General features: G+C 61.1%; 47 protein-coding genes and 1 pseudogene (1 of these 48 only partly in view). 21 read left to right on the top strand and 27 right to left on the bottom strand.

What is annotated here, in order from left to right:
- A protein-coding gene (locus ACLIRY_RS19410; protein ID WP_413207079.1) for a substrate-binding periplasmic protein crosses the window boundary here: on the top strand, window positions 1-760 show its 3' portion. It extends 11 nt beyond the left edge of the window; the window shows 760 of its 771 coding nt (coding positions 12-771); its start codon lies off the left edge, out of view; its stop codon occupies window positions 758-760.
- A gap of 71 nt (window positions 761-831) precedes the next feature.
- Here the strand turns inward: ACLIRY_RS19410 and ispG are convergent, their stop codons facing one another.
- Entirely contained in the window at window positions 832-2,001 is a 1,170-nt protein-coding gene (gene ispG / locus ACLIRY_RS19405; RefSeq protein WP_413207078.1) for a flavodoxin-dependent (E)-4-hydroxy-3-methylbut-2-enyl-diphosphate synthase, read from the bottom strand.
- 370 nt (window positions 2,002-2,371) lie between these two features.
- Complete coding sequence (locus tag ACLIRY_RS19400; RefSeq protein WP_413207077.1) at window positions 2,372-3,790, bottom strand: RodZ domain-containing protein; 1,419 nt, start codon at window positions 3,788-3,790, stop codon at window positions 2,372-2,374.
- A gap of 438 nt (window positions 3,791-4,228) precedes the next feature.
- Here ACLIRY_RS19400 and addB point away from each other — a divergent pair, with 438 nt between their 5' ends.
- From addB to trxA, 3 genes are all read left to right on the top strand, one after another.
- A complete protein-coding gene (gene addB / locus ACLIRY_RS19395; RefSeq protein ID WP_413207076.1) occupies window positions 4,229-7,288 on the top strand; it encodes a double-strand break repair protein AddB in 3,060 nt (1,019 codons plus the stop codon).
- Window positions 7,285-10,785 (top strand): double-strand break repair helicase AddA, encoded by a 3,501-nt coding sequence (gene addA / locus ACLIRY_RS19390; protein ID WP_413207075.1) that lies wholly within the window; start codon window positions 7,285-7,287, stop codon window positions 10,783-10,785. The genes addB and addA overlap by 4 nt, the downstream gene beginning before the upstream one ends.
- Before the next feature lie 175 nt (window positions 10,786-10,960).
- Window positions 10,961-11,275, top strand: coding sequence for a thioredoxin TrxA (trxA, locus tag ACLIRY_RS19385; RefSeq protein WP_413207074.1), 315 nt, complete (start codon window positions 10,961-10,963; stop codon window positions 11,273-11,275).
- A gap of 15 nt (window positions 11,276-11,290) precedes the next feature.
- Here the strand turns inward: trxA and ACLIRY_RS19380 are convergent, their stop codons facing one another.
- From ACLIRY_RS19380 to ACLIRY_RS19365, 4 genes are all read right to left on the bottom strand, one after another.
- The gene (locus tag ACLIRY_RS19380) at window positions 11,291-11,485 is read right to left on the bottom strand and encodes a hypothetical protein (RefSeq protein WP_413207073.1); all 195 of its coding nucleotides are present in this window, start codon (window positions 11,483-11,485) and stop codon (window positions 11,291-11,293) included.
- 538 nt (window positions 11,486-12,023) lie between these two features.
- Entirely contained in the window at window positions 12,024-12,971 is a 948-nt protein-coding gene (locus ACLIRY_RS19375; protein WP_413207072.1) for a bifunctional riboflavin kinase/FAD synthetase, read from the bottom strand.
- Window positions 12,972-13,207: 236 nt separating this feature from the next.
- Complete coding sequence (locus ACLIRY_RS19370; RefSeq protein ID WP_413207071.1) at window positions 13,208-13,642, bottom strand: MaoC family dehydratase; 435 nt, start codon at window positions 13,640-13,642, stop codon at window positions 13,208-13,210.
- Between the two features lie 158 nt (window positions 13,643-13,800).
- Complete coding sequence (locus tag ACLIRY_RS19365; protein ID WP_413207070.1) at window positions 13,801-15,225, bottom strand: amidase; 1,425 nt, start codon at window positions 15,223-15,225, stop codon at window positions 13,801-13,803.
- A 175-nt stretch (window positions 15,226-15,400) separates the two neighbouring features.
- Between ACLIRY_RS19365 and ACLIRY_RS19360 the strand changes: the two genes are divergently transcribed.
- Window positions 15,401-15,775 carry a hypothetical protein gene (locus ACLIRY_RS19360; protein ID WP_413207069.1) on the top strand — a complete coding sequence of 125 codons (375 nt, stop codon included), beginning with the start codon at window positions 15,401-15,403 and terminating at the stop codon, window positions 15,773-15,775.
- Window positions 15,776-16,020: 245 nt separating this feature from the next.
- On the opposite strand, the gene ACLIRY_RS19355 is transcribed toward ACLIRY_RS19360, so the two are convergent.
- The 14 genes from ACLIRY_RS19355 to ACLIRY_RS19290 all read right to left on the bottom strand — a co-directional run bounded on the left by ACLIRY_RS19355 (window position 16,021) and on the right by ACLIRY_RS19290 (window position 32,352).
- Window positions 16,021-17,271: a M20/M25/M40 family metallo-hydrolase gene (locus ACLIRY_RS19355; protein ID WP_413207068.1), complete on the bottom strand. Its 1,251-nt coding sequence runs from the start codon at window positions 17,269-17,271 to the stop codon at window positions 16,021-16,023.
- Window positions 17,268-18,512 (bottom strand): allantoate amidohydrolase, encoded by a 1,245-nt coding sequence (locus tag ACLIRY_RS19350; RefSeq protein WP_413207067.1) that lies wholly within the window; start codon window positions 18,510-18,512, stop codon window positions 17,268-17,270. The genes ACLIRY_RS19355 and ACLIRY_RS19350 overlap by 4 nt, the downstream gene beginning before the upstream one ends.
- On the bottom strand, window positions 18,509-19,282 hold the full coding sequence (locus ACLIRY_RS19345) for a GntR family transcriptional regulator (protein WP_413207066.1): 774 nt from the start codon (window positions 19,280-19,282) through the stop codon (window positions 18,509-18,511). Before ACLIRY_RS19345 ends, ACLIRY_RS19350 begins: the two co-directional genes overlap by 4 nt.
- A gap of 53 nt (window positions 19,283-19,335) precedes the next feature.
- Window positions 19,336-20,199, bottom strand: coding sequence for a GNAT family N-acetyltransferase (locus ACLIRY_RS19340; protein WP_413207065.1), 864 nt, complete (start codon window positions 20,197-20,199; stop codon window positions 19,336-19,338).
- A 2-nt stretch (window positions 20,200-20,201) separates the two neighbouring features.
- Window positions 20,202-20,936 (bottom strand): aspartate/glutamate racemase family protein, encoded by a 735-nt coding sequence (locus ACLIRY_RS19335; protein ID WP_413207064.1) that lies wholly within the window; start codon window positions 20,934-20,936, stop codon window positions 20,202-20,204.
- 2 nt (window positions 20,937-20,938) lie between these two features.
- The gene (locus tag ACLIRY_RS19330; RefSeq protein WP_413207063.1) at window positions 20,939-21,784 is read right to left on the bottom strand and encodes an ABC transporter permease; all 846 of its coding nucleotides are present in this window, start codon (window positions 21,782-21,784) and stop codon (window positions 20,939-20,941) included.
- Window positions 21,785-21,919: 135 nt separating this feature from the next.
- The gene (locus ACLIRY_RS19325; RefSeq protein ID WP_413207062.1) at window positions 21,920-22,822 is read right to left on the bottom strand and encodes an ABC transporter permease; all 903 of its coding nucleotides are present in this window, start codon (window positions 22,820-22,822) and stop codon (window positions 21,920-21,922) included.
- Between the two features lie 159 nt (window positions 22,823-22,981).
- Window positions 22,982-24,316 carry an ABC transporter substrate-binding protein gene (locus ACLIRY_RS19320; RefSeq protein ID WP_413207061.1) on the bottom strand — a complete coding sequence of 445 codons (1,335 nt, stop codon included), beginning with the start codon at window positions 24,314-24,316 and terminating at the stop codon, window positions 22,982-22,984.
- A 133-nt stretch (window positions 24,317-24,449) separates the two neighbouring features.
- The gene (locus ACLIRY_RS19315; RefSeq protein ID WP_413207060.1) at window positions 24,450-25,658 is read right to left on the bottom strand and encodes an ABC transporter ATP-binding protein; all 1,209 of its coding nucleotides are present in this window, start codon (window positions 25,656-25,658) and stop codon (window positions 24,450-24,452) included.
- A 497-nt stretch (window positions 25,659-26,155) separates the two neighbouring features.
- Window positions 26,156-27,670, bottom strand: coding sequence for a flagellin (locus ACLIRY_RS19310; RefSeq protein ID WP_413207059.1), 1,515 nt, complete (start codon window positions 27,668-27,670; stop codon window positions 26,156-26,158).
- 18 nt (window positions 27,671-27,688) lie between these two features.
- Window positions 27,689-29,875: a flagellar hook-associated protein FlgK gene (gene flgK, locus ACLIRY_RS19305; RefSeq protein ID WP_413207058.1), complete on the bottom strand. Its 2,187-nt coding sequence runs from the start codon at window positions 29,873-29,875 to the stop codon at window positions 27,689-27,691.
- A gap of 69 nt (window positions 29,876-29,944) precedes the next feature.
- On the bottom strand, window positions 29,945-30,865 hold the full coding sequence (locus tag ACLIRY_RS19300) for a flagellar protein FlgN (RefSeq protein ID WP_413207057.1): 921 nt from the start codon (window positions 30,863-30,865) through the stop codon (window positions 29,945-29,947).
- A 3-nt stretch (window positions 30,866-30,868) separates the two neighbouring features.
- Window positions 30,869-31,213 carry a rod-binding protein gene (locus ACLIRY_RS19295; protein ID WP_413207056.1) on the bottom strand — a complete coding sequence of 115 codons (345 nt, stop codon included), beginning with the start codon at window positions 31,211-31,213 and terminating at the stop codon, window positions 30,869-30,871.
- Window positions 31,213-32,352, bottom strand: a complete 1,140-nt coding sequence (locus tag ACLIRY_RS19290) for a flagellar basal body P-ring protein FlgI (RefSeq protein ID WP_413207161.1) — start codon at window positions 32,350-32,352, stop codon at window positions 31,213-31,215. The genes ACLIRY_RS19295 and ACLIRY_RS19290 overlap by 1 nt, the downstream gene beginning before the upstream one ends.
- A gap of 403 nt (window positions 32,353-32,755) precedes the next feature.
- On the opposite strand from ACLIRY_RS19290, the gene ACLIRY_RS19285 reads away from it, so the two are divergent.
- Both ACLIRY_RS19285 and dksA read left to right on the top strand, forming a co-directional pair.
- Complete coding sequence (locus ACLIRY_RS19285) at window positions 32,756-33,193, top strand: flagellar assembly protein FliX (RefSeq protein ID WP_413207055.1); 438 nt, start codon at window positions 32,756-32,758, stop codon at window positions 33,191-33,193.
- A 177-nt stretch (window positions 33,194-33,370) separates the two neighbouring features.
- Window positions 33,371-33,787, top strand: a complete 417-nt coding sequence (gene dksA / locus ACLIRY_RS19280; RefSeq protein ID WP_413207054.1) for an RNA polymerase-binding protein DksA — start codon at window positions 33,371-33,373, stop codon at window positions 33,785-33,787.
- Between the two features lie 624 nt (window positions 33,788-34,411).
- Here the strand turns inward: dksA and ACLIRY_RS19275 are convergent.
- From ACLIRY_RS19275 to flgF, 5 genes are all read right to left on the bottom strand, one after another.
- A complete protein-coding gene (locus ACLIRY_RS19275) occupies window positions 34,412-34,771 on the bottom strand; it encodes a flagellar biosynthesis regulator FlaF (RefSeq protein ID WP_413207053.1) in 360 nt (119 codons plus the stop codon).
- A 345-nt stretch (window positions 34,772-35,116) separates the two neighbouring features.
- Window positions 35,117-35,884 carry a flagellar basal body L-ring protein FlgH gene (gene flgH / locus ACLIRY_RS19270; RefSeq protein ID WP_413207052.1) on the bottom strand — a complete coding sequence of 256 codons (768 nt, stop codon included), beginning with the start codon at window positions 35,882-35,884 and terminating at the stop codon, window positions 35,117-35,119.
- 149 nt (window positions 35,885-36,033) lie between these two features.
- Window positions 36,034-37,122 carry a flagellar basal body P-ring formation chaperone FlgA gene (flgA, locus tag ACLIRY_RS19265; protein WP_413207051.1) on the bottom strand — a complete coding sequence of 363 codons (1,089 nt, stop codon included), beginning with the start codon at window positions 37,120-37,122 and terminating at the stop codon, window positions 36,034-36,036.
- A 150-nt stretch (window positions 37,123-37,272) separates the two neighbouring features.
- On the bottom strand, window positions 37,273-38,061 hold the full coding sequence (gene flgG, locus ACLIRY_RS19260; protein WP_413207050.1) for a flagellar basal-body rod protein FlgG: 789 nt from the start codon (window positions 38,059-38,061) through the stop codon (window positions 37,273-37,275).
- A gap of 38 nt (window positions 38,062-38,099) precedes the next feature.
- Window positions 38,100-38,837 (bottom strand): flagellar basal-body rod protein FlgF, encoded by a 738-nt coding sequence (gene flgF / locus ACLIRY_RS19255; RefSeq protein WP_413207049.1) that lies wholly within the window; start codon window positions 38,835-38,837, stop codon window positions 38,100-38,102.
- A gap of 363 nt (window positions 38,838-39,200) precedes the next feature.
- On the opposite strand from flgF, the gene ACLIRY_RS19250 reads away from it, so the two are divergent.
- From ACLIRY_RS19250 to ACLIRY_RS19205, 10 genes are all read left to right on the top strand, one after another.
- Window positions 39,201-39,776, top strand: a complete 576-nt coding sequence (locus ACLIRY_RS19250; protein WP_413207048.1) for a flagellar basal body-associated FliL family protein — start codon at window positions 39,201-39,203, stop codon at window positions 39,774-39,776.
- 93 nt (window positions 39,777-39,869) lie between these two features.
- Complete coding sequence (gene fliM / locus ACLIRY_RS19245; protein ID WP_413207047.1) at window positions 39,870-41,045, top strand: flagellar motor switch protein FliM; 1,176 nt, start codon at window positions 39,870-39,872, stop codon at window positions 41,043-41,045.
- A 2-nt stretch (window positions 41,046-41,047) separates the two neighbouring features.
- Window positions 41,048-41,794, top strand: coding sequence for a DUF6468 domain-containing protein (locus ACLIRY_RS19240; protein WP_413207046.1), 747 nt, complete (start codon window positions 41,048-41,050; stop codon window positions 41,792-41,794).
- An 18-nt stretch (window positions 41,795-41,812) separates the two neighbouring features.
- Entirely contained in the window at window positions 41,813-42,580 is a 768-nt protein-coding gene (locus tag ACLIRY_RS19235) for a MotE family protein (protein ID WP_413207045.1), read from the top strand.
- A gap of 400 nt (window positions 42,581-42,980) precedes the next feature.
- The gene (locus ACLIRY_RS19230; protein ID WP_413207044.1) at window positions 42,981-43,370 is read left to right on the top strand and encodes a response regulator; all 390 of its coding nucleotides are present in this window, start codon (window positions 42,981-42,983) and stop codon (window positions 43,368-43,370) included.
- 221 nt (window positions 43,371-43,591) lie between these two features.
- Window positions 43,592-44,320: a protein phosphatase CheZ gene (locus ACLIRY_RS19225; protein ID WP_413207043.1), complete on the top strand. Its 729-nt coding sequence runs from the start codon at window positions 43,592-43,594 to the stop codon at window positions 44,318-44,320.
- A 243-nt stretch (window positions 44,321-44,563) separates the two neighbouring features.
- Complete coding sequence (locus ACLIRY_RS19220) at window positions 44,564-45,286, top strand: hypothetical protein (protein WP_413207042.1); 723 nt, start codon at window positions 44,564-44,566, stop codon at window positions 45,284-45,286.
- Window positions 45,283-45,960 (top strand): flagellar motor protein MotB, encoded by a 678-nt coding sequence (locus ACLIRY_RS19215; protein ID WP_413207041.1) that lies wholly within the window; start codon window positions 45,283-45,285, stop codon window positions 45,958-45,960. Before ACLIRY_RS19220 ends, ACLIRY_RS19215 begins: the two co-directional genes overlap by 4 nt.
- A complete protein-coding gene (locus tag ACLIRY_RS19210) occupies window positions 45,957-49,571 on the top strand; it encodes a tetratricopeptide repeat protein (protein ID WP_413207040.1) in 3,615 nt (1,204 codons plus the stop codon). Before ACLIRY_RS19215 ends, ACLIRY_RS19210 begins: the two co-directional genes overlap by 4 nt.
- A 253-nt stretch (window positions 49,572-49,824) precedes the next feature.
- Window positions 49,825-51,618, top strand: coding sequence for a methyl-accepting chemotaxis protein (locus ACLIRY_RS19205; RefSeq protein ID WP_413207039.1), 1,794 nt, complete (start codon window positions 49,825-49,827; stop codon window positions 51,616-51,618).
- 271 nt (window positions 51,619-51,889) lie between these two features.
- On the opposite strand, the gene ACLIRY_RS19200 is transcribed toward ACLIRY_RS19205, so the two are convergent.
- Window positions 51,890-52,645: a TetR/AcrR family transcriptional regulator gene (locus ACLIRY_RS19200; RefSeq protein WP_413207038.1), complete on the bottom strand. Its 756-nt coding sequence runs from the start codon at window positions 52,643-52,645 to the stop codon at window positions 51,890-51,892.
- Between the two features lie 164 nt (window positions 52,646-52,809).
- Between ACLIRY_RS19200 and ACLIRY_RS19195 the strand changes: the two genes are divergently transcribed.
- The 3 genes from ACLIRY_RS19195 (at window position 52,810) to ACLIRY_RS19185 (ending at window position 56,547) form a co-directional block, all read left to right on the top strand.
- The gene (locus ACLIRY_RS19195) at window positions 52,810-54,291 is read left to right on the top strand and encodes an efflux transporter outer membrane subunit (protein ID WP_413207037.1); all 1,482 of its coding nucleotides are present in this window, start codon (window positions 52,810-52,812) and stop codon (window positions 54,289-54,291) included.
- 490 nt (window positions 54,292-54,781) lie between these two features.
- The gene (locus tag ACLIRY_RS19190; RefSeq protein WP_413207036.1) at window positions 54,782-55,222 is read left to right on the top strand and encodes a hypothetical protein; all 441 of its coding nucleotides are present in this window, start codon (window positions 54,782-54,784) and stop codon (window positions 55,220-55,222) included.
- Window positions 55,219-56,547, top strand: coding sequence for a relaxase/mobilization nuclease domain-containing protein (locus ACLIRY_RS19185; protein ID WP_413207035.1), 1,329 nt, complete (start codon window positions 55,219-55,221; stop codon window positions 56,545-56,547). Before ACLIRY_RS19190 ends, ACLIRY_RS19185 begins: the two co-directional genes overlap by 4 nt.
- Window positions 56,548-56,561: 14 nt before the next feature.
- Here the strand turns inward: ACLIRY_RS19185 and ACLIRY_RS19180 are convergent, their stop codons facing one another.
- Window positions 56,562-56,831 (bottom strand): hypothetical protein, encoded by a 270-nt coding sequence (locus ACLIRY_RS19180; protein WP_413207034.1) that lies wholly within the window; start codon window positions 56,829-56,831, stop codon window positions 56,562-56,564.
- Between the two features lie 119 nt (window positions 56,832-56,950).
- Between ACLIRY_RS19180 and ACLIRY_RS19175 the strand changes: the two are divergent.
- A pseudogene (locus tag ACLIRY_RS19175) lies at window positions 56,951-57,366 on the top strand (IS66 family transposase); the annotation flags it as partial.

The following is a 57,366-nucleotide window of genomic DNA, read 5'->3' as shown; positions in this document are numbered from 1 at the left end:
GGTTGCTCTGGTCTTGGGCATGCCCTTCGGTCTTTTGGCGGGGGCAGGGGGGGAGGGAACGGCCCTGGCCCAATCAACCCGATCGGACTTGACCCAACCGGTGACTCTGACCACCTTGTATTGGCCCCCCTTCACAGGCCAGGATTTACCTGATGGCGGAACGTCGACGGGGATCGTGAGGCGCTCGCTGGAAATTGAGGGACTAGATACGGCGGTGACCTTCCTGCCCTGGCGTCGAGCGGTGGATATGACGACGATGGGATATGTGGATGCCGTGTTTCCGGTCTACGGGGCCAGGGATCGGAACTGCGTTCTCTCTCACCCCTTCCAAGCCAGTGTCCTGGGGTTCGTGGAGCGGGTCGACGCACCGGTTTCCTGGAAAACCCTGGATGACCTCGCCGATCGCCCCATTGGTGTCGTCAAGGGCTATATCAACGGGGAGACCTTCGATAGGGCCGTGGAGAAAGGAACATTAACCGTGGAGTCGGTCGTGACCGACGTCATGAACCTGCGGAAGGTCGAGGCAGGACGCTTGGATCTGGCGGTTATTGACCGGGATCTCCTGACCTTCCTGTTGACTGAAAATCCGGAGACCCTGGATCTCGCCGGGCGACTTCAGTTCAACGCAAGGGCCTTGGACGTGAAAAGCCTGTACGCCTGTTTTCACAACTCTAAACGGGGAGATCTTCTCCGTCGCGCTTTCAACGAAGGCTTGGCCGTTGTCATGGTCCAAGCCGCCGCAGCTAAGGAGAAAGAGTGACGACGGTTCATTGACGTCACTCCTTTGGGGCTTTGCTCCTGGGGCGTCGCTCTTGGGGGTGCCTTATCGGTCTACTCGGCGGCGCCGACGATTTCCTTGCTCTCTGCCTCTGCTTGGGCCTTGCGAGCGGCTTCTGCGGCCTCGATTTCGGCGGCCTTCTGTTCCACCAGCCCGACCAAGTGATCCACCATCTTATCGTTGTTGATGGTGTGGTCCGGTAGGCCGGCGATATAGACCTTGTTTGCGCCATCCTTGGCCAGATTACCGCCACCGGTCAGTCCGATGTCCGTCTCCCGGGCCTCACCGGGGCCGTTCACCACGCAGCCGATGATCGAAAGGGTGATCGGGGTCCGGATATGGGATAGGCGGTTTTCCAGGATTTCCACAGTTTTGATGACATCGAAGCCCTGACGGGCGCAGGAGGGGCAGGACACCACTCGGACACCGCGATGGCGCAGGTTCAGGGACTTCAGGATCTCGAAGCCAACCTTCACCTCCTCCTCGGGCACTGCAGAGAGCGAGACGCGCAGGGTGTCGCCAATCCCGGCCCAAAGCATGTTGCCGATGCCGATGGCGGATTTTACGGTGCCGCCGCGCAGGCCACCGGCTTCGGTGATGCCCAGATGCAGGGGGTAATCGCAGGCCTCGGCCAGCCCCATGTAGGCGGCGACGGCCAGGAAAGCGTCACTGGCCTTCACGCTGATTTTGAATTCGGTGAAATCGTTGTCTTCGAGGATGCGCGCGTGGTCCAGGGCGCTTTCCACCATGGCCTCGGGGCAGGGCTCGCCATATTTCTCCAGCAGGTGCTTTTCCAGGGATCCGGCGTTCACGCCAATCCGCATGGAACAGCCATGGTCCTTGGCGGCCTTGACCACATCCCGCACCCGGTCGGCCGAGCCGATATTGCCGGGATTGATGCGCAGACAGGCGGCGCCTGCCTCGGCGGCTTCGATGGCGCGCTTATAGTGGAAGTGGATATCGGCGACGATGGGAACGGAAACCTGCTTGATGATGTCCTTCAGGGCAGCCGTGCTTTCCTCGTCGGGGCAGGAGACGCGGACGATATCAGCACCTGCCTCTTCGGCCCGGCGGATCTGGGCCACGGTCGCAGCCACGTCGGTGGTCAACGTGTTGGTCATGGTTTGCACGCTGATCGGCGCGTCCCCGCCCACAAAGACCGATCCCACACGGATTTTACGGGACACGCGGCGGGAAATATCGCGATAGGGACGGACAGACATGGAAGACCCCCTTGGGTGGCCAGTGGTTCAATTGGACACATGCTGGGCCATTCGGCCCGCTTCGATGAAAACATCTCGGACCCTTGGGCCCGACCCTCAGGCTCGAGCACGTGGAAACGAGAGGCGTCTTTTGGTCCGCGCCAGTGGACGGACGTGAAGACTTTCGGTTCACTTTCCGCCTGGACCTGGAGTGCTCCGAGATCAAGTTGGGCCACTTTGCGGTCCAGCTTGGCCTCGAAGGCACTCTCATACTTGATCTGGGAACGGGTCGGGCACCTCATCCTATCAGAGGTGTCAGGGATCCCTTCGACTCAACCGAATGACCTGGAGGGCTTTTGGGCACCCCGTTCTCGCGCCTTACATAGCGTCATCACCGACCAGATTTCAACCGGTTCGCCGATAGGGGTATATTGTTCCGAACCGCGCCCGCTGGACCCAGGGACGGTGCACGCTTGCCATCCACGTAGACTTCCAGTGCGCCAGCATTGGTCACATTCAGGCTCAGCCCATCAATCAAGGGGACAGCATAAATGTCACCGGCCCGGAGCAGTCGTCGTACGATCAAGTCGCCTCCTTTGCGCACCTGGATCCAGGAGTCGTTGGTGGCCCGCAAGACCGTGCGCGACCCTTGACTTTTGGCCGTTACGGCAGCTGGGGCGTCTTGGCCCACGAAGGATTCGATGCGGGCTGTCTCCTCTACCTCGGCTGTGGAAGGGGGAGGAGGGGCGGTTCCCGCGTTGACATCCGGCTCGGGTGCTGGCGGCGGAGCAGGTTCAGGCTTCGGAGCAGGATCGTCTTTTGGGGCCGGTTCGGGGGCCGGTTCGGGGGGCGTTTCGGTTGCTGGCTTCGGTTCGGTTTCCGCTGTGGGTGTCGGTTCCGGTTTGGGTGCTGTGTCTGGCTTTCGTTCGCCAACAGGTTCGGGCGACGCCTCTAGCGGAACGGCCTCACCTGCGGGACTTTCGGACTCGGGTGTCGGCTTCTTTTGTGGCAGTGGTGTGGCCGTTTCGCCCACCGCAGGTGCCGCTTGGGTGGATTGTGGTTCGGCGAGGTCAGCTGTGTCTGGTTGGCCGTCATCTGGCTCTGTGCCGGGACCGTTGGCGGCCCGGGTCCCCAAGTCATTGCTCAGGGGGGCCATGGGGTCGTTTTCGGTAACAGCGCTATCGGACGCCTTGGTCCCTGTCTCGCCCCCCACTTGGGGGGCTGTGGCCACTGACGGTTCCGGCGCGGTCTCCTCTACCGGTTCCGACTGGGGCTCGGGCCGAGCCAGCTCCGGTTGAACGACGTCTTTAGCGTCTTCGTCTTTGGCTTCATCCCCACTGACCATTGAGGCCAGACGTTCTGGAATGTCAGGGATGAGTTCCGCAACGGGTTTGTCGGAAGTGGACACCCAGTACCAAGCGCCATAGGCTCCGATTGCCAGAACCAGAGCGAAGGCCACCATGGCTCCTGCGGGCAATCCCCCTTCGTTGGTTGGAGAGGGAAAGTCAAGGGCATTGGAGACAGCCTGGCTTTGGCTTTCTTCCTTGAACCGGCGGACCACTTCCTCGGCATGCAAGCCAAGGTGGTCGGCATAGGCCCTTACAAATCCGATCGCATAGGCCACACCGGGCAGGTCGCCATAGCGACCCTCTTCGATGGCGAGCAGATAGGATTGCCTGATTCGTAGGGTTTCAGCAGCGCTTTCCAGCGGTTCACCCAGTCGTTGCCGGGCAGCCCTCAAAATGGCGCCCACCTGTCCCGAAGAATTCTGTTTTTCGCCAGCAACACCGTGGCCGGAGGAAATATCCACGTTACCCTCATTCCAGCGTGGTTCATTGTTCCACGCGATTTTCATTAAGACGTCTGGCCTGCCTCCCGTGTCGGCAGGCGTTTTCGGCACGCTTCCAAGAGTTCTCTCCGGGGCGGAGCCGCAAAGCAACAAATCAGATACAAACTAACCAAAAAGACCGGGGTGCACAACGCTCGTATAAAAGTACCATAAAACTCGTGTCGAAAGTGATATAACGTTCCTTTCCAGGGCTTTCCGGCCGTTCGTTGAGCCTTTCCGATCACGGGAATGGTCTATTGGGGTGGGAGCGGGAAGTATAGGTTTTGGTCAGCTACAAATTATCGGTGGAGATCTGTAGGCAGTGCTTTTCCGGAAGGATGTTGGTCGGTATCCTCTTGTCTGAACCTGCCCTTTCAGAAGGGGGCTCCCCCTGCCATTCACAGACGCGAGGCGCCGCCCTTGTCCGACAGGTCTTTCACACTGCGGGTTGCCACCCTGCCTCCTGGTCCCCCGTTTCTTGATACTCTCGCCCGGGGCATCCTCGCCTCCCTTGGGGACAGGGCGGAGGACCCTTTGGCTGCGACTCGGGTCACTGTCCTGCTGCCCACCCGGCGGGCCTGCCGGGGCTTGCACGAGGCCTTTTTGCGGGTTCAGGGGGGTGCTGCAGCCCTCCTGCCGCGCATCCTGCCCCTGGGTGACCTGGAGGAGGATGAGGCGGCCGCAATGGACATGCTGGGTCCTGCCGTGGGGAGTGTGCTCGATTTGCCTCCTGCCTTGCCGGGCCTGACCCGGCAGATCTTGCTGACCCGTCTTATTTTGGCCCGGGACAGTGACATGACCCCGGCTCAGGCGGCACGGCTCGCTCTGGATCTGGGACGTTTGCTTGACCAAGCCCAGACAGAGCGGGTCGGTTTGGAGACACTGGGCGCCCTGGTGCCGGAGGATTCTCCCCTGGCGGAGCATTGGCGCCAGACCTTGACCTTTCTTGGCCTCCTGACACAGGCTTGGCCTTTGATCCTGGAGGAAATGGGGCATCTGGACCCCGCAGAACACCGCGACCGGGTCTTGGCTGCCCAAGCCCGGGCCTGGGAGCGTCATGCCCCACCCGGTCCGGTCATTGCGGCGGGGTCCACGGGCTCCATTCCTGCGACCCGGGAGCTGTTGGCCGTCATCGCCAGCTTGCCCGAGGGGCAGGTGGTCTTGCCTGGGCTGGACCGGACCATGGACGATGCGTCCTGGGAGGCCATCGAGGATACCCACCCCCAGGCGGGGATGAAGCGTCTGCTGGACCGCCTGGGGCTCGATCGGACCGAAGTCGCCGACTTCCATGGCGCGCGGACCATCCTGACAGACAGTCAGTCCGCCCGGGCGCTGCTGGTGGCCGAAGCCATGCGGCCGGCAGCAACCACGGATAACTGGCGGGAGTTGGTGACCCGTCGAGAGGCCTTTGCCGGGGCCCTCGACGGGGTGACCCTGATCGACGCCCCGGGTCCCCGGGATGAGGCCGCAGCCATCGCCTTGATCCTGCGTGAGGCTCTGGAGACCGATGGGCGCACCGCCGCCCTTGTGACGCCGGACCGGGCCTTGGCGCGGCGCGTGGTTGCCGCCTTGGGGCGCTGGGGGGTGGAGGTCGACGACAGCGCCGGGCGTCCGCTTGCCCAGACCCCCGTGGGGGCTTTTTTGCGCTTGGCCGCGGAAGCCGTGGCCGATCAAATGGGACCAATCGCCCTGTTGTCCCTGCTCCAACACCCCCTGGCCGCTGGGGGAGAGGAGGTGGGGGCCTTCCGCGCCAAATTGCGCTTGCTGGACCGGGAGGTGCTGCGCGGCCCCAGACCCGATTCGGGCTTCTCTGGTTTGCGCGCGGCCATCGCCGGGCGGGACAAGCTACGGCAGGAAAGGGGCGAAGCGGCGCCCGGAGAACGGAGTCTGGCCGAGCGCCTCGGCCCCTGGCTCGACGGGCTGGAGGCCCTGGCCGCCCCCTTCCTCGAGGTGATGACCGGAGAGGCCAGGCCCTTCGCTGAACTCCTGGAACCCCATATGCGCTTTTGCGAGGGGTTGGCGGCCTCGGCGGAATTCGGCCAACCGATTCCCGGGGCCAGTCGCTTGTGGGCTGGCGACGCGGGGGAGGCTGCCGCCCACCTCGCCGCTGATCTGACCGAAGCCGCAATCCACCTGGGTCCCATCGAGCCCCGCCACTACCCGGCCCTATTGGACGCCCTGATGGGCGGGCTGCCCGTGCGGCCCCGCCGGGATCTTCATTCCCGCTTGTTCATTTGGGGTCCCCTGGAAGCCCGCCTGCAACGGGCCGATGTCACCGTGCTGGGGGGGCTGAACGAGGGCACCTGGCCCGCTCAAGTGGACACCGGCCCCTGGATGAGCCGCCCCATGCTCCAACAGGTCGGGCTCCCCCAACCGGAGCGGCGGGTGGGTCTTGCCGCCCATGACGTGGCCCAGGCTCTGCATGCGCCGGAAGTGATCCTCTCCCGCTCGGGCAAGGTGGATGGTGCCCCGACGGTGCCCTCGCGCTGGATCACCCGGCTAGATGCGGTGGTGGAAGCCGCCGGACTCCGCGATGAGTGGGAGGACGCCAAGGTTCGGGGCACTCATCTGCTGACCTGGGCGCGGGCCTTGGAACAGCCGGAGGGGCCACCGCAGCGGGGCGCCCGCCCGCATCCGACGCCACCGCTCGCCGACCGTCCCCGCCGCCTGTCGGTGACCCGCATCGAAACCTGGATGCGCGACCCCTATGCACTTTACGCCGAATTCATCCTGGGTCTGAAGGAGCTGGACCCCTTGGAGGCTGACCCCGGAGCCGCCGATTACGGCAACTTGGTGCACGAGACCCTGGAGCGCTTCGCCAAGGACTATCCGCGTGGCCTGCCCGGCGATCCGGAGGAGATCCTGGACCAATTGGGCCGGGAGGTTTTCGCCGAGCAGATGGCCCGCCCCGGCGTCCGGGCCTTTTGGTGGCCCCGGTTCCAACGGGTGGCCAAATGGTTCGCCGACCAGGAACGTGCCCGCCGGGACCGTATCGTCGAGGTCCATGCCGAGCTGAAAGGGGTCCTCACCCTGGAGGGGCCTGGCGGGCCCTTCACCCTGAGTGCCACTGCTGATCGCATTGACGTGCTGACCGACGGCACCCTGGCCGTGCTCGACTACAAGACGGGTACGCCGCCAGCTCGCAGGGAAGTGGATGCCGGTCTGGCACCCCAGTTGCCCCTGGAGGCCGCCTTGGCCACAGCGGGTGCCTTCCCCGGTGTGCCCCCCCATCCGGTGAGCGAACTGGCCTTCTGGAAGCTGCGGGGCGACAAGAAGGGCGGGGAGATCCGTCCGGCCACCGACGATCCCGCCGGAGCCGCCAAGACGGCGCTGGAGGGGCTGTCCAACCTGATCGCCGCGTTCGATCATCCGGAGACGCCCTATTTGGCCCGACCCCATCCGGACCATGCCCCCCGCTTCAACCCCTATCAACATCTGGCCCGGGTCAAGGAATGGGCCGACGGGGAGGACGGCGAATGAACCAAGTTCTTGATCCTGGCCGCATGCAACGGCGCGCCGCCGACCCCAAGGCCTCCGCCTGGGTGGCGGCCAGCGCGGGCACGGGCAAGACCAAGGTCCTCACCGACCGGGTGCTTCGCCTGCTGCTTGATGGGACCCGGCCCGAGCGATTGCTTTGCCTGACCTTCACCAAGGCCGCCGCCGCAGAAATGGCCAACCGGGTCTCCCATGTGCTCGCCGGATGGGCGACCATGGCGGATGAGGCCCTGCAGGACAAACTGACCACCCTGATGGGCGAGGACTTTCCCGCCGACCTCCGGGACGCCGAGATCCTGTCGGCTCGCGCCCGGCGCCTGTTTGCCAGCGTGCTGGACTGCCCGGGCGGGCTGAAGGTCCAGACCATCCACGGCTTTTGCCAATCCCTGCTCCGCCGCTTTCCCCTGGAGGCGGGCATCGCCCCCCATTTCGAGATCCTCGACGACCGGGAGGCCCAGGCCCTGCAACTGGCCGCCCGGGAAACCATCCTGTTGCGCGCCCGGGAGGGGGAAAGCGGCTACGGCGATCCGACCCTCGCGCTGGCCCTGGCGGAGGTCACCTCCCACCTGAACGAACTGCGTTTCAACGAGGTGATGGCCACCCTGGCGGGAAAGCGGGGCCGCCTGCTGGACGCCTTGCGTGCCCAGGGCGGCCCGGAAGCTCTGGGGCGCTCCGTCCGTGCCCTGCTCGGTATCGGGCCGGAGGATACGGAAGACAGCCTGCTTCGGGCCTGTTGCGACGAAGCCAATTATGACGTCGAAGCCCTGCGCTCCTGCGCGGGCGCCCTGATGGAGGGGAGCAAGACGGACCAGGAGCGGGGCATCGCCCTGGCCGCTTTCCTGGCCGAAGCCGACCTTGAGGCCCGAATGGCCCTCCATCCCGTCTATGAAACTGCCTTCCTCACCCAGAAAGGCGAGATGACCAAGAAGCCGTTGGCCACCAAGAGGGTGGAGACCGCCCGCCCGGGGACTCTGGACATCCTGAAAAAGGAACAGATCCGTGTCTTCCGAACCCGGGAGCGGTTGTGCTCTGTCGCCACCGCCCAGGCCACGGAAGCTCTGATGACCCTGGTTGATGCGATGCTCGGCGAGTACCAGCGGCGCAAGCGGTCCGCCGGTCGCATGGACTATGAGGACCTGATCCTCGCTGCCCGCCGCCTGCTGGAGGGGGGAACCGCAGCGGCCTGGGTATTGTACAAACTGGATGGCGGTATCGACCACCTGCTGATCGACGAAGCCCAGGACACCAGCCCCGATCAATGGGCCATCGCCAAGGCCCTGGCTGGGGAGTTCTTCTCCGACGCCGCCCAATGGCCCCAGGACCGACCCCGCACGGTTTTTGCCGTGGGTGACCGCAAGCAATCGATCTATGGCTTCCAGGGGGCCGACCCCCGGTCCTTCGAAGCCTCCCGCCAGCATTTTTCCGGACAGGTAGGGGGCGTTGGCGGACGGTTCGCCGAAGTGCCGCTCAATACCTCCTTCCGGTCCACTGCGGCGGTTCTGGACGTGGTCAATGCCGTCTTCGATACGGACCCGGCCCGGGATGGCGTGGTCCTGCCCGGGGAGGATTTCACCCATATCGCCTTCCGCCAGGGGGAGGGGGGGCTGGTGGAACTTTGGCCGCCGGTGAAAGCCACCACCAAGGTCACCGTCGAACCCTGGAAGCCGCCGGTGGAGCGTATCGACCTGGAAAGTGCCCGGGTCAAGCTGGCCAAGCTGATGGCCCGGCGCATCAAACATATGACGGCTGGAACGGAGATACTGGAAAGCCAGGGGCGCCCCATCGGCCCCGGCGATATCATGGTTCTGGTGCGGCGCAGGGGCGGGTTCGAGACAGATCTGGTCTCCGCCCTCAAGGACGAGGGCGTGGCCGTGGCCGGAGTGGACCGCATGACGTTGGCCGACCAACTCGCGGTCATGGACTTGCTCGCGCTCGGCAAGGCCCTGCTGTTGCCCGAAGATGACCTGACGCTCGCCAGTGTGCTCAAGGGGCCGTTGGTGGGCCTGTCGGAGGACGACCTGTTCACCCTGGCCCGGGCGAGGCGAAAAGGGGAGCGCCTCTGGCATCGACTCAAGGCGCAAGAGGGGGCCGACAATGCGTTCGGCCGGGCCTATGGCGTGATCGAACCCCTGCGTGATCTGGCCGGGCGTCTGGCGCCCCATGAGTTTTATGCCCATGTGCTCGACGGGCCGGATAATGGGAGGAAACGGTTGTTGTCCCGCCTGGGGCCGGAGGCGGAGGACCCCATCGACGAATTCCTTGCGCTCACCCTGTCCCACGAAGGGGTCATGCCGCCCTCTCTTCAGGCCTTCGTCCATTGGCTGGAGCAGGGGGATATCCAGATCAAGCGCGACTTGGACCAGGGAACGCCCCAGGCCGTGCGGATCATGACCGTCCATGGGTCGAAGGGGCTGCAAGCGCCGATCGTCTTCCTGCCTGACACCATGGCCAAGCCGAAGGGAACGGATCTGCTGCTGTGGCATACCGACGCCGATGGCAAAGAACTGCCCCTCTGGAGTCCGCCGGCTGCGGACAAGGATGAGACGGTGACCATGCTGTTCGACAGGGCCAAGGCCGACCAGGACCAGGAATACCGGCGTTTGCTTTACGTGGCCATGACCCGGGCCGCAGACCGGCTGTACGTTTGTGGCTGGGAAACCCTGCGTGCCCCGCCAGAGGATTGCTGGTATCGATTCATCGAAGGGGCCATGGCCCGGATTGCCAAGCCCGAGACCGCCGCTTTCCTCGAAGACGCGGGTGTTACCGAGGAAACGGAAGTTCTGCGTTACCGTTTGCCCCAAGCCAAAGCGGTGGAGGTCAAGAAAAGCCGGGCTCGGACCGAAGCACCGCCGCTTCTTCCCGAATGGGCCGCCTTGCCCGCCTTGCCAGAACCAACGCCCTCCCGCCCCCTGGCCCCGTCCCATGCGGGAGAGGAGCCCCCGGCCCGCTCGCCCCTGGAGGGCGGTTCGGACCCGCGCCGGTTCCAGCGGGGGCGGTTGATCCACCGATTGCTCCAACTCCTGCCCGATCTGGCACCGGGCGAGCGCGCCCTGGCGGCCCGACGCTACCTCGCCCGTCCAGCCTGGGCCTTGACGGAGGAGGAGATCGACGCCCTGGCGGGGGAAACTTTGGCCGTGCTGGACGATCCGTCCTTTGCGTCGGTCTTCGCACCGGGGTCCCGGGCGGAGGTACCCTTGGTGGGGTTGGTGGGGCGTCATGCGGTCAGCGGTCAGGTGGACCGGCTGGCGGTGACGGCGGAAGCCGTGCTGGTCGTCGACTTCAAGACCAACCGGCCCCCACCGCGCACCATCGACGGCGTGGAGCGGGTTTATATGATCCAGATGGCCGCCTATCGGGCTTTGTTGAAAACCCTCTTTCCGGATCGGTCTATTCGGTGTCTGCTGCTTTGGACCGATGGTCCCTTTGCCTTGGAACTGCCCGGAGAGCAATTGGAGGAAGAGGCAGTCCGTCTTGGCTCGTAAAAAAAGCCCGGGGTCTTGGGTGAAGAATGGCTGTCCCGCGCCCCGGGATCTGACCCATATCTTGCCCCTATCTTGACGAAGCCGGAGTCGGACCCCTACATTCTGGAACGACGATCCGGCTGGGGTTGGACCGACGACAGGTGATCTCGCCCTAGCGCTAGAAAGGAAGAATGAGATGAAGCAGGTTTCCGACGCCTCTTTCGACGAGGATGTCCTAAAGGCTGACGGCGCCGTCCTGGTCGATTTCTGGGCGGAGTGGTGTGGCCCCTGCCGCCAGATCGCCCCGATTTTGGAAGAACTGTCCACCTCCTTGGCCGAAAAGGTCACCGTGGCCAAGATCAATATCGACGAAAACCCCCAGACTCCGTCCAAATACGGTGTCCGCGGTATTCCGACCCTGATGATTTTCAAGAACGGTCAGGTTGCCGCGACCAAAATCGGCGCACTGCCCCGCACCAAGTTGATCGAGTGGGTGGAAGGTTCCGTTTAACGGCCCTTCCTCTTCCTACCGAAAATGAAACAGCCCCATCTTTGGATGGGGCTGTTTCATTTCAGAAACCAGGAACACACGAACCTTTGGGGCCAATCCCCGGTTGCTGGGCCAAAGGGCCGTGAACTGGCCCCAATCCCGGACGGACTCCCCAAGCACCACCTGCAACCGCCCATCCTCCAGGGCGTCTCGCGCGAGGAAGTCGGGCATATATACCAGGGTGCGGTGAGTTTGACTCACCGCGCCTTGGAAGCGACCAAGTGGCCGCCGCGCCTTATGGCGCGTAAAAGCCCGCCTGGCGATGGGGGATCTGGTTGGCGCGGGAGCGGCTTTGTCCTCGGTTTCCGGAGCAACCTAGGTCACGGTTTACGAAACGGCTTTCTCCCAGCTTGTTTTCGGGCTGGCGGGAGTGACGGTCGTCCTTGCGGGAGGTGTTCTGGGGACTCTGGGGAGCCGTTCTGGAACACGTTGAGCATCAAGGCCAAGTGGGGTCCCATCTTGGCCAGGGTACACGACACTGTTTCGTATTCATTGGGCGATTGCCCAAGCCCATTTGGGGTCTGGGGCCTTTCGGCCCCAGTGGGGGACGGGGCAAAGCCCCGTATCGACTCCCCCTGCTTGACTCAAGCTGATCTAGATTCAATAAGTTGAGCATCGAGTGGACCGGAAAACCGGTTCCCACTTTTCCGCTCGATGCTCTAAGGTGTTGAAATACTGAAAGTCATTTCGGGTCGGGCTTGAAAAACCTCTAATCCGGTCCGTTGGCCATCAACCGTTTGGCCTGGGCGGCATCTTCGGCGATCTGGGTCTTGAGAGACTCAAGTCCATCGAAGGTGCGCTCCGGCCGGAGGAAATGGTGGAACCGCACCCGCAAATGCTTGCCATACAGATCCTCGTTTGTGTCGAACAGGTGGACCTCAAGCAGGTGATCTTGCTTATCGAAGGTGGGGCGTTTGCCGAAATTGGCCACCCCAGGGCGGAAGTGGGTGACGATCCCCTCGTCCACCCCGGCGGTTATGGCATAGACCCCGGTCAAGGGGTGTTGGTAGGGACCAAGGCGGATATTGGCCGTAGGGAAGCCGATGGTGCGCCCCCGCTTGTCGCCATGTTCCACTCGGCCCTCGATCTCCCAGGGGTGGCCCAGGATGGCCCGGGCCTCTGCCAATTCCCCCTTGGACAGACAGTCCCGCACCCGGGTGGAGGAATAAATCATCCCCCCCTCATCCTTGACCGGCGCCACAGCCGTGACGCCGAAACCCAGGTCCTGGGCCATGGCCTGCAGCAGGGTCACATTGCCCCCTCGCTTATGGCCGAAGGCATAATCCTGCCCGACCACCACATGGGATACACCGAGACCGGCCACCAGAACCTCCTCGACGAACCATTCCGCCGATCCCCTCGACAGGGCCTTGTCGAAGGCCTGCACATAGAGAAAATCGGTCCCCAGTTCGGCGATGAGATGGGTTTTCAGCCGGAAGGGCGTGAGGGTAAAGGGCGGGAGGTCGGGTTGGAAGTAGCGTCTGGGATGGGGTTCGAAGGTCATGACGCCCAGGGGGACATTATGCATGTCCGCCAGGGCTCCTGCGGCGCGGATGACCTCCTGATGACCCAGGTGGACACCGTCGAAATTGCCCAGGGCTATGCTGCCGCCGCGTAGGGGATCGGGAAGTTCGGTATAATGGCGTAAAAGACGCATGGGCGTTCGGACTATCCGTCCCATTGGGTGAAGCATATCCTCCAAGGAGGATATTTCGGGTGAAGCATATCCTCCAAGGAGGATATTTCGGGTGAAGCATATCCTCCAAGGAGGATATTTCGGGTGAACCATATCCTCCAAGGAGGACAGATCAAGTGAACAACGCCCTAGAAGTAGGACATTAAAAGGGGCGGCGCAACGGGCGCCACCCGTCTTGCCGGAAACAAATCCGGGGCTTACGCAGGGCGGGCGTTGACCATCACCGTGGCCTCGCCGTCCACCACGGGTTTGCCACCCACGGTGCAGAGGGTGCGCAGGGTGACAAATTTCTTGGCCGGAACCAGAGCGGTGACCTCCACCTTGGCCGTCACGGTGTCGCCAATGCGCACCGGCGCCTTGAACTTCAAGGTCTGGCCCACGTAGATGGCGCCAGGGCCGGGCAGCTTGGTGCCGAGAACGGCGGAGATAAAGCCAGCGGCCAACATGCCATGGGCAATTCGCCCCTTGAACATGGTCTGGCTGGCGTATTCTTCGTTCAGGTGGGCCGGGTTGGTATCCATGGACACACCTGCGAAGGTGTAAATGTCGGACTCGGTTACGGTCTTGGCCAAGCTGGCACTCATGCCCTCCTTCAGGTCTTCGAAATAGTACAGGATCAAATCGTCGCTCATGGCGAACTCCCTTCGCGGAATGAACAGGAAAGGCCGCCTTCGCACCGACCTTCTAAACTCCGGCTCACTATAGGTCTCTCACAGACGCCAAAAAAGGGACGGGACGATGACGGAGGCCTGTCTTGGCCAGACACGCAATTATTGATCTCGGTTTCGGATTAAGTCTCGGGCGTCATGGGCAAAGACCGGAAGAAACCGATGTCCGCCTCCAGGGCGGCGGCATGGGAGAGCAGCGCGGCCTCGCCACCGGGACGGCCCACCAGTTGCAGACCCACGGGCAGCCCCTCGGGTGTCAAGCCTGCGGGAAGAGACAGGGCTGGGCATCCGGTTACCGTGATGGCAAAGGTGATGGCCAGCCAGTCCACATAGGTGGCGAGGGTTTGGCCTTCGACCTCCTCAACGTAGCGGTGCTCCAGGGGGAAGGGGGGGACGCAGGTGGTCGGTGTGGCCAGGACATCGACGGTTTCGAACAGGCGGGCCATGCGCTGGACGATGCGCGCCCGGGTTCTGTTGGCCCGGGCCACCTCGTCGACGGACAGGGCCAGTCCTTTCTCGATGTTCCAAACGACTTCGGGTTTCAGCCGATCCCTGTGCTTTTCCAAAAGGGGGGCCATGGCGGTGGCGAATTGTACGGCCCGCAGGGTTTGAAAGCAGGCCATGGCGTCGGAAAGATCCAATCTTGCCTCTACCAGGTCGGCGCCCAGACCCCCGAAGCGGCGGGTGGCGGCCTCGGCGACCTCCCTTTGGACCGCCGCCATGGGGGTTACGTTCAGATCGGCGGACCAGGCCACCCGGCGGGGCAGGCTCTGCCTTTGGGCGGCGCTCAGGAAGGAGTGGGCGGGGGCGTCCCGCGACAGGGGATCAAGCGGATCCCGCCCGGCCATGGCGTCGAGCATCAGGGCGCAATCGGCGAGGCTTCGGCCCATGGGGCCTTCCATGGAAAGGGGGGAGAAGGGGTCTGCCAGGGGACCCTGGGCTACCCGGCCGGGAGAAGGGCGAAGGCCGACCACCCCATTGAAGGCCGCAGGGATGCGCAGGGATCCGCCAAGGTCGGAGCCGGTGGCCAGCCAAGCCATGCCGGTGGCCAGCGCCACCGCCGATCCACCGGACGACCCGCCACAGGATTTGCTGAGATCCCAGGGGTTCTTCGTGGCACCGAAGACGTCGTTGAAGGTATGGGCGCCGGCGGCGAATTCCGGCGTGTTGGACTTGGCCGAGACCAGTGCCCCATGGCGTTCCAGGGTTGAGACCATCACATCGGACCGGGTCGGCACATGGTTGGCGTAAATGGGCGAGCCAAAGGTGGTTCGCACGCCGGCAACCGGGTTCATGTCCTTGACGGCGATGGGCAAGCCAGCGAGCCAACCGGGAGAGGTGGGATCCAGGTTCCCGGCTCGGGCCATGAGGGCTTTCGCCCGCTTCCTTGCCCGATCGAAACAGCGGGTGGGCAGGGCATTGACGGCACCGTCCACTGCGGCGATCCGCTTTTCCTGGGCGTCGAGCAGGTCGAGGGGCGAGACCTCACCCGTTTTGAGGGCCGCGACGGCATCGACGGCGGACAGGTGGATCAAGTCCTCGGACATGGGGAAGGCTCCTTTGTGTTGGAGCATCGAGCGGAAAAGTGGGCACCGGTTTTCCGGTCCACTCGATGCTCAACCTGTTGACCTAAGGGGGCGGGTGACTGTTGCCCCCCAATCATGATACCCAGAGGGTCCCTCTCGTTTCAGCCCTTCTCTTTATAGAAACGGATTTTGCGTCATGTCTTCTTTCCGTCTGTCTGCTGTCGCCGTCTTGCCCCTGACTTTGGTGCTGGTCGCCTGCGGATCCTCAGATCCCAATTGGCGGAACGCCGGGGGCGCCGATGATGGCCGCTTGCGTGCAGATTATGCCTACTGCAAGCGGTACGCAGACGACGAGGCCATGCGCAAATCCGGTGCCATTCATGGGGAGGATGTGAGCGGTATCAACTCCTCCGTCAGCCCCACCGCCCAGATGGCGGCCTATGACGCCAAGCGTATCTACAAACGGGCGCTGAACTCCTGCATGACCGGTCGGGGCTACAGCCAAGGCAAGTCCGCCACCAGTGGTGTCGACAACGCCGTGGAAGGGGTGCGGGAAAAGCTCAGGTGGTAGATCCTTGTGGGATCATAGGACACGACAGTGTCTCGTCTTTTTGGGCGATTGCCCAAGCCCATTTGGGGGCCAATGCCCCCAAACCCCCATTTTTTTCCTGGGGTCTGGGGCCTTTCGGCCAATAAATGCCCGGGGTCTGGGGCCTTTCGGCCCCAGTCTCACCAAAGAGGGGGGGGACGGAGCAAAGCCCCGTGACGGCCTGTTGCCGGGTCCGGCCGGCAAGGTTTTCAAAAGCCGGGCCACCCTTATGCCAGTAAAGTCGCCAGGGCCGATCCCACAGCCAGGGTTGCCTTGCGCAGGTCCTCCAGGACCAGTTTCTCATCGGCCCGGTGACCGTTGGCCTCCAGGAGCGAATGGGGGCCGGCACCATAGAGCACGGTGGGAATCCCGGCTTCGGAATAGTGGCGGGCATCGGTGTACAGCGGCACGCCCACCGTCGGAACGGGCTCGCCCATGGCCGCTTCCGCGGCGGTCTGGAAGGCTTCGGCCAGTCGGTCGGAGCCGGGAACCGGACCAAAGGGAACGGCCAGCATGATCCGTCGTATGTCCAGGGTGATGCCCTCCATCCCCTTGGCGGTTTCGGTCAAGAGGGTTTCGATCTCGGCCTGGACCTCTGCCGCGTTCTCTTCCGGGATCATGCGGCGGTCCAGGCGGAAGGTCACCTTGTCCGGAACCACATTGGTGTTGATGCCGCCGGAGATCAGGCCGATCACCAGGGTGGGGGTGTCGATGCCCGTGACCTGGGATTTGGTCTGCGACAGTGTGTCCCGCAGGCCATAGAGGGCGCCCATCAGGGTGGTTGCCGCCTCCAGGGCGTCATGTCCCGTGTCGGGGCGGGCAGCATGGGCCGATTTGCCCGACACCGTGATCTCCAGGTGGAGACATCCGTTATGAGCCGTCACCACCTGATAGGAAAAGCCCGCAGAGACCGCGTAATCGGGCTTGCTGATACCCTCGTCCAGCAGCCATTTTGGGCCGATGGAGCCGCCGGCCTCCTCGTCGTAGGTCAGGTGGAGTTCCACGGTACCCTTAAGGGTCGCGCCCGCCTGTTTGAGGGCCAGCAAGGCATAGGCGTAGGTGGCAAAGTCGGATTTGGAGACGGCCACACCCCGGCCATACATCACGCCATCGACGATGTCTGCCCCATAGGGGGCATGGGTCCACCCGTCGCCGGGGGCGACCACGTCGCCATGGGCGTTCAGGGCCACCACCGGTCCCTCGCCGAAGCGCTCGCGGATCACAAGGTTGGTGGCGGAGATCATGCCATTGGCCTGCACCAGCGCGTCCGGTACGGGGTGCCGTTCCACGGTGAAGCCCAGGGCTTCCAGCAGCACCGCAGCCCGGTCCGCATGGGGCAGGCAGTCGCCGGGCGGGTTGTCCGAGGGCACCTTGACCAGTTCCCCCAGGAACCGGACCTGATCGGCGTGCAGGGAGTCGACCGCAGCCGCGAGGGAGGCCCCAAGGGAAGAGCTGGGGGCGGTGGGATCAAAGGTCATCGGGAAAAATCCTCGGCGAGCAAAAGAAGGGTGTCATGGAGCACTTTGGCGGCGAGCCCGGCATCCCCGGCGGTGATGCGCTCCTTGGGATTATGGGAAATGCCGCCCGCGCAGCGGACGAAGAGCATGGCGACTGCCACCAGATCGGTGAAGGCCATGGCGTCGTGACCCGCGCCACTCATCAGCTGGTGAACCGGCTGGCCGACTCCCTCCAGGGCATGGGCCAAGGTCGCCATCAGGTGGGGAGAGCAGGGGGTCGCGTTGTTTTCATGGAGGGGCTCCATGCAGAGCATCAGGTTGCGACGGCGGGCGAGGGACTCCAGCCGTTTGTCCAAATCAGCAAGAGCCCTTGCCCGTGCCCCATCGTCTGCGGCCCTCAGGTCGAGGGTGAAGCGGGCGGCCCCGGGGATGACATTGACGGCGCCGGGCAGGGACTCCACCTGGCCCACGGTGGCCACGACACCATGGTCTCGACCGACGGCCTCCACGGCCAGGATGGCCTCCGCCGCGCCGACGAGGGCGTCGCGGCGAGCCTCCATGGGGACCGTCCCGGAATGCCCGGCCATGCCGACCAGCCGATAACTCCGCCGGGTTGCTCCGGCAATGGCCGTGACGACACCCAGGGGCAGCCCCAAGCTTTCCAACAGGGGCCCCTGCTCGATATGGACTTCCAAATAGGCCAGGAGGGATCCGGAGGGGCGGGCGGCCTCCGTCCAGCGGGAGGCATCCAGGCCGAAGGCGTTCAAGGCTTCGAACAGGCTGATACCATCCCGATCCAGGGCGTCCAAGGTGCCCGGGTCCAGGGTTCCGGCTTGCCCTCGGCTGCCGATCAGGGTCGCGCCGAAGCGGACCCCTTCTTCGTCACCGAAACCGGAGACCTCGATGGGGAAGGGGAGGCGCTTGCCTGCCCGATGCAGGGCGTCCACGGCCTCAATGCCGGTGACAACGCCGAGCATGCCGTCGTAGCGCCCGGCATCACGCACCGTGTCCAGGTGACTGCCGATCAGGACCGCAGGAGCGTCAGGGTCCGTGCCTTCGTAGCGGCCAATGATGTTGCCCAGGGCATCCACCCGGTGGGTCATGCCCGATTCGCCCATCCACAGGCCAACCTGAGCGTTGGCCTGGGCATGTTCGGGGGTCAGATAGAGGCGGGTCAAGGCCGTGGCGCCCTCTTGGCTCAGGGCGGCCAGAGCGTCGCAGCGGGCCATGAGACGGCGCCCCGCGGTGTCGCAGTCGATCATGGGCTGTCCTTGAGGATGTCTGAGAAAACCCGCTTCAAGTCCACGCCGTCCTCCCGGTGGGAGGTAAGGTCAAGGCTATCGGCGATTTCGTCCATATGATCGGCCATGGATGCGGCGGCGCCATCCACGTCACGGGCGATCAGGCGCTCCAGCAGGGCGTCATGGCCGTGGTGGGAGCAATCGGTGGCGCCGGGGCGTTCGTAAACGGCGATGACCAGGGAGGACCGGGAGACCAGTTCCCTGAGGAAGTCCATCAGCACGTCATTGCCCGCGATCTCCGCGAGCAGGAGATGGAAATCCCCCGATAGGCGGATCACCGCGTGGCGATCCCGGCGGAGATGGGCGTCGGCCTCTGCGGCCATATGGGCTTCCAACCGGGCGCGGGCGGGGTCGGTCATTTTCGCGGCGGCGGCGCGGACAATGCCATCTTCGATCAATCGCCGGGCCTCGAAGACCTGCTTGGCTTCTTCCACCGAAGGCGAGGCCACCCGGGCGCCCCGGTTGGGCTCAACGGTGACCATTTTTTCGTGGGCCAAACGGGTCAGCGCGGAGCGCACCCGGGCTCGGCTGACGGAAAAGATGCCCGCCAGATTTTGTTCCACCAGCTTTGTGCCCGGGGGCAGACGGCGGTCGATGATGGCCTCGGCGATGTGGCGGTGCACGTCGTCCTCGGTCATGTCTTCGCCCGTGTGAAGGGGGGCCGGTTGAAGGGTGGCTACGGTCAGGCGCGACATGTCCTTGGCGTCCAAAGCTTGATTGTCGACAGTCATGTTGACGATTGCCGTTGTTATACCATGTTCCGGGTGTATGGAACGGTTTTCTTCTATCCCAGCTCGAAGGTGGTGATGCCCCAAAGACGGTCAAGATCCAGGGGGGCAGGGGAGGCGCCGCGAACCATCCGGGCACATTCGAAGGCCGTTTCTGCGGCGAGTTCCCGGGCCAGGGTGGCACCCAGCGGATTGATCTCCGGGATATCCAGGATGAGTTCCCTTGCCCCTGCTGCTTCGGAAAGGGCGGCGAGCAGGTGAAGGGCGCCCTCCAGGTCCGGGGCGATGAGGGGACCGACCTTGTGGCCCTGATGGCAGGCACGGATAACCCCGCAGCCCACCAGGGTTCCGTCCCGAACGAGCCCTCGGGCCATGGATCCGGGCTGAGTATACCATCGGGACAGGAAGGTCTGTCGGCTGGCGGGGTAGGCCGTGGTCTGGTCAAGGGCCAGCAGATCGGGCCCCGGCGGTCCGGCGAGGTCGATCAGGCCTTCGGATTTGGTTGGGGGCAGAGCGTCGGCGGAGAAGGAAAAACGGTGGCTGGTGAAAGAGAGGGAGAAGCCGGATTTGGCGTAATTGGCCTGTTGGGCGGGAACCCCGTCAAGGCCGACCGTGTCGGCGGTGCAGTTCTGTAGGGCCGCGTTCCAGGTGGCCAATCCCACGCCCTTGCCCCGCCAATCGGGCTGAACAATGTAGAGCCCCAGGAAGGCGAAGCTCCGGTCATCGGAATGGACCAGGGAGAGGCCGCCGATGGCTTCTCCCCCCAGGGTTTCGGCCAGCCACCAGCCCTTGGGGTCGGCGGCGTGGAAGGTGGCCGCGTCGGTTGGGGCCGGGTTCCACCCCTCTGCCCTGGCCCAATCGATCAGTTGGGCGGCGGCTTCGGGTTCACTGGCTTGGCGGACGGTGAAGGCTTGGGGCATGGCTACTCCGGCGCGTATTTGGCGAAAGCCCCAGTATAGGTCTTCGAACGCGGTGGCGCATAGGGGCCGACTTTGCTGGTCCGCAGCCCCAGGCCCGCCAACCCCTCCAGCAGGCGCACGCCTGCGGCCACGCCGTCGATGACGGGAACGCCGCAACGCGCGGCCAGTCGAGAGGGAAGGTCGGCCATGCCCGCACAACCGAGCACAATGGCTTCGGCCTTGTCATCCCGGATGGCGTATTGGATTTCCTCGACGATGCGATCTTCCGCCGCGCAGCCCGGTTTGTCCAGGTCGAGGACAGGGATGTCACTTGCCCGGATGGCGCAGCGCTCGGTGACGCCATAGCGGTGGGCCAGGTGCTCGATGGTGGGCACGGAGCGCGACAAGGTGGTGACAACGGCGAAGCGATTGGCGATCAGCGGCGCCAGGCGCATGCCGGCCTCGCAGGTGCCGACGACGGGGGCGTTGGCGAGGCTTCGGGCAGCGTCGAGGCCCGGGTCATCGAAACAGGCGATCAGATGGCCATCCACCCCTTCCCCCTCCGCCCGGGCGATTTCCTCCAACAGGCCGGGCAGGCAGAAAGCCTCGTCGTACCACCCTTCGACACTGACCGGACCCATGGCCGGGTTGCGGGCGATGATCTCCGTGCCCGGCGAGGCGGCAGCCTGGGCCGCCGCGCCGATTTTGGCGGTCATGCTTTCGGTGGTGTTGGGATTGACGACCAAAAGGCGGGGCATGATTACAGAACTCCCTTGCCTGCATCGGAGCCCTGGCGGAGCCGACGTCGGCGGGTGAGGGTGACGGCGGCCAGACAGACGCCGATCACCGTGAAGGAAAAGACCGTGGTGACGGTTCCCAGAGCATAAAGAACCGGCGTGGTGACGTTGGTGGTCATGCCATAGATCTCCAGCGGCAGGGTATTGTTGACACCGGAGGTCATGAGGGTTCGGGCGAATTCGTCATAAGACAAGGTGAAGCCGAACATGGCCACCCCAATCAAACTGGGGGCGATGATCGGCAGGATCACATGGCGGATGGTCTGCCAGGGTGTGGCGCCCAGGTCGCGGGCGGCTTCTTCATAGGAGGGGCTGAAGCGGTTGAACACGGCAAACATGATCAGCAGGCCAAAGGGAAGCGTCCAGGTCAGATGGGCGCCGAGGGCCGAGCTCCACCAATTCGGTTGCCAGCCGAGCACCCGGAACATCAGGCCAATGCCCAGGCTGACCAGGATCGAGGGCACGATCAGGCTGGTGACGGTCAGATAAAACAGTGTGGTCGATCCCTTGAAGCGCCGCCGGAAGGCGAGGCCCGCGCTGACGGAGATGACCACCGTCAGCACCATGACGACCAAGGCCAAGGTCAGGGAGCGCTGGAGGGATCCGCCGAAGTCTCCCACCATCTGGGGCTCGAACAGATTGGCAAACCAATGGAGGGAGACACCCCGCATGGGGAAGGTCAGCCCCCCTTCCGGCCCCTGGAAGGACAGGGTGAAAATGGCAATCATCGGCCCGTAGAGGAACAGGACGAAGAGCGCAAAGAAGGCGGCCAGATAGGGAAAGGCCTTGGATCGGGCTTCGGACTGCATGGCGTATGTCTCCCCTTTTTTAGAGCATCGAGCGGAAAAGTGGGAACCGGTTTTCCGGTCCACGCGATGCTCTAACCATATGATTTTAGATCAAATTATCCGCCCTGAATCGATTCCGATTTAGGGCGGTTTGATCTAGAGTTCGCGCCGGATGTCGACGGCTTTGAGCATGCCGAAGACCATCAGCAGGACCACGGCCAGCAGAACCACGGCGTCGGCGGCGGCTGCGGGGTATTGCAACAGGGAAATCTCGTTGTTCATCATCACCCCGACCGAGGCTCCTTGGCCGCCGCTCATCAGGCGCACGGTGATGAAGTCGCCCATGACCAGGGTCACGACGAAAATGGACCCGATAACGATCCCCGGACGGCAGAGGGGCACGATGACGGACCACAGGGTCTGCCAGGCGCTCGCCCCCTGGTCCGCAGCGGCCTCCAACAGGGAGCGGTCGATGCGCATCATGGAATTGAAAATCGGCACCACCATGAACAGGGTATACAGGTGCACGAAGGCCAGGATGACCGCAAAGTCCGAGAACAGCAGGAACTCCAGCGGATGGTCGATGATCCCCACCCCCATGAGTCCCTGGTTGACCAGCCCATTCCGCCCGAGCACCGGGATCCAGGAAATCATGCGGATGACGTTGGATGTCCAGAAGGGAATGGTGCAGACCATGAACAGGACGATCTGCCAGGTGAGCGTGCGGACGTGGAAGGCCAGGAAATAGGCCACGGTGAAGCCGATCAGCAGGGTCAAAATCCACGAAGCCGCCGCATAGCCCAGGGTCGACAGGAAGATCGACCAAGTGACCGGAGAGCTCAGCAGATAGGTGTAATTGTCGAGGATCAGATCCGGGATCAGGGCATATTCGCTATAATCCCAGAAACTGACGATGACGATGGTCACGATGGGGAAAATCAGGAACAGCGCCAGGACCAGGGTCAGGGGGGCGGCCTGTAACCAGGAGAGGGTGTTGGTTCCAAGGCGCGCCAGGCCCTTGGGTCCCTCGGCGGACTGGACGGCTTCGGAGGCGGACATAGTGGGTCTCCTGGTTTGTTGGCACCAAGCGGGGCTCTGCCCCGCCCCCCGCCGGGGCCTGAGGCCCCGGACCCCCATGCATAGAAAAAATGGGGGTTTGGGGGCATTGGCCCCCAAACGGGTCTGGGCGGCAGCCCAGTTGTTCGGACGTTTATCCGTTTACGCCGCGATGAACTCGTTCCACTTACGGATCATGTATTTGTTCTCATCCATGACCGAGTTCCAGCAGGCCACCCGGCCCATGCGCTCCAGGAAGGAGCCGCCGTCGCGGATGGCGCCGGGCTCTTCCATGACCTTGCCATCGGGGGCTTTGATCTCGCCTTCGGCGGGCTTGCCGTCCATCCAGTATCCCCATTCGTCGGCGGTCATGAACTCCTTGGCGGTGGTCGGGCAGGCGGAGTAGTAGCCCTGGCGCAGCAGGTAGGCGCCGACCCAACCGGACAGGTACCAATTCAGGTATTCATAGGCGGCGTCGCGTTCCAGGCCGGTCAGGTGCTTGGCCATGCCGATGCCGCCACCCCAGGCGCGGTAGCCTTCCTTCAGGGGCTGGTACTTGCAGGGGATGCCCTTGGACCGCACGGCGGCCACGGCCGGGGACCACATGGATTGGATCACCACCTCGCCCGAGGCCATCAAGTTCACGCTTTCGTCGAAGGACTTCCAGAAGGCGCGGAACTGGCCGTCCTTCTTGGCCTTGATCATCAGTGCGATGGTCTTGTCGATCTCTTCCTTGGTCATATTGCCCTTATCGGCGTAGGAGACCTCACCGAGGGCCTCCGAGACCATGGCGGCGTCCATGATGCCGATCGAGGGAATGTTGAGGATCGAAGCCTTGCCCTTGTAGGCCGGATCCAGCAAGTCTCCCCAGGAGGAGACCTCCTTGGTCAGATCCGGGCGGATGCCCAGGGTGTCGGCGTTGTAGATGGTCGGGATCATGGTCATCCAGCCGGTGGGGGCGTCCGCGAAGGTGGTGGAGTCCTCCCCTTCCACGAAGCCCACCGTGTGGGGGGCGGTGCCCTGGGCGATGACGCTCTCCGGGGTCAGCTTGCCGGTGATGAACAGCTTGGCGATCTTGTCGTAGTTCTTGATCTTGGAGACATCCATGGGCTGCATGACACCCGATGGGAAGACCTTCTTGCAGATCCAGTATTCGATATCGGCAATGTCGTAGGACTGGGGCTGGGTCACCGCCCGCTGGGCCACGGCGTCGGAATCCAGGGCCGTCAGTTCCAAATTGAAACCCAGATCTTCTTTCACCTTCTCGGCAATGGCGTTCTGGTTGGACACGCCCGTGCCGAACTGGCGCAGGGTGACGTTTTTAATGTTCTGGGCCCAAATGGTGGGAAAGCCGGTCAAGGCACCAGACCCGGCGGCCAGGCCGGCCACAGCCGCAGCTCCTTTCAGCAGGCCACGCCGGGACAGGCCCGCCTCGCGGATGCCGGACGCGTCTTTTTTGGCGGGGACGGAGCCTTTGGTCGTCGTCACGTCACTCATCTATGCTCTCCTGGAATGAACCCATGGGTTTCAAATGAGCCCTTGGGAAGAATGCCCGTCGGGCAGGGGGGATAGTGGGCGGAAAAGGAAACGGTCTGTGCAGGGACAAGCGGGCGGATCGGTTGCCCGGATCTTATCGGTCGTCCAAAAGGTGGGAGGCCTCTGGCGCCCAACTGGCCAGGACGGTCGCCCCGTCCTCGATCGGGTCGGCGTGGAAGGTGGCTTCGTCCATCAGGACAACGAAGTCCTCCAATCCCTCGGCCGCAAGGCTCAGGCGGACGGTTTGGCCGTTGTATTCGGCCCCCACCGCCCGGGCGGTCAGTCGGTTGGGGGTGAGGAGTCCGGCGGCGGATCCGGCATCCGGCCGGGTCAGGGTGACCCGGTCGCCCCGGACCGCAAAAGACACCGATCCGCCCGCCTTGGGTGCGGGTCGGGATCCCAGGGGGAGGGTGAATTGGCCAGCGCCAGGGCCCGACAGGTGGACCATCCCCGCGTCCAGGCCCTCAACCTTGGCCGGGACCACATTGTGGCCGCCGATGAATTGGGCGATGAAGGGCGTGCGGGGGTGATTGAAAACCTCCCGGGGGGAGCCCGCCTGACGGATATGCCCGTCCTCCATGACCACAACCATATCGGCCAGGGCCAGCGCCTCTTCCTGGGAGTGGGTGACATGGATGAAGGTGATCCCGAGCTCCCGTTGCAGGCGGCGCAGTTCGGCGCGCATTTTCACCCGCAGGAAGGGATCCAGGGCGGACAGGGGCTCGTCGAGCAGTAGGACATGGGGGTTGGTCAAGAGGGCCCGGGCCAGGGCTATCCGCTGCTGTTGCCCACCGGACAGCTGGGCGGGCATGCGTTGGGCATAGGCGTCCATGTGAACCAGGGCCAGCATGTCCCGGGCCTTCGCCCGGCGTTCCGCCTTTCCGACACCGCGCATTCGCAGACTGAAGGCGACGTTGTCCGTGCAATCCAAGTGGGGGAACAGGGCATAATCCTGAAACATCATGGCCGTGCCCCGCTTGGCCGGAGGCTGGTCCCCGATGTTCTGGCCGTCGACGATCAAATCGCCGTCGCTGATGCTTTCATGTCCGGCGATCATGCGCAGGGTCGAGGACTTGCCGCAGCCCGAGGGACCGAGCAGACAGCAGTAACCACCCGCAGGAATCTTCAGGGTGATGGCATCGACCGCCGTCGTGTTCCCATAGCGCTTGCTCACGGAGACCAATTCCACGGCGCCCCGTTTGGACCGGGGTCCTTCCGGTGTTGCCGTCAGCTTGTTGGGTGTTGCCCCATCTGCCATCGTCCCATCTGTCTTCGCCCCGCCTGCCATAGCCCCACCAGCCATAGACTGTCTCCCTCAGTGTTGACAGAATTGTCGACAATCCTGTTGGCAATCAAAGCAAGGGTTATGCCAGTCAGATGAATGCTGGTTTATCATGTGGTTAGCTGAAAGGAAAAGAATGGACATGCCCATAATTTGGGCGACGCGTGATTGAATGACCAATAAAGGTGCTGCGAAAAGAGCAAGATGTGATCAATGCCGCAACACCATGGCCCCTCCGTGGCCCCACAGATTCCCACCACTTCCTTTTGTCGCCCGAGGGGGCGCTGTGACGGCTCGTTGGCGGTCGGTGCGAGGTGGCACAAACACTCAAAGGCACAAACCCCCTAGAGTGAAACGGGGCCAGCTTGAGTCAAGTTGGCCCCGTTTCACTCTAGCTATATAGATTTTAGAGTGCCTTCGAGATCAAGTTTGGCCAAAGAAGTGGCCCAACTTGATCTCGGAGCACTCTAATGGGAGTTTGTGCCTTTGATTTTGCTTCGCTTCGTCTTACGGTGTTTTTACAGATAGTTAAGGAGTGAGAGATTGCTGATCCGCGAAAAAGCGGCATAGGCCGTTTCCAGGACTTTGGACTCATCGGACAGGCGGACCAGAACCTCGTTCTTATCAACGTTTTCCGTGTCCGAGATCCGGTTTTCCAGGAAGACCTGGAAGTTCTCCTGTTGGGTGATTGTGGCATCCAAGGTCTTGGCGTTAAGGCCAATTGTTTGCGCGACGGTGTTTAGATCGCTTGCCTCTTCTGTTGTATTGTCGGGGGAATGTTCCATGGCGTCGGCAATGAGGGTCAGGGCTTCCTGCACCCGTTGCGGATTGTTGGCCAGATCGCCTTGGGCGATAATCCCCATGGCGCGAATTGCCTTTTCGAACGCTGGATCCTTGCCGGTCACACCCACTTCTATGGTGCGGCTGTCATCCATGCGATGTTCGTAGGCAAGCCCGTCTCCCTTGTAATAGGTCTGGGGTTGGACCGTGACTCCGGCGACACCTGCGACGGCTGCCGATGGGGGAGGCTCCACGGTCAAGGTTTGGCCGTCGGCGGAGATGTCGGTAACCTTGTAGGTGCCAAAGTTGGCGCCTGCGTCGGTTACCTGGACTTGACCGGGCGAGAAGGCCGGGACGCTGACGGTCCAGGCGCCTGCGTTTGTGGCGATGCCGGCGGTGGCGAGGTCTGGCTCGGCCTTGAAGGTCAGGCCTGCGCCCCCAGCGTCGATGGTTTCAATTGTCGCGAAGGCATGGCTGCCGCCAACCTCCACCCGGACAAGATCGCCAACGGATAGATTGGAGTAAGGCGTGCCGACTGTGGCGGTAATGGATTGTCCCGTCACCGTGATGCCCGTTCCGGTCGCACTTGATGCATTAAAAGCCCCTGTGGCGTCCGTTATTGTTCCGGTTGGCGCAGCGGGCGGGACGACGGGATTAATGGCGAAGTCCATGGTTCCGGTGACCTTGGTATCGTCCAAAGCAGCCGTACGCGATTGGGGGTAGCGCAGGTTCACCCCATCGTAAACGTCCTGAAAGTCTTTGAGATTGCCAAAGGGAAGGGAAATGGGGGGGGTGTCCGTTTTGCCTCCAGCGAACAAATACCGTCCATCGTAATCCGTGTTCAAGAAGGCTTCCATGTCCTTCATGGCGGCGAAAGCCCGGTCTTGGATGTTGTTCAGCTTCGTCAGGGTGGAGCTGTCCAAGGGGGGCGTCAGAGTGGATTGGGCAAAGAGGGACAGGCTGCTCTTGAAGGAACGCATGCTGGTGTCCATGGCCTCCATCGAGGCGTTCATCACTTCAAGTCGAGATTTGGCGATCCCGTTCGTCTTCTGAAATTGAGCCAGACGGGATGCTTGATTTTCCATGTTGACCAAGCGATAGGCGTCCGAATGGATGCCGCTATAGGTCTGTGATTTTTTCCCCGTGTTCACTTGCGTTTGAGTATCGGTCAAACGCTTATTGAGGGTCATCAACTGACTGACGAGATAGCTATGCTGGCTGTAACTGCCCACACGGTCGGAGTTTATGGCCATGGTTCTGGTCTCCCTACCTTAGCGGATAATGCTATTGAGAACGTCAAGCATGTCCGCCACCGTGGAAATCACTTTGGCTGACGCGTTATACATTTGTTGCCAAGTTAGCAGATCTGCCAATTCCTCATCCATATTCACTGAACTGATTTCTGCCGACTTTAAATCAAGACTGTTAACCAGGGTTTTTTGGTAATCCCGCTCCGTGCTGATCGTAGCGGCCTCGTCGGCATTCTGGTTGAGGGACAAAGCGGCGTAGTCTGAAAGGGAGCGCTGTCCTGTGGTCAACCCGCCCGCAGCATCGAAGGATTGGGGGGTCTGGAAGGCTTTGGCCATTTCTTTGGCCGTTGTATTGTCGCTTGTACTGAGCTTGTATTGCCCCGTGTCCGAATCGTAAAGCACCGTGCCCGAGGACAGGCGCGCGGGGTCGTCGACCAGGGTATCGCTGAGCGCCAGAGTGCCCGAGATGCCCGCGTTCGATGTCTTCATGCCCAACTGGCTGATCAATCCGGTCCCGCCAGCCTGGGTGATTTCCATGTCATCGCCCGCAAGGTTCTTGATCCGCAGTCGATACCCCTCGCCATCCTGCACGACCTCGGCCTCCAATGTGGTGCTGAGGGTCGAATTGCTGTTGATGGAGTCGGCGATGTCCGAAAGGGTCCAATTCGACTGGACGTTCAAGGTTCCAAGGGATGTCGTCGTTGCTGTGGTGGCGCCCGCAATGGAAAATTGCAACGTTCCGTTAACGTTGGGCGTCCAGTTGGCCGATTTTACCCCGCTGTCGTGGATCGCTCGGCTTTCGTCGGACGCGATCACATCGTTCAGACCGAAGAAGTTGGAAAAGCCCGAAACGGTCTCGTCTGCGGTACCGTCGCCGTCCCGATCATAGGCGATGCTCACGTCCTTGGCCGTTGATCCAGCCGTTGATCCGACTTGGTCCCGGAAGGCCAGGGAGTAGTCGTTGCTGTTCAGGTTGATGTCGTAGGTGCCGGTGGTGGTGTCGTAGTTGAATGTTGCGCTGCTCAGGCCGGCTCCGGCGGGAGAGGCGGTGGTCAACCAACTCTGCACGCCCGCTGCGACGGCCTCCACCGTGAACGGGCCAGTTCCGCCCATCACGGTTTGGAGGGTGGTCGTGGCGGCCTGAGCCCCTTCTGTGTCGAAAATGCTGATCTGCACGTCGCCGCTGGTCAATTCCATGGTCTGCTTGCCGGGGGCGATGAACTTCGTGCTGCCGTCATAGGTGTTGGCCAACGTGGGATAACTGGTCCCCCGGTTGTTGACCTCATTCATTGTGTCTTTCAGCTTGGCCGCCAGTTCGTCCATCTGGGACTGGTAACTGGGGATGGTCTTGTCGCGCAACTCGATCAAGGCTGCCAGTTTACCTCCCCCGATCTCCGTGGTGATATCCTGGCCATTGGACGAGATGGCGCTGAAATCCGATCCCCCGTAGCTGTCCACGGCGGTGACAGAGGTCGATGCGGAGTGCGTCAATGTGACCGGATCGGTGTCCAGCAGAGTACCTCCGCCGCTCGCGTATATGACGAGCGCTCCGCCAGCCCGTTCGAAGCTGGTCACATCCATCAAACTTTCCAACCCTTTTAATTCTTGGTCCCGCTTATCCTGCAGGTCCGTGACATCGCCGGAGGTGGCGATACCCTGGGTGATTTGATCGTTGAGGGTGTCGATATTCTTGAGATGGGCGTTCACCTCTGCGACAGCCGCAGCGATATCCTGATCGGCATCACGCCGCATCTGCTGCAGTTGTTCACTGGTTCGATTGAACTTACCGGTCAAATCCTGGATCGTGCGAGTCACCGATAGGTGCTGCGTGGATTTGTCCGGTTCCAGGGTGAATGTTTCATATTGCTGCGCCAAGTCATTGATCTGGTGACTGATCGAAGAATTTTCGCCAGGGCTGCCGAACAGGTCCTGCATGCGCTGGAAATAGGTGTATTGGGTCTCCAGCTTGGTATAGCGACCCAGTTCCATGCGCAGTTGAGAGTTTAGGCCCGTGTCGACCCGTCGGATGATGCCGCCGGTCTGCACCCCCACGCCCGCGCCGTTGAGCACCCTGCTTTCCGGATTGAAGATTTTCCGGGTGTACCCAACCGTATTGACGTTTGCCAGGTTGTGACCAACCAGATCCAACCCTTTCTGGGATGTCTGGAGGCCGCTAATACCAGCGGAAAGTGCGAGATTAAGGCTCATGGTCCGGGTTCCTCCCGTTGCGCCCTGGTGGCGCCGATTCCTGCATTAAGGTGTTTAAGCACGCTTTGATTAAAGGGTCTCGTTGAATGTGACAGCCTTGCGATAGGCTTGGGACGGATCAGCCTCCACCTCTCCGTCCCGCGAATAGGTCGTTGCCTTTTCTCTCGCCTGTTCGTTCACCGCGTTCATCACCGCCTTCATCAGGTGATTGCTCGCTTCGATATTGGCCTTCAACTTTCGGCCATTCAGTTGGGCGATGGCATCCAGGGTTTTGGCCGCGCCGCGCATGACCTCCCGCTGTTCTTCGTTGAGGTCTAGCAGCAGGCGCGGATTGCCATGTACGGCCAGCATCTGCTCCTGATAATACCGCGTCTTGAGGACTTTGCTTTCCATCAAGGTACGCACATGATCGGTGTCATGTTGATCCAGAGCATCGTTTTCCTCGGCGAGAACGGACACCAGTTGGGTCATGGCAAATAACAAAGCTTTGACCTTGGGTTCCACCGTGCCAGGGATCTCTTTGGGCATGGCCGGTGGCGGCGTCTTGGGGCGATCACGGCGAGGTGCCGCCGCGCGGCGTTTGCCCGCAGGCGCGGCCTGGGCCTCAGTTTTGGTGGTCCGAGCCCCAGGGGGGGCCTTGGTGGCCTGATCCCCGGGGGCGGCCGCAGGCTGTGCACCCATGCGTCCCGCCAGACGGGACGGCGCAGGGGAGGCGTTTTCAGCCTGAGAGGGGCCGCCTTTTGTGGGCTCCTCGGAGGGGGGCGGGGCGGACGTGGGCGCCGCAACTCGATTGGCGAAGGGCGAGGCGCGACCGCCCCTGGTCCCAGGGGTTCCCGTGGGCGCGTTGGGTTTGGCCACCGACACAGGGGAGTCGGCAAGGGGCTCCTTCGGGGCAGCAGCTGATGGCGCATCGGCAGTGCTCGGAGGGGTCGTTACAGGACCCCGGGCGAAGGGAGAGGCGCGGCGGGAGCTGGTGTCGTTGGTGCTCATGGGTCAGGCCTCCTGGTTCGCAAGCATCACTTTCATGACGGAATCGGCAACTCCGATTCCCCCATTCTTAGCGACCATTTTACCGTATTCTTGAACCATCATCGACCGCCAAGTTTTTTCGGCACTTCCGCCGCCAAACGGACCGCCGGTATCGATGGTCTCGAACATGGGTTCCAGCATTTGGGAGAGGAACATCGCCTCGAAATCCTCCGCCTTTTCGCGGGCGGCCTCCAGATCCTGGTTCTGCCCCTTGCCGGACGCAGCTTGGGCGGCCAAGGTCCTGACCTTCCCTGCCATGGCGTTGGAGAGGGCATTCAAACCCGTATTTGTCAGGCTGTCGGAGGTCATCACAACACCTCGATTTCTGCTTGAAGGGCGCCCGCGGCTTTGATTGCCTGTAGGATGGAGATCATATCGCGTGGTCCTACGCCCAGCGCATTCAGACTGTTAACCAAATCCTGCAGGTTCACGCCGCCATTGACTACGGTCAATTTCTTGTCCTTGTCCTCGTTCACCTGAATATCGGTACGGGGAACCTCGACGGTCTGCCCCACCTGGGCAAAGGGGGAGGGTTGGGAAACCTGGGGTGTCTCGGTGACACGGATGGTCAAGTTCCCCTGGGCGATGGCTACGGTGTTGATGCGGACGTTCTCGCCAATCACGATGGTCCCCGTTGCTTCGTCTATAACAACCCGGGCAACGACGTCAGGTTCCACCATCAATTGCTCGATATCGGTCATAAGGGGAACGACATTTCCCTCATAGGGACCCGATACGCGCACCAGCACCGTGCCCGGGTCAAGGGTGCGGGCCTGTTCAGAGCCAAGGAAGGCGTTGATCGCCTGTGTCACCCGGCGGGCCGTGGTGAAGTCCGGATTGCGCAGGGCGACCTTGATACTTTCCATACTGCCCAGATCGAACGGAACTTCCAATTCGATCAGGGCACCGCTGGGAATGCGACCACTGGTGGGCACGCCCTTCTGCACGGTTGCGGCGGCGCCTTGGACCTTGAAGCCGCCCACCTGCACCTGTCCCTGTGCGACGGCGTAAACCTCGCCATCCGCGCCGATCAGCGGCGTGACGGCCAGGAAGCCGCCCTGCAGGCTGGTGGCTGTGCCCAACGCGCTGATGGTCACGTCGATGCGCGACCCCTGGCGGGCGAAGGGGGGCAGGGTGGCCGTCACCATCACGGCGGCCACGTTATCAGGCTTAAGGTCACCTTCGCGGGTGTTGACGCCCATGCGTTCGAGCATGCCGATGAGCGACTCCTTGGTAAAGGTGACGTCGTCAAGGTTGTCTCCGGTGCCATTCAGGCCCGCCACAAGTCCATAGCCAACCAGGATGTTGTCTCTGACGCCTTCAAAATCGGCGATATCCTTGATGCGCGAGGCCGCTTGGGCCCCAGGGACAGGCAGCAGGGCGAGTGCCGCGACAACAGTCAGGAGCTTGGCCATCAGTCGCCCGGCCTGTGCGACTCGCAGGACCATAGCCGTCTGCCGACCCGTTTTCAGGGTTCGGTGGGGGGGGCGATCCGCCTTCGTGGTTTTGATCCAGGACAGCATGGCCGTCTTCCGTTTACAGGTTTGTGTGATCCGCGTTTCTGCACGGCGCCTTAGGGCGCTCTGATACGCCGGACGGACCGACGCGGTTCCCTTCATGCGAACCGCGTGCCAAGGCGCCGATATCGAAAACCTGCGGGTTCAAGCCGGTTTCTTGTGAAAGTGTGGCGCAGAATTGTGGTGAAACTGGGCAGAAACTGCCGGGCAGGGGGGCGGATTTTCCCCTTTCGCGGCCTTTCTGTGGCTCCTACAGTAAGACCCGGCTAAGACCCGAGGTATTTATGAAGGTCGCTCCATGCGGGCGGCCAGGGCTGGAAGGACCCGCGCTCCCATGAAAATTGGTGGTATACGCACAGGCGAGACTCGGTCCACGAAGAAATCCGACAAGGGGGGGAAGGCAGAAAAAGGGGCCTTCGACCGCGAGCTACGCGGGCTTCTGGACGGTGACGGGGCCGCCCCCCTGGAGGGAGCCGGTCCCTTGTCGGGGATCGATGGCTTGCTGGCTCTTCAGGAAACCGGTGGCGTTGGCGTGGTGGGCGACCGGGAAGGACGCCAACGGCAAGCCCGGCGCGGATCCCTGATGCTCGATCAGTTGGAAAAGGTCCGCCTGGGATTGGTCGATGGGGTCATTCCCAAGGCTGAATTGGTGTCTTTGGCTCGGACCCTTCGGGAGGGGCGGGAGAGCAATATGGATCCCGATCTGGCATCGGTCATGGGGGAGATTGAGTTGCGCGTTGAGGTTGAATTGGCCAAATTGACCCGTCGATGACGTGGGCTTGGGTGCTGTTCTGAGGGAATTTCGGTAGGACAATGGAATGATTTGAAAAGTTCCTTCTCTTCGCCTCCGGTCAAGGGGCTTGCAGCGCGGAGGCGATCCCCCTATATTCCCGCCGCATCCGAAAGGGTGTCTTTAGTTTTTAGACTCAGCCGTGGGGGGGTATCTGGGATGGCCGTGACACTTCCGCCGGACTATAAGCCGTCCGACGACGAGCCGTTCATGAACGAAACGCATCGGGAATACTTTCGATTGAAGCTGTTGCGTTGGAAGAGTGAATTGCTACGTGAAGCAGAGGGAACTCTGGAGAACCTCCAAGAGGGGGGAGTGCAGGAGGCCGATATCGCTGACCGGGCCTCGACCGAGGTGGATCGTGCCTTGGAACTGCGGACCCGGGATCGGGCGCGCAAACTGATCGCCAAAATTGATGCGGCTATTGGCCGGATCGTGGATGGATCCTACGGTTATTGCGAGGAAACGGGTGAACCCATTGGGTTGCGCCGCCTTGAGGCCCGACCGATCGCGACCATGAGCCTGGAAGCCCAAGAGCGTCACGAGCGCATGGAGAGGACGCATCGTCAGGATTGAGTAATGCCTGGAGCGGTGGATTTCTCGAAGCCCAACCCGAAATGACTCCCATTCTTCAATAGATTCGTCATTTCGATGGAGTCGTCGTCCTTCCTGTGCAGGCGAGACTCCAGGCTGGGAACGGGTAACGGAGGCAGAATCCGCGACACCAGTGCGTTTGAGCGCTGACATCAACCCCGGGTTCCCGTTTTCACGGGTATGACGGGAACCTTTGAGGTCTCGTCATGAAGTTTGGGTTGGGCAATCAGATATGAAAACGGCGCAGGGTCTAATCCTTGCGCCGTTTTCATATCCAGATTGTTCGGGACTTGCTCTAGAGTATTCCGGGATCACGTTGAACCTCTTTGCGGTCACGGTCCATGACAAGTGGTGTTTTCCCGACAGGGGGCTTTGCCCTGCGTTTTTCGGCTTTTGAAAGAGACAGAGTATAAAAGAAAAATGGGGGTTTGGGGGCATTTGCCCCCAAATGGGTTTGGACTATTGCCCAAAAAAAGCACGAGACACTGTTGTGTATCGTGCTTTGCGGCCCAACTTGGCCTCGAAGGTACTCTAAGCTCTAAATAATTAGAGTGAAAGGGGGCCAGCTTGTTCCAAGCTGATCCCCTTTCACTCTAGCCTGTCGGGTTACTGTTGCCTTTCGGCCCGCTCCTTTCCTTCCAGCAGTCCTTCGGCGATTTGCAGGTTGGTGTGGATCAGCGATTCCACGCTATCGGTGGCGAATCCATCCCGCATTTCAAAGGTCTTTTGGGCCGCGTAATGGCTCAGTTGGATCAGATTGTCTTTCACCTCTTTAGGGAGTTTGTTTTCCTCCTTAGAAACGAGAGTCCGAATGGCCACCCATAGGTGCAGGTTCCGGTCCAGAGCATCGGCGAGCGCTCTGTCGTCTTTCTTTTCCAGCGCTTGGGACATGGCCACGGCCGCCTCTGTCAGGGCGTAGGCGTCATCCTCAAGCATTTTGGTAGGGCTGGTACCATCGACCGACATTCTAAACCTCCCTCCGCGCCGGAAGAGCTTCCAGGTGGAAAAGGGAAGCGTCCATTCGGCTGTTCATTGAAGAAATTGGGAAACAGAAACCGGTCTGCCATTTTCTGCCATTTATTGTCTCGACCGGTAAAAGCACATCAAATCTACCATAGTCTGGCCTGAAGCGAAATCCCCGAAAGGTGGTATATGAAGGTGACAATTACCCAAGGGGTTCGGGTCGGCAAAATCGAGCTGCGACTTTGTGCGACATGAAGGGCAAAAAAATGGGGGATTGCCAGGCAACCCCCCATAAGGTGCTTCCCGAGATGGGGCGTGGTTACCCATACCCCATCTCGGGAAGTCGGATCAGAACGGAAAGAGAATGTCGTAAATTTGTTGGCCGTAGCGCGGTTCAACCATATCGGACACAGAGCCTCGGCCGCCGTAGCTGATCCGGGCTTCGGCAATCTGATGCCAGAAGATGGTGTTGTCTGACCGGATGTCTTCTGGCCGGATCACACCGGTTACAGTCAGCTCACGGAGCTCGCCATTGACGCGGACTTCCTGTTTGCCCGCGATAACGAGATTGCCGTTAGGCAAAATTTGCAGCACGACAGCAGCAAGACGCATGCTGACGCTTTCTGAGCGGGTGATGCCGCCTTTTGCCGTATGCGAGCCTCCGCTACCGAAGGAGGTCAGGCTGGAGGGATCGATGCCATCAGGCAAAAGATTGGCGAGCTGAGACTCGTAGCCTAGAAAAGCGGTGAGATTGGCGTTTTCATTGTTATCCCGGGTGCGGGAGATATCGCTGTCGAAGGTTGCGCCTTCGTTGGAGATGGCCACGATCACCGTCAGAATATCCCCCACTTCTCCGGCCCGCTGGTCCTTGAAGAAGGCACGGGCTCCGGGCCGCCAAAGGCTGTTCGGATTGGGTTGGGCGACCACCGGCGCAGGCATGGGCATGCTCACGGGACGGTAATCTTTCTTGAGGGTGGGATTCTCCGTCTCGCTCAAACGCGGAGGCTGTCCGATCTCGGAGAGCCGTTTGAACGTGGTACAGGCGCCCAGGGAGCCCAGGGCGGCGACTAGGAAGACTGCTTTGGCGAAGGCCTTGACTGTTGTGCTGTTGACCATTGATCCGATCCTTTTTTCGTGTCCCAGTCCGACTTTTCGCTCGTTTTCGGGTCTCAGTCGGTTGATCTGGGAGGCCCGTTTTCGGGCTTTTGGGTTATCCGTCATCCACCGCCCGTTTTGGGTCTTGTGGGGGATAGTTTGCCGCCGATTTATCGGCTGGCCGTTTGGGGATTCCCGACGCTGGGAATATGGACAATGACTCGGTTGGGGCCGGCGACGGTGGCGAGAACCACTTGGTTCGACGCGGTGTTGGACACGCGCAGGGTTTCCCCCTGTCCAGCGGCCTCCATGGCCCGCCCCTGGGTGGTCAATGCGATGCCTGGCATGCGCAGTTCCATGGTGACCAAGGCCCCTTTCTCGACGACGATGGGGTTGATGACGCTGGATATGCGCACCGGTTCGCCATCGCGCAGGAAAGTACGGGGAGACTGGCCAATCAGGTTTTCTGCATCAACAATGACGTCCTTGGGCAGTCGGTCCACGCGCATCCGGATGTATTCCAGGTCGTGGGCATCGATCACCTCGGTTCGGGATATGCGGCGCAGGGGGACGGGGATCTCGCGGGTATCGATGATACGACCTGACAGGCGCAGCTGTTCAGCATCGGGAGACCCGGCGAGGGCCTCGACCACGGCGGAGAAGCGGCCGGTGGAGGGGTCGTACTGGTCCTCAGAGACACTAATGTTCATTGGGGAGCCGCTGGGAATGGTCAGGGCCCTTTGGGCCGTCGATAGGGTGATTTCCCCGTTTTCGGGGGCCCCGTGGCGTTTCAGGGTATGGCGCAGGGCGGACAGAATGTCTTCGGTGGGGACGGTCGTTCCTGGGCGGGTTACAACAGCCTGAACGAAGGACCCCTGGGGATGCCAATCCAGATCGTTGGCCTGGGCCGTGCGGTTCAGCCAGTCCGCGTCCAGGATGGCAGTGCGACCGGCCTGGGGCGATCGGGCAACGGGGATGGTGGCTCGATCACCCACACCTGTGAAGAGATCGCCAAGGGTAATATACGGGCCTTCAACGTCCGAGGCCTGGATCAAATTGATTGGCTGACCGGGAATGGGTAGCGCCTGATTGAAGTTGCCCATTGGCATATCCGCCGAGGGAACCTCGTTGGCCAAACTGGGGGAGACGAGACCTGCAGCGATCGGCCCCAGGACGACTGTCAGGCCAATCATGGCCAGACGAACCAGTCTGAAACCAGAGAGGCGACGGGAAAGATGGAGGGAACGGGGGCTGGTCATTTGAAGGGTCTCCCTACCGCAGGTGGCTTTAGAGTATTCCGGGATCAAGTTGGGTCGCTTCGCGACCAAACTTGGCCTCGAAGATACTCTAAAACTTATAGAATGAGAGTGAAACGGGGCCAGCTTGACTCAAGCTGATCCCGTTTCACTCTAGGACTTCAGCCGCGAGACGGTGGACATCATTTCGTCGGAAGTGGAAATTACCTTGGAGTTCATCTCATAGGCCCGTTGAGCGCTGATCAGCTCAGTGATTTCCGAGACGACGTTGACGTTGGAGGTCTCCAGGAAACCTTGCAGCACCGTTCCGTAGCCCGCCGATCCGGGAGTTCCGGTGGTGGCCTGGCCGGAGGCTGCGGTCTCGAGTAAGTAGTTGTCGCCGATGGCGTTCAGTCCGGCCTCGTTGGCGAAGATCGCTGTGTTGAGCTGACCGGCCGAGGTCATGGTCGTTGTGCCGTCCAGTTTGTAGAGCACCTCGCCAGAGGTGTTGACGGTGATGGAGACCGCATTGGCGGGAATGGCGCTGATCCCGGAAACCCGGTATCCGTCGTGGGTCACCACCTCGCCGTCGGCAGACAGCTGGAAGGACCCGTCTCTGGTATAACCGGTTTCGCCCGATGGCAGGTCGATTTGGAAATACCCGGGACCTTGCAAGGCCAGATCCAGAGAGTTGTCGGTGCTGAGCAGGCTACCCTGTTCGGTGATGCGATAGACCGCTGCGGTTTTTACACCCAGTCCCAGCTGTACACCTGTGGGGACGATGGTGCCCGTATCAGAGGAGTTGGAGCCCGCCCGCCGCAGGTTTTGGTACAGCAGATCATGGAATTCCGCCCGCCGCCGTGTATAGGCGGTGGTGTTCATATTGGCGATGTTGTTGGAGATGACTTCGACGTTGGTCTGCTGAGCCAACATGCCGGTCGCGCCGATGTTCAAGGATCGCATGGTTTTCTTCCCTCTTTTGCGTCGCGGCCTGGGTTTGTCTAATTGGTACCGGCAAGCACACCGTAGGCTTTGCCTTGCCGGTCGTACTCGGTTTCGATCAAATTGTTGGAAGCCTCGTAGGCCCGCTGAACCTGGATCATATGGGTCATTTCCACGATCGGGTTCACGTTCGATTTCTCGATCATGCCCTGCTGCACTCTGAACTCGGTGGCTGCCTGGGGCTGCATATCACCCGGATCGAGAAGGCCGCCACCGACCCGTTCCATTTTGTTGGGGTCATCGAAGGTCGCTAGGCGAATCTTGCCGACCTGACCGTTTTCCGTGGAGACGGTGCCGTCAGACCCGATGGAAATCTCGGTTTCATTCGGTGCCAGGATCAGGGGCGTGCCCCCTTCGGTCATCAGGGGAAGGCCTTCTGCGGTCACCACTTGGCCATCTGGGTTCAAAGTGAACCGGCCAGCCCGGGTATACATGGGACCCACCTGGTCCTGGACCTCGAAATAGGCATCGCCCTCAATCGCGAGATCCAGGGGGTTACCCGTGTGCTCCAAGGCCCCGGGGCGCAGATCCCGGTAGGATCCCTGGTCCTGGGTGAAGGCCAGTTTCTCTGGCAGCCGGAAGTCACTGTCCCGGGTTTGGATCAAATACTCGGAAAACATCGGCTGTTCGCTCTGATATCCCGTCGTATTCATGTTGGCCAGGTTGTTGGAGACCATGTCCAGTTCCCGCCATAATGCGGTTTGACGCGATAACGCGATATAGGATGTGTTTTCCATCGTTCGATCCGATCCGTCCTAATACCATGTCCCGGAAATCTTTTTTTCCCATCAAAATCATCGGCTTTTGGCCAGGGAAGTGGAAATCCAGAACTTGGGCGGTTGTGATGCATTGATTGTGCCAATTTGGTAAAATATTGTTTTATAAGGAATTATAGTAAGGGTCTTGGGGGTGAGGCGGGGGGTGAGAGGGTGGTTGCTGCCGGGTGAGGGCGGCAAAAAACTCCCACCGGCTGTTTTTCCTCAACATCTTCTTAACGAAGGAGACCTAGGGTAAGCTCAGGCATTGGCAGAGAAAGGCTCGCCCGAGGGGCTGGAACCGGGCCAGGATTCTTTTCAGGACCGCGAGGACGGAACAGGCGCATGGCCGAAGACGATCTGGAAGACGAGTACGAGGACGACGCCGAAGATGAAGGCGCGGAGGAGCGTGGCAAAGGGGGTGGCAACAAGAAGAAACTGCTGTTGCTCATTCTGTTGCCTTTGCTGTTGGTCATTGGTGGCGTGGCCGGGGCCTACTTTGCGGGTTTGATGGATCCCGTTCTGGCCATGTTCAGCGGAGCAGACAGCACGACGCCTCCGGCGGAGGGCGACGCTCCCACAGAAGGGGGCGGAGATGGAACTCCCGGTCCCAATGGCGCCATATTCTATGATCTGGATCAGATCGTTGTGGATTTGAACTCCAGTGGGCGTAAGCGGTCCTATCTGCAGATGCGGTTGAGTCTTCAGTTGGAAAGCCAGCAGGATGTCCTGCGTGTGGAGGAGGCGATGCCTCGGATCATGGACAATTTCATCAGTTTCCTGCGGGAGCTGCGGCTGGAAGACCTTCAGGGGACTGCAGGGATGTACCGCATTCAGGAAGAGCTCTTGATCCGGGTAAACACCGCTGCTGCTCCCGCCCGGGTGAAGGACGTTCTGTTTAAGGAAATGATGATCCAATAAATGTCATCTGACTGGGTCAATGTGAGGTTTCTGGTTCGTATATGAACCATAATGTGAGGTTTCTGGTTCGTATAAGAACCATAAGGAGTTGCGATGGTTCCGGCAGACGAGGATCCCGATAAGGAAGTCAGCCCTGAAGACGAGCAAGCCATGATGGCCGAATGGGAAGCCATGATGGGGGACGAGGGGGATGATGGCGCCGATGCCGATGGCGGAGGGGACGGTGATGCCGTCGCTTCCGAATGGGAATCCATGCTCGGTTCGGATGGCGGAGACGACGGCGGTGGCCCCGCCGTGGAGGGGACCTCCGCCCGGGTGTTGAACCAGGAGGAAATCGACAGCCTGCTTGGTTTCAACGAGTCGGAGGAGGCTTCCGCCGACAAATCTGGAATCCAGGCCATCATTTCTACGGCGCTGGTTTCCTATGAGCGGTTGCCCATGCTGGAGGTGGTCTTCGACCGTCTGGTGCGCATGATGTCAACCTCTCTTCGGAATTTCACCAGCGACAACGTGGAAGTCTCCCTGGACAATATCCAATCCTACCGATTCGGTGATTACCTGAATTCCATTCCCTTGCCTGCCATGCTCTCGGTTTTCAAGGCAGAGGAATGGGACAACTATGGTCTGTTGACCATCGATTCTTCCATGATCTATTCCATCGTCGATGTGTTGCTGGGAGGGCGACGGGGAACGGCGGCCATGCGAATCGAAGGGCGGCCCTATACAACGATCGAACGCAATCTGGTGGAACGGCTGGTGCATGTGGTGCTTGCGGACCTTTCGGCAGCCTTTGACCCCCTGTCGCCGGTGACTTTTCGGTTTGATCGACTGGAAACGAACCCCAGATTCGCGACGATTTCCCGGCCTTCTAACGCTGCGATCGTCGCCAAGCTGCGCATTGACATGGAAGACCGCGGTGGTCGGCTGGATATGTTGATTCCCTACGCGACCCTGGAGCCTGTTCGTGAGTTGCTGCTGCAGATGTTCATGGGCGAGAAGTTCGGTCGTGATAGCATCTGGGAAACCCACTTGGCCGAGGAAATGTGGTCGACCGAAGTGTCGATGGAGGCCATTCTGGACGAAGTGCATATGCCCCTCTCCAAGATCCTGAACCTTCGGGTCGGGTCCCAGGTTATGTTCAACGCAACACCAGAGTCGACTGTGCAGCTTCGCTGTGGTGATGTGCCCATGTTCGAGGGAAAGATGGGGCGACAGGGCCAGAACATTGCCATTCGGGTTGACAATAAACATCAGCGGGGGAAGTCGTGACCATGCCCTGGCAGCTCATACTGGACATCACCGTCGCCATTCTCCTCTTGGTTTTCATTGCCTACGCTGTTGCCCTTTCGCGCCAACTTAAGGAGTTGCGCAAAAGTCGGGATCAGATGGAGCGGGTTATCAAGACCTTCAACGAGGCTACAGCGCGAGCCGAAGCGGGGATTCCCCGTCTGCGCAAAACTGCCGAAGAGGCCGGTCGTGCCCTGGATGAACGTGTGGCCAAGGCCCGGACCCTGCGGGATGATCTGGCCTATATGGTGGAGCGGGCGGACGGTATGGCTGCCCGCCTGGAAGGCTCTGTGCGCTTTGCACGGGGCGAATCGAAACCCTCGGCCAAGGATGGTCGTGTTGCTGAAGGACGGAATGGTGAAGGGAAGGGGAGCGAGGCCAGAGGTGTTGAACCGCGAGGGGTCGAGCCCCGGGGCTTGGAGCCGCCGCAGGGGGGCGAAGCCCGAGGTGGGGCGGGCGCTGCTGGTGTTGAGGCTTGGGCCCGCAGCGCAGGCGCCGATCAGGATGCCCGTTTGACAGCCGCTCGCCCCCGTCCCCGTGTTCGCGCTGATTCGGGAGACCGCGCGATATCCACTGCGGTTGATGGTGGTCGCGGGCCTCTGGGTGGCACGCGCCCTCTCGGCGGTCTAGGCGTCGAGAGACCCAAGTCAGCGACCGGGGAAGCCGGGATGGACGACGAACGGTCCGAGGCGGAACGGGAGCTCTTACGCGCCCTTCAGTCTGCCCGTTGACCGAGAAAGGGACGGAAAATGTCCGGTTTGCCGAAATTGCGCTTGTTGCCCGTGCTGATTTTCATGGCGGTTTTGACCCTGTCTGTTCGGATCGGCGTGGTTTGGAACGGTGTTGAGGAATGGCGTGTGGGCCAGTCCGAAGCCATGGCCCAAGCGAATGTGCCTGCCAAACCCGCACCATCCGCCGCATCGAATCCCGCCGCACAGCAAGTCGCCCAGGCTTCCCCTCCCGCCGGAGGGGCGGATCCGGCTGCCGTGCCACCCGATGGACAAACGCCTGCAGACGGTCAGCCTCAGGCTGCACCGGACATGCCGCCGTCGGAAGTGGGAGGTCTGGACCGGGAAAACGCTTCGGCCTTTACCCAATCGGAAATCGATCTCCTGCAACGCTTGTCCGAGCGGCGTCAGCAATTGGAAGATCGGTCGCGAAGTCTGGACCAACGAGAAGCCATGATGCGCGCTGCGGAAGGGCGAATCGACCGCAAAATCGCTGAAATGAAGACACTGGAAGATTCTATCCAGAGTCTGTTGAAGAAGCATGACGAGCAGGAAAAGCAGCGGCTTGATCGGCTGGTGAATATTTACAAAGTCATGAAGCCCAAGGATGCTGCACGGATTTTCGACGATATGGAGTTGCCACTGATCGTCGATATCTTCATGCTTATGTCTGAACGGAGCACGGCCCCGATTCTGGCTCAAATGACGCCGGACAAGGCGCGGGCTGTGACACAGGAGCTTGCCCACAAACAAGCCCTTCCCGAACCGGGGGTGCCTGTGAAGGGGTAAGGCGATTCGAGAGGCGTTGGGGATGACCCTTAGGCTTTGGCCCTGGTTTTGGGACCCCCAGGGTTTGATCTTGGTGGTGCGAATGCCTTCAATGCGGTTGTCTACCGGCTAAGAAAGTGGATCGTTCAATTTGGTGGGGCCTAATCGCTAGGTCCAAAGGAATGTATCTCTGGACGAAAGGTGAATTCTGTAGCACTCTGGGGATCACTTGTATCCAAGGTTTTCAAGGCTCGTCGGTAGATTCGAGCCGTGCTTGCTGCTTTGTCCCCTTTGCCATACTGGAAGAATTGGGGTATCTAAGGGACAAGCTTTTCCGTTGAAGTCTGTCACAAGCGCTTCACACGAAACGACGACCGGCTCCGGTTCAGGAGGCGGAGGTAGAGCCAACTAGGGGTGACGCATGGCCGTAGATAAAAATATGAAGATCCTGATCGTCGATGACTACAAGACGATGCTGCGCATTATTCGCAATTTGTTGCGCCAGCTCGGCTTCAATAACATCGACGAGGCCATGGATGGGAGCGCTGCGCTGCAGATGTTGCGCACCAACGGAGGATACGGATTGGTGATTTCTGACTGGAATATGGAGCCGATGACCGGCCTTCAACTCCTGAGGGAAGTGCGCGCAGACGCGAAGCTGAAGGCCATGCCTTTCATCATGGTTACAGCGGAATCCAAGTCGGAGAACGTGATCGCTGCGAAGGAAGCCGGTGTATCCAACTACATCGTCAAGCCGTTCAACGCGGAAACTTTGAAGATGAAGATGCAGAGTGTTATTGGCGAATTCTAAGGCGGAATGACCTGGGTCCAGGGCCCGGTTTCAGGCTAAGCGTCACCGAAACCGGGTCCAGTCGTATTGTGGTTTCCGAGCGTGTTTCGGCTAATCCACCTCGAACCCTGTTCCAGGCTTCTCAGGATGTGAGCCTGCAGATGATCTGTCAGGCTCTGATTCCCCTGATGGGGATGACCAGGATAGACCCCGCTATAACTTGTGGGGCGGGGAAGGGGTGTATGACCAAGGACACGGAGAAGAGCCCTCCCAAGGGCGGAGCAAAGGTCATTGTCGAAGCAGCGGATCCCAAGCAGACCCTGGATCAAATTCTAGAGCATTTAAAACACAACGAGACCGTCGGGGACCTGACCGATTTGCTCTGTGTTCTGCGCGACTCTCTGAGCGGTGGAGCCGGTGGGCAGGAGCATATTATTGAGGAAATCCGCGCCCTGTCCGGTTTCATTGATGCTGCACGAGAAGATCTCGCCGCCCTGAGACCCAGAGATATCCAAGAGCGGTTCATTCCAACGGCCTCCGACGAATTGGATGCCATTGTCCAAGCCACAGAAACAGCGACCCACGATATCATGGATGCGGTGGAAGGCTTGGAGGATTTGGCCGCAGGTCTTACAGAAGAGCAGTCCGATGTCCTGAGCCAGGCAACCATGCGCATCTATGAGGCTTGTACCTTCCAGGACATCACCGGACAGCGGATCACGAAAGTGGTCAAAACCCTGAAGTCAATCGAAGAGCGGGTCGATGCCTTGCTCGACACCTTTGGTGGTGTTGATGTGAACCTCTCCGGTGACCTGGAGCAGGGCGGTCCCGCACAAGTGGATCGGCATCGCCGGAATGTCTCGGCAGAAGGGGACAAACCAGAAGATGCGGCCCTGCTCAATGGGCCCGGCATGGCGGGAGAGGCCATGAACCAGGACGATATTGATGCCCTGTTGAAGGGCATTCAATGAGAGGTTTTCTAGGAAAAAGTGAGTTCATGCTCAACCCAGAGGAAAATTCAACCTCACTAGGTTTTCGTCATCCGGAAAAATAAGTTAGATTAATCTTCCGTTTAGCCAGTGCCGGTACCCTTCGGAAGGACACCTGCCCGACTGACGGGTGGTGCGAAAGAATGAGGTTGGGTATTTCGTGACGCGACAATTCTGTATTTTTTGGCTTTTCGACCCTGTCCCATCTCCGAAAAGGGGACGCAGGTGAACATGGACGGGATGCATCGGGATGGTGAAGAGCAGGCGGGGCTTGGCGGGTCACGCTCCCTGTTCCTGTCGTTATATCTGGTGCTCCTCGCCTTTTTTATTGCCCTGATTAGTGTATCGACCTTCGAGGAAAATCGGACCCGTGCCGTGGTCGATAGTCTTTGGTCCACCTTTTCCGGTCCCAAGGGAATCCCCCAGGACCTTGTTTTTCCCAGCCAATCGGGCCTACTTTTGGGAGCGGCTCGCCAGTTTTTCACCGAGTTGGGCAGTCTTTTTCAAGCGGCCATCCCTGCTGCGAAGATTCAAGAAATGACCGGTGGGTCCGTTTTGGAAGTCACCTTACGGGGAGACGCCCTGTTCCGAGAGAACAGCGCGGACTTTCGACTCGGCCAGTTTTCTTTCGTGGATCGACTTGTCGCAGCCCTGTCGAGTGCGCCCGCAGGGGTGCGCCGCCATATGGACGTGTCCCTGAGCACCGGTGGTGCGAGCAATGCGATGTTGCCCGGACCGACCAGCCTGGAACAACGTCGGGCGGCGGCCTTGGGCGCCCTGTTTATGGGGCGAGGGGCGCCTCCGGACGCCCTGGGCATCGGCTTGGTGCCGGGACCTATCGGTCTGATTGTCCTGTCCTTTCGGGTTTTGCCTGAGGGCGAGGGGCAGACCGGAGAGGACTGGCGGGATGAGAGGAAAGCCTTGGAAGAGGGGAAGGGTGGACGATGATTGATCCGGACACCCGTTTGGCTGATATCCAAGCCGTGACCGCGGGAACCGCCTCCTCCCGGGATTCGGCCATGGGGATATGGCTGGTCACTTTCGCGGACTTGGTGCTTTTGCTTCTGGCCTTTTTCGTGATGCTGTTCTCCATGTCGTCCCTTGACCGGGATTTGGTGGAAAAGGTGGCCGCAATCCTTCCCACCCGCGCGGAGATGCCCTTGGACAGGCAGAAGGAAACGGCCCGGGCGACACATAATATCGCCGGGTTTGAACCGGGGCGCGGGGCGCCTGCCGAGTATTTGGCGGCGGTGTTGCGCGATGGGTTGGACCGGGTGAAACCTCTGCGGGATGTGACCGTGACTCTCCATGGGGACAATGTGTTTTTGACGCCACCGGATTCCCTGTTCACGGACAAGGGGGACAAAGAAGGGTTGGCCGCACTTGCCATGTTCATGGACCGTTTGGACAACCGGGTGTTGATGGTTGCACAGCGGGACCCCAGTGCTCTGACCAAAGGGAGCGCGGCCTGGGCTGAGGCTTTGGCACAAGCGAGCGCTGCGGCGGATCGTCTCCGCCAGGCCGGATTCAGCCGAACCATGGTTGCCCAAGTGAGACCGGCCCTAAAGCCCGCCGACAAGGGATTGGTCCTGTTGGTGACCGGCGAGGCCACAAGCCAATGACGCGCACCATCCGCCATTCACCGGTCTATTTGGCTGTGATCTTTTGCCTTTTTCTGGGCGTTGGTCTTCTCCCGATGCGCACCGCTGGGGCGCAGGAAGTGCGAGCGGGCCAGCACGACGGATATGGGCGGTTGGTTTTCGACTTTCCCGGCCCCGTCACCTATACCGCCGATATCCTGGGCGGCGCGTTGATGGTCCAATTCGACCGCCCCATGAACGCTGACTTGAGTAACGTGCCCCAAGCCCTGGACCGCTATCTCTCCGGTGCCCGGGTCAGTTCCAACCGGATGGTTGCAACCTTTCCGTTAAAGGGTGACTATCGCTTGCGTGCCATGACGATCGGGGACGATGTGGTTCTTGATCTGTTGGATCCACCGGGAGCGGCGATCACCCAAAGCACTCTGCCCAAGCCCAAGCCCTCAGCCTCCTCGCCCAGGGTTGGCGTTCGCAGTGGCGAGCATGACGGGTATTTTCGGGTGGTCTTCGACTGGCCAAGGGAAGTCCCCTATACGGTGGATGGGGGGCGGGACAAGGTTGGAATTCGCTTTAAGGCTCCGGGACGCATCAACCTTGGTCCATTGAATGCCGATCTGCCCGATGGCATGAAAGGGGCTGCGGCGAAATCGAGTGCCAATGGCCTTGTGGTGACCTTACCGGTGCCGCCGGGGGGATCCTTCCGCCATTTCCGCAGCGGAAACAGCGTTGCCGTAGATTTGGTCTACCCGACTGATAGAGGTGCGGCGCAGACCGTGGCACGTCCTGAGGCACCCGCCAAGACGGGCTCCAAAGCGACGGCAGAAGCCAAACAATCCGCCCCTCCGGTTCCTCCTCCCCCACCGTCCCGCAGCGGACCACCGCTCCCGGTGGAGCCTGATGTTCCCGGAGCGCAGCGACCCGCAGAAACAGCGGCGCAGCGACCCGCAGAAACAGCGGCGCAGCGACCGACGGACACCGGGACTCTGGCCCAAGACGAACAGGGGGCCGTTCCCTTGCCTCCCCCGCGTCGCGCGGCCGAGCCGAGGGAACCGTCAGCCTCCGCTGATCCGCCGCCGCCCCAGGAGGCCGTCCCTGCACCCCTTCAGGCGACCCGCGATGGTGAAACCGGAACGGGGGTTCCACCTGCGAGCCCGCGACCGAGCCCGCAAGCCAAGCCACCTTCGGTTATCGGCGCCGGCGAGACCAAAGCTCAAAGCCCCGTGCCTGGCGTGGAGATGCTGATGGATGCCCGGGCGCGGGAGGGTGCCACGGTTCCCCTGCCGCCGGACGAGGCTCTTTATACGCTGTCATTTTCCTGGGATCGGCCCACTGCGGCGGCGGCTTTCCGTCGTGCGGGCTACCTCTGGGTGGTTTTTGACCGGTACCAGGAAGCGGATATTCGGGCCCTGCGGGTGACCGGTGGCGATGCCGTGAAATTCGCCGAACAGGTGGACATTGGCCCCGGCGCCACGGCGGTTCGGTTTATCGTCGATCCCGCTTTCAATCCCAGTTTCCGCCGGGAAGGATTGCTGTGGATCATGGATCTACAGCGACAACCCTTGCGTCCGAAGATCCCCATCAATGTCACTCCCCAGCCGCGGTCTCCCATAGGCCCGCGCCTGTACCTGCCCGTGGCGGAAGGGGGGAGTGTGGTCACGTTCCGGGATCCGGAAGTGGGGGATACGCTGATTGTCGTGCCCGTCATTCCCTTGGGCATGGGCATTTATCCCACCCGGTCTTACCCGGATGTGAACCTGCCGGTGACGGCCCAGGGCGTGGTGGTGGAACCGCTGAGCGAGGGGGTCACCGTGCGCTCCAGCCGCCAGGGTGTGGAGATCACGGCCGAAGGCGGACTGCGCCTGTCCCGGGATGCCCAGGGCATGGAAGCCCTGGCCCGCCTGGGCGATGGGGAGTTGTCCTCCATCTTCGATATCGCCAGTTGGAAGGGGGATCCGAATATACCCTTCTCTGAGCGTCGGGACCAGATGATGGAGGCGGTGACTCTGGCGCCAACCAGTCGGCGCAACGACGCCCGCCTTGGATTGGCTCGGTTCCTCTTCGCCAACGGCTATGCGGCCGAAGCTTTGGGCGTGCTGCGCACCATTCTCTATTCCGGTGCGACGGAATACGAGAACCGTCCCACGTTCCGGGCTATTCGGGGCGGATCGAACATGTTGATGGGGCGCTATACCGAAGCCGTGAACGACCTGTCCCATCCCAGCCTGTCCGACGTGGACGAGGCCGCCTTCTGGCGGGCCGCAGCCCAGGCCCAATTGGGGAGTCCGGAGGTTCAGGCCGGAGTACTGGAGGCCGCAGGTGGCATCATAAATGACTATCCGGACAGTCTGCGGGTGCCCCTGGCTCTGATTGGGGCAGAGGCGGCGATCGCCGCAGCCAATGACCTCTCTGCCCATAATTTCCTCGAAGCGGCCACTCTGCCCAGCAACACCATTCACCAAAAGGCGGAATTAGCCTATCTGGAGGGCAAGCTGCGGGAATCCACCGGTGCCTATGATGATGCACTGGAAGCCTACAATACGGCCGAATCCTTCAATTCTATCAAATGGACCCCCTTCGCCAAGCGGGCTCGGCTGGAGTTGGAATACCAACTCGACCGGCTGCCCTTGGATGGCCTGATCAACGGGTTGGAGCGCCTGCGCTTCTCCTGGCGGGGGGATGATTTTGAATTCTCCCTGTTGCGACGTTTGGCTCAATTGTACCTGGATGCGAAGGACTACGGTGCGTCCCTGCGGATGCTCAAATTGGCCGCGACTTATTTCGAAAATCGACCGGAAGTGGCCGAGGTCACCGACGAGATGTATCGGATTTTCGAGGACCTCTATCTGAATGGGAAAGCCGACGAGCTGTCGCCGATCACGGCCATCGCCCTGTACGACGAATTCCGTGAACTGACACCGGCTGGCGAGAAGGGTGACGAGATGATTCGCAAGCTGGCCGACCGGCTGGCCAAAGTGGACCTTCTGGAGCAGGCTGCCACCCTATTGGACCGCCAGATCGAGACCCGCTTGACTGATGTGGGCGAGGAACGGTCCCGGGTAGGGGCCCGGTTGGGTTTGGTGCGATTGCTGAATGGACAGCCGGAACTGGCCTTGAAGGCCCTTCAAGCAACCAGCGCCGACGATCTGCCCAAGGAGCTTCAACGCCATCGAGACCACTTGGAGGCTCGGGCATTGGCAGATTTGAACAAACCCAACGAGGCCATCTCGAAGCTGGAAGGCGACGACAGCAAGGATGCGCGGATTCTGCGGGCGGAAATCTATTGGAAGGCCCAGAACTGGCCCATGGCGGCCAGTGCGATCAGCGAATTGGTTGATCCGCCAGAGCGGGGGCAAACCCTGTCCAACGAGAGTGCGTCACGCGTTCTGGACTGGGCCACGGCTTTGACCCTGGCCGGGGACGACGCCCAGGCCGCCTTGTTACGCCGCCGCTACCTGGACGGCATGAAGGGAACCGATGTCTACGAAGCCTTCGATCTGATTACCTCTCCCGGAGAGCGGGGTGTTCCCGATTACCGCAAGGTCAATGAAAAGGTGGCTCAAGCCGATAGCTTCCGCTCGTTCCTGTCCAGCTATCGGGATCGGTTGAAAAGTGAAGGCCTGAGCACGCTGAACTGATTGGAGCGGCATGGTCTCCAGGAGACCATGCCCGAAGGCACTCTAAAATCACTAGAATGAGAGCGCAAAGGGACCAGCTTGACTCAAGCGGGTCCCGTTGCGCTCCCGTCGCCGTCACAATAACCTGATTGAATTTGTCTGTTTTTACCGCTCGGATCGGCTTGAATCCCTGGCGTCCGCCCTCTAGTCTCTTTCTCAATGATAAAAAAAATTTCTGGAGAGACGTCTTCCCTCTTGGTAAGGGTATAGACAAATGGATGGTATCGATTCCATGATTGGCGACCTGGGCGCACCCTTTTCACCCCTCAGTTCCCGCGAGTCGTCTCACCACGAAAGGGGAGGGGAAGATTTGTCACGGGGCATTTCGGCGTCCCTTGCACATACCGGACACCTGCTGCGCTTTGCCAAGACCCAGGGGGAGAGCCAGGATAGCCTGATGCAGGAGATCGATGCCCGCTCGGCCAATTTGCGGGCTGGCTTGGTGGAGACCCAGCGGAACATCGAGACCAGCACCCGGACAGCAAGCGAGATTCAGGAGGCCACTCGCGCTTCTGTGGAAGCCAAGACCGAGTCTATCCGCATTAATCTGGAGCGGATCAATGCTGAGCTGCAGGCCAAAGCCGAAGGGGCGGTCAAGGTTTTGGGCGCGATCGAGGACATCGGGAAGGGGATCAAGCTCCTCGCTCTGAATGCTGCCATCGAGGCTGCCCGCGCTGGAGAGCATGGGCGAGGATTCGCCGTCGTCGCCAAGGAAGTTGGCGCCTTGGCCCAAAGCACTATGCGGCGGACCACCGAGGCGGTGGATTTGATCGACCTGTCTGGCGTCACCCGTGCTCTGCTCGACACAATTGGGACGGTCGGCACCGACCTCGACACCTTGGGACGTGATATTGAAGGCTCGCTGGGAGCCCTGCAAACCCGGTTTTCCCAGATGTCGGACCACCTGGAAAGCCTTGGTAACCATAACAAGGTGGTATTCGAACTGCTCGACGCCAGCAAGGGGGCGTCATCACGGACCAGTGAAAAGGTCATTCGGGCTCTGAATGTCACCCGCTCTGTGGAAGATTGCCTCAAGAGCGAGACAGCCTCCGAGGCGCGGCTGGGGCAGTTTCTCCGGGCCAACCATATCCATGACGATCCTGCTTATGACCGGCTGGCCGCGATCAAGGCCCGGGGCAAGATCCGGGTTGCGGTAGAACCGGCCTTCACCGGGTTATCTTTCCGCTTAAAGCCGGGAGATCCCCTGCGCGGTCTCGACGCCGATTACGCCCGGGCTTTTGCTAACTGGCTGGGGGTGGAATGCGAATTTGTGGAGTACTCCTGGGACCTTCTGACGGAGTTGCTGTTTGTCGGACGGAAACCGGGGGAGCCGACAGCCGACATCGTCTGGAGCGGTTTGCCGCCCAGTTCCTTCTTCCAAGGAATTGCCTATTCGGAAACGTATACCTACCTGGATTTTTCCCTCTGTCGCCGGGCTGGAAATACGGCCATTCGGCGCCTTGCGGACTTGGATGGCAAGGTTTTGGGGATTATCAACGACCCGGCGGCCTTCACCGTGTTGGAAGCCCAAGGACTCCGTTGGGTCGGCAATGAGAACAAACCCGGAGGGGTGGCCCGTGTGGCGAATTTGATCGCGTTCAGCGATCAGACCCGGCTCCATGATGCTTTGGCCGATGGCGCCGTGGACGCTTTTGCAGTGGATCGGCCCATCTTCCATTGGGCCGCAACCAACCCGGAAAGCCCCTGGTACAAGCGGTTGGAGGTGGTTGGTGGCCTGTTGCCCCACCCCTACTATTATGCGGCGGCGGTGGCCGCCGAAGCGTCGTCCTGGAGCCTGTTGCGGGCGGTGAACCAGTTTATCACCGCTTTCCGGACGACCCCGGAACGCCAAGCCATTGAACGGTTGTGGCAGGGAGAAGTCCTTTCCCACACTCTGACCTATCGCGACGAACCAGGGAACCTGATCGGAGAGCGGGAGCTTGCACCCATCTACGCCGCGCACTGCCGGAAGTTCAACTTGCCCCAAGCGGATACCCTTTCAGTCTAGAGTGCTCCGAGATCAAGTTGGGTCCCTTCTTGGCCATGGTACAACGACAGTGTCTCGTCTTTTTTGGGCGATTGCCCAAGCCCATTTGGGGGCCAATGCCCCCAAACCCCCCTTTTTTTAGCGCGGGGTCTGGGGCCTTTCGGCCAATACATGCCCGGGGTCTGGGCCCCAGTGGGGGATGGGGCAAAGCCTCGTGACTGGACATACCCACTGCTGTGCACTGTGCTTCTTGACCCAACTTGGCCTTGGAATACTTCAGGCAATATCTCCATCATCTCAAGGCGCGGTTCCGGTGGTCGGCCAAGGTGCCGGGCAAGATTGGGGACAAATTCGATCGCGGCATTGCTCCGGAGAGGAACAGGCGGATACAGTATTCCTGGTGGGCAATCCGCTCGGCATGGCTTTCTTCGTGGTCCGGCGAACCCGGTCTTAGCGGTGGGGCGCCGAACATCATGTCCATCAGCATCCGTGCTGCCCCTGCGGTGTTTTCCACATGAAGCCGACCTCTGGCGCGTTGGTCGACCATCCAATCCGCCAGGAGACGTCGGGCTTCGCCGATACCGTGGCGGTGAAGGGCCTCGCCGATTTCCGGATGGCGGGGAGACTCCGTCATGGTGATGCGAACAAAGGCCATGCGGCGGCGTTCCTCCTCCGCATCGATATCCAGACGGAAAATGACGGCCAGGGCTTCATCAAGTGGAAGGTCCTCCTGATTTTGCTCCATCGGCAAGGCGAGCATGGTGCGTCGATGGTCGGCTACGAGCGCGGAAAAGAGATCAGCTTTGCTGGAGAAGAGACGGTATATGGTCCGCTTGGACATTCCGCAGGCATCTGCGACCCGGTCGGTGGTGGTGCCCGCGTACCCTCGGTCGAGGAATATCTCCCTGGCTTTGGCCAGGATCGCCGCCCGCCTTGTGGCATCGCTCAGGGCCTTGGGCCGTCCCCGTTTGGCACGCTCAGGAGGATCGTTTACGGTACCAGATGTGGTCTTTGGACGAAAACCGTCGGGTGCATTCCGTTGATCCATGGGGCATCTCCAATCATGACGCTGTTGTAATTGGTCGCCAATTGACAGACCTGTCTCTTCCAAAGATGTTGAAACTCATTGGTTTCCAAAACAAGTCAAAAGGCACGATGATGGGTGGATTTAATCGCTCTGCGGTATCAGGAGTGGAGGCCGGAAAGGGTGTCATGACGAAGAAGAGAGCCCTTTTGGGATCGGCGATCGCGGTGATGCTGCTCGCGGGCTGTGCCGTAGGACCCGAGTATGAAACGCCCCAGGTGAGCATTCCCAGTCTTTGGGCCAATGACCAAAATGCCCCGGCACCTGTTCATTCGGTGTCCGACGCGTCTGCAACGATTGCTCGGGAGGCTTTGGCTGTCTGGTGGACTCGCATGGGGGATCCCCTGTTGGACGATCTGGTGAGTCAGGCAGTGGAGGGAAATCTGGACGTAGCCTTGGCCAAGGCTCGGATTCGCGAGGCTCGGGCGGCACGGGACAAGGCCGTTGGCGGACTTTGGCCCTCCGGTGGAGGGACAGGGGGGCTTTCCAAGGCCAAAACGGGTACTGCGCCGTCGACGACCAGCTTTTCCCTGGGGCTTCAAAGCAGTTGGGAATTGGACCTTTTCGGGGCCAACCGCCGCGCGGTGGAGGGCGCAGATCGCACGGCTGAAGCGGCAGAGTGGGACCTGCGCGCCACTTTGTTGACCTTGATTGGTGACGTGGTGCAATCTTATGTGGATGCCCGGGAAGCCCAGGCCCGACTGGCCCTCTCGCGGGACACTTCGGTGGCACAGGGTCGGACTGCGGATCTGACGCGGATCCTGGTTCAGGCGGGGTCCTCGACTGCTGTGGATCTGCGCAAGGCGGAGGCGGCGGCGATTAGCGCCGAGGCCGATGCCTTGGCCCACGAAACGGATTTCGCCAAGGCGGCACACCGCTTGGCGGTTCTGTTGGGCAAGGACCCCGAAGCCTTGATTGTGACCCTGACCGAACCCCGGCCCATTCCCATGCCCAAGGAGCCATTGCCAGCGGGCATTCCCGCCGAGGTCCTGTCCGTCCACCCCACGGTTCAGAAGGCGGAGCGGGAATTGGCCAAGGCAACGGCAGCAATCGGCGCTGCGGAAGCGGGCCGCTACCCCAGCGTCAGTCTGACGGGCAATCTTTCGACTTCCGCTGTCCGGGCGGGGGATTTGTTTTCTGCGTCTTCCCTCAGTTGGGCTATTGGCCCTTCCATCAGTCTGCCCCTGTTCAATCAGGGGGCGTTGGCGGCGGCGGTGACAGAGGCGGAAGCCCAGCGCGACCAAGCCTTGGTCGCCTATCGACAGGCCGTTCTGACGGCTCTGGAGGACGTGGAAAACGCCCTTGTCGCCCTGTCCCGGGAAACCTCCCGCCTTGAAAGCCTGCGACAGGTTGCGGCGGCCTATGGGGATTCCGCAATTCTGTCCCGGGAGCTTTATCAGGCGGGAACGGCGAGTTTTCTGGACGTGCTTGATGCCGAACGCTCCTTGTATTCGGCGCAGGACGCGGTTCTTCAGTCCGAGGCGGCCATTGCTGCGGATCATATCGCTCTGGCCAAGGCCCTGGGCGGAGGCTGGGATGGGGTTGTTGAGGCCGCTAGACCAGAAGTGGTGGACGAAAAGACGGGGCCTCGCTTTGCCTTCCCGCTGTAGTGTGGTTGGCTGCAGAATACGACACCGCACAGTGCAGACCCACCATCCGAGATGCTGAACCGGCGTCCGGACCAAATGCATGGGGCAGGGTGCGTCAGGGTAAGGTATTTGTTTTGAACGGAAGGCAGAACCGGAGAGTGGGAGGCCAAAATTAGGCGCCTCCGGTTCCACAAGGGTGTGATCCGGACCTCGGAGAGCACGCCTACCTTGCCTGTCTGAAGCACCAAGTGGCGGTGAGCGCCTGCCTTCAGAGAGGGAAAATTGTGGAGGGGATCGGACACCGTCCGAACCCGAGACAAGCGGCCGACCGGCCGCCGGGCGAAGCCCGCCCCATCGGAGGCGGTCGCGAAGCGACCTGCCGCGAGATATGGAAAATGGTGGACTGGGACGGAGATGATGTGAACGCTCTGTTGGCGGTTTTGGAGGACTGGGATTTGATCCTCCGGGCGGAGGGATTGGACCGTCATCCGCTGATCCGGGGGCCTCGGCCATGACCCGCACGAGCCACCCGGTGCGGGAGAAGACGACGCCATTCACCATCCGCTTGACGGGCGAGGAACGCTCAAGCCTGGAACGCCGGGCCGGAAGCGTGGCGCTCGGCACCTATATCAAGGGCGTGCTGTTTCAGGATGCCGGGGAGCGCAAACGCCGTGCGCTCCGATCTCCGCTCAAGGATCAAACGGCCCTGGCCGAAGTGCTGGCGACTCTCGGCTCCAGTGGCATTGCCGAGCATCTGGCCTCCCTGGCCCATGATCTGCGGCATGGTGTGTCTCCCGATCAGGACGCAGCCGATAGGATGGATGCGGCTTGCCGGGATGTTCTGGTGATGCGCTTGCTTCTCCTGCAAGCGCTTGGCGTTCAGGTGGAGGGGATCGGGGAAGACGACTCCCTTGCCGCCCGCTTTAACCGGAGCTCCGGGAGCGAATCATGATCCTCAAGGGCTCCCAACGCAGCGGCGCCAAGCAATTGGCGCTGCATCTGCTTAATGAGCGGGACAACGATCATGTCACCGTGCATGAGGTGCGGGGCTTTGTCGCAAACGATCTGCTCGGCGCCCTGACCGAGGCCCATGCGATTGCCAAGGGCACCAAGTGCAAACAGTTTCTGTTTTCGCTGAGCCTGAACCCGCCCAAAGAGGTGATAGCGGGCGAAGAGGATTTCCGCAAAGCGGCGGATCGAGCTGAACAGAAACTTGGCCTCACAAACCAGCCCCGTGTTCTGGTCTTTCACGAGAAGGAAGGACGGCGCCATGCGCATGTCGTCTGGTCCAGAATTGATCCCGCCACCATGACGGCGATCAACCTGTCCTTCTTCAAGGAGGAGCTGACCAGTCTGTCCCGTGATCTGTATCTGGAGCATGACTGGACCTTGCCCGATGGTCTCCGCCGGGATGGGGGTAAGAGCCCGTTGAACTTCTCGCTGGCCGAATGGCAACAGGCCAAACGGCTCAAGCTCGATCCCCGGGAGATCAAGCAGAGCTTTATCGAGGCATGGCAACGCTCGGACGATGCCAAGTCCTTTGCAACGGCCCTGCTGGACCGGGGGTACTTTCTGGCCCGTGGGGATCGGCGGGGCGTGGTCACCCTCAATATTCATGGCGAGGTGTTCGCCATTCCCCGATGGACGGGCCTACGGACCAAGGAGGTCCGGGCACGGATCGGTGATTCGGAATCTCTGCCCTCGGTCCATGAGACACGGGAGCGGATCAAGGGATTGGTCACGGACAAGCTCCACCACTTCATGAACGAGGCGGACCAACATCATGCCGCCCAGCAACGCCCGCTCACCGATGAGCGGGCTGCCATGATACGCCGTCATCGTGAAGAGCGAGCCACCCTCACGCAGGATCAGGCGACACGGTGGCAAGAGGAGCAACAGGTCCGGGCCAACCGCTTCCGCAAAGGGCTGCGGGGTCTGTGGGATCGTCTGACCGGAACAACTGCCGCTATCCGTAAGCAGAATGAACAGGAACGGTGGGAGCACCTGACCCGGGATCGTGAAGAGCGGGATGGGCTGGTGGTCACCCAGATGAAAGAGCGCCAAGCCCTGCAAGAGCGGATTGTCGCTTTGCGTCGCAAACACACTCAGGATCGCCGTATCCAGACCCGGGAAGTCGCTGACTATCTGCGAGAGATGGAGCGCCGCAAGGATCAGGACACCAAGGAACGGGAGCACGCCAAAGAACGGACACCGAATCATCCGAGGCCCCACCGCCGTCGTTCCGGCAATCCCTATGACCGAGGATTCTCACCGTGATGTTGTGAGTGTTTTTAAATCAATGCACGTGCGTTTGTTTTGGCACTCGCATCTAATAGAGCTTGAGAAATTCTATTTAAGTTATGGCTCGCATGAAGATCATAAAGAAAATCTCCAGAGCATGTTGTTATGTGGCGGACATTTCTTAAGCCTTGCCACAAATCTCCACCAGCAAGTTTGATCGCATAGGTTATTTGATCAACACTGAGCCACCATGTCGACATTGCAAAGTCAAAAACTGGATCGTGTTGAGATGGTGGAGATCGATCACCGATTAATTTCAAGTCCTCAGAAATCCCATCTAGTTTCTTGTTGATTGACAGTGTCAATTCCCGAAACGTAATTGCTCACGGGGTTGGCGAAATCGGTTGGCTGACGGCCTGGGTTGTGATTCAACCTTTGTATGAAAACGCCCCGGACATATCGACTTAGCGAAGCGGAGAAAGACGCCTTGCTGCTTGAGCAGGCGGTGCTGATTGAGCATTTATCGGCCCGGGTGACGGAACTTGAAGCGGCGCTCAAGAAGCCGAAGAAGACCTCATCGAACTCCCATACCCCGCCGTCCCAGGATGGTCCTGGCCGGAAAAACCGGAAAGACGATAAGGCAGGCGCCCAGAAGAAGCCCCGCCCTTCGCGCCCCGGTGTCGCCCGGGCCTTGAGTGACAATCCTGACCAAACGGAACGCTGTGTCGCTGAGGTCTGCCCCCATTGTGGGACGACGGCTTCAGTGGAGGGACAGCGGTGCCGTCATCGCTACGATCATATTGAACTGCCCGAAATCCGTCCGGTGGTGACGCGGATCGAACTGTTCGGAGGGCG

This window comes from Rhodospirillum sp. A1_3_36, from assembly GCF_047263945.1.
Lineage (GTDB): Bacteria > Pseudomonadota > Alphaproteobacteria > Rhodospirillales > Rhodospirillaceae > Rhodospirillum.
Note: the sequence above shows the minus strand (reverse complement) of the source record. Positions and strands in the feature narration are given on the sequence as shown.

Bases quoted from the DNA above. Each gene is read 5' to 3' on its own strand.
- trxA (WP_413207074.1), top strand. From the start codon at position 10,961: ATGAAGCAGGTTTCCGACGCCTCTTTCGACGAGGATGTCCTAAAGGCT.
- flgH (WP_413207052.1), bottom strand. From the start codon at position 35,884: ATGGTCAACAGCACAACAGTCAAGGCCTTCGCCAAAGCAGTCTTCCTA.
- ACLIRY_RS19215 (WP_413207041.1), top strand. From the start codon at position 45,283: ATGATTGATCCGGACACCCGTTTGGCTGATATCCAAGCCGTGACCGCG.
- ACLIRY_RS19355 (WP_413207068.1), bottom strand. From the start codon at position 17,271: ATGACCTTTGATCCCACCGCCCCCAGCTCTTCCCTTGGGGCCTCCCTC.
- ACLIRY_RS19205 (WP_413207039.1), top strand. From the start codon at position 49,825: ATGGATGGTATCGATTCCATGATTGGCGACCTGGGCGCACCCTTTTCA.
- ACLIRY_RS19365 (WP_413207070.1), bottom strand. From the start codon at position 15,225: ATGTCCGAGGACTTGATCCACCTGTCCGCCGTCGATGCCGTCGCGGCC.
- ACLIRY_RS19345 (WP_413207066.1), bottom strand. From the start codon at position 19,282: ATGACTGTCGACAATCAAGCTTTGGACGCCAAGGACATGTCGCGCCTG.
- ACLIRY_RS19350 (WP_413207067.1), bottom strand. From the start codon at position 18,512: ATGATCGACTGCGACACCGCGGGGCGCCGTCTCATGGCCCGCTGCGAC.
- ACLIRY_RS19190 (WP_413207036.1), top strand. From the start codon at position 54,782: ATGACCCGCACGAGCCACCCGGTGCGGGAGAAGACGACGCCATTCACC.
- ACLIRY_RS19210 (WP_413207040.1), top strand. From the start codon at position 45,957: ATGACGCGCACCATCCGCCATTCACCGGTCTATTTGGCTGTGATCTTT.
- ACLIRY_RS19240 (WP_413207046.1), top strand. From the start codon at position 41,048: ATGCCCTGGCAGCTCATACTGGACATCACCGTCGCCATTCTCCTCTTG.
- ACLIRY_RS19230 (WP_413207044.1), top strand. From the start codon at position 42,981: ATGGCCGTAGATAAAAATATGAAGATCCTGATCGTCGATGACTACAAG.
- ACLIRY_RS19225 (WP_413207043.1), top strand. From the start codon at position 43,592: ATGACCAAGGACACGGAGAAGAGCCCTCCCAAGGGCGGAGCAAAGGTC.
- ACLIRY_RS19185 (WP_413207035.1), top strand. From the start codon at position 55,219: ATGATCCTCAAGGGCTCCCAACGCAGCGGCGCCAAGCAATTGGCGCTG.
- ACLIRY_RS19250 (WP_413207048.1), top strand. From the start codon at position 39,201: ATGGCCGAAGACGATCTGGAAGACGAGTACGAGGACGACGCCGAAGAT.
- ACLIRY_RS19370 (WP_413207071.1), bottom strand. From the start codon at position 13,642: ATGAGCGACGATTTGATCCTGTACTATTTCGAAGACCTGAAGGAGGGC.
- flgK (WP_413207058.1), bottom strand. From the start codon at position 29,875: ATGAGCCTTAATCTCGCACTTTCCGCTGGTATTAGCGGCCTCCAGACA.
- ACLIRY_RS19335 (WP_413207064.1), bottom strand. From the start codon at position 20,936: ATGCCCCGCCTTTTGGTCGTCAATCCCAACACCACCGAAAGCATGACC.
- ACLIRY_RS19195 (WP_413207037.1), top strand. From the start codon at position 52,810: ATGACGAAGAAGAGAGCCCTTTTGGGATCGGCGATCGCGGTGATGCTG.
- flgG (WP_413207050.1), bottom strand. From the start codon at position 38,061: ATGCGATCCTTGAACATCGGCGCGACCGGCATGTTGGCTCAGCAGACC.
- ACLIRY_RS19310 (WP_413207059.1), bottom strand. From the start codon at position 27,670: ATGGCCATAAACTCCGACCGTGTGGGCAGTTACAGCCAGCATAGCTAT.
- ACLIRY_RS19380 (WP_413207073.1), bottom strand. From the start codon at position 11,485: ATGCCCGACTTCCTCGCGCGAGACGCCCTGGAGGATGGGCGGTTGCAG.
- flgA (WP_413207051.1), bottom strand. From the start codon at position 37,122: ATGACCAGCCCCCGTTCCCTCCATCTTTCCCGTCGCCTCTCTGGTTTC.
- ACLIRY_RS19340 (WP_413207065.1), bottom strand. From the start codon at position 20,199: ATGCCCCAAGCCTTCACCGTCCGCCAAGCCAGTGAACCCGAAGCCGCC.
- ACLIRY_RS19200 (WP_413207038.1), bottom strand. From the start codon at position 52,645: ATGGATCAACGGAATGCACCCGACGGTTTTCGTCCAAAGACCACATCT.
- ACLIRY_RS19300 (WP_413207057.1), bottom strand. From the start codon at position 30,865: ATGAGCACCAACGACACCAGCTCCCGCCGCGCCTCTCCCTTCGCCCGG.
- ACLIRY_RS19375 (WP_413207072.1), bottom strand. From the start codon at position 12,971: ATGCGTCTTTTACGCCATTATACCGAACTTCCCGATCCCCTACGCGGC.
- flgF (WP_413207049.1), bottom strand. From the start codon at position 38,837: ATGGAAAACACATCCTATATCGCGTTATCGCGTCAAACCGCATTATGG.
- ACLIRY_RS19315 (WP_413207060.1), bottom strand. From the start codon at position 25,658: ATGGCTGGTGGGGCTATGGCAGGCGGGGCGAAGACAGATGGGACGATG.
- ACLIRY_RS19235 (WP_413207045.1), top strand. From the start codon at position 41,813: ATGTCCGGTTTGCCGAAATTGCGCTTGTTGCCCGTGCTGATTTTCATG.
- ACLIRY_RS19360 (WP_413207069.1), top strand. From the start codon at position 15,401: ATGTCTTCTTTCCGTCTGTCTGCTGTCGCCGTCTTGCCCCTGACTTTG.
- ACLIRY_RS19320 (WP_413207061.1), bottom strand. From the start codon at position 24,316: ATGAGTGACGTGACGACGACCAAAGGCTCCGTCCCCGCCAAAAAAGAC.
- ACLIRY_RS19285 (WP_413207055.1), top strand. From the start codon at position 32,756: ATGAAAATTGGTGGTATACGCACAGGCGAGACTCGGTCCACGAAGAAA.
- ACLIRY_RS19330 (WP_413207063.1), bottom strand. From the start codon at position 21,784: ATGCAGTCCGAAGCCCGATCCAAGGCCTTTCCCTATCTGGCCGCCTTC.
- ispG (WP_413207078.1), bottom strand. From the start codon at position 2,001: ATGTCTGTCCGTCCCTATCGCGATATTTCCCGCCGCGTGTCCCGTAAA.
- ACLIRY_RS19275 (WP_413207053.1), bottom strand. From the start codon at position 34,771: ATGTCGGTCGATGGTACCAGCCCTACCAAAATGCTTGAGGATGACGCC.
- addA (WP_413207075.1), top strand. From the start codon at position 7,285: ATGAACCAAGTTCTTGATCCTGGCCGCATGCAACGGCGCGCCGCCGAC.
- ACLIRY_RS19295 (WP_413207056.1), bottom strand. From the start codon at position 31,213: ATGACCTCCGACAGCCTGACAAATACGGGTTTGAATGCCCTCTCCAAC.
- fliM (WP_413207047.1), top strand. From the start codon at position 39,870: ATGGTTCCGGCAGACGAGGATCCCGATAAGGAAGTCAGCCCTGAAGAC.
- ACLIRY_RS19325 (WP_413207062.1), bottom strand. From the start codon at position 22,822: ATGTCCGCCTCCGAAGCCGTCCAGTCCGCCGAGGGACCCAAGGGCCTG.
- dksA (WP_413207054.1), top strand. From the start codon at position 33,371: ATGGCCGTGACACTTCCGCCGGACTATAAGCCGTCCGACGACGAGCCG.
- ACLIRY_RS19290 (WP_413207161.1), bottom strand. From the start codon at position 32,352: ATGGTCCTGCGAGTCGCACAGGCCGGGCGACTGATGGCCAAGCTCCTG.